At 55.1% G+C, this 57,671-nt stretch carries 41 protein-coding genes (2 of these 41 only partly in view); 10 read left to right on the top strand and 31 right to left on the bottom strand.

Annotation, left to right across the window (positions count from 1 at the left end; all coding sequences use genetic code 11):
• A protein-coding gene (locus DVH26_RS32775) for a hypothetical protein (protein ID WP_481857565.1) crosses the window boundary here: on the top strand, nucleotides 1-999 show its 3' portion. It extends 420 nt beyond the left edge of the window; only the last 999 of its 1,419 coding nucleotides appear in the window; the start codon falls outside the window, past its left edge; the stop codon is at nucleotides 997-999.
• A gap of 78 nt (nucleotides 1,000-1,077) precedes the next feature.
• On the opposite strand, the gene DVH26_RS32780 is transcribed toward DVH26_RS32775, so the two are convergent.
• Entirely contained in the window at nucleotides 1,078-2,640 is a 1,563-nt protein-coding gene (locus DVH26_RS32780) for a copper amine oxidase N-terminal domain-containing protein (protein WP_239629774.1), read from the bottom strand.
• A 554-nt stretch (nucleotides 2,641-3,194) separates the two neighbouring features.
• Here DVH26_RS32780 and DVH26_RS32785 point away from each other — a divergent pair.
• A complete protein-coding gene (locus DVH26_RS32785; protein ID WP_239629776.1) occupies nucleotides 3,195-4,934 on the top strand; it encodes a proline--tRNA ligase in 1,740 nt (579 codons plus the stop codon).
• 150 nt (nucleotides 4,935-5,084) lie between these two features.
• Nucleotides 5,085-5,633, top strand: coding sequence for a hypothetical protein (locus DVH26_RS32790; RefSeq protein WP_379461177.1), 549 nt, complete (start codon nucleotides 5,085-5,087; stop codon nucleotides 5,631-5,633).
• A gap of 60 nt (nucleotides 5,634-5,693) precedes the next feature.
• Here DVH26_RS32790 and DVH26_RS32795 read toward each other — a convergent pair whose 3' ends face one another.
• Nucleotides 5,694-6,026: a hypothetical protein gene (locus tag DVH26_RS32795; RefSeq protein ID WP_239629779.1), complete on the bottom strand. Its 333-nt coding sequence runs from the start codon at nucleotides 6,024-6,026 to the stop codon at nucleotides 5,694-5,696.
• A gap of 207 nt (nucleotides 6,027-6,233) precedes the next feature.
• On the opposite strand from DVH26_RS32795, the gene DVH26_RS32800 reads away from it, so the two are divergent.
• Nucleotides 6,234-7,292 (top strand): acyltransferase family protein, encoded by a 1,059-nt coding sequence (locus DVH26_RS32800; protein ID WP_239629781.1) that lies wholly within the window; start codon nucleotides 6,234-6,236, stop codon nucleotides 7,290-7,292.
• Nucleotides 7,293-7,315: 23 nt separating this feature from the next.
• Here the strand turns inward: DVH26_RS32800 and DVH26_RS32805 are convergent, their stop codons facing one another.
• From DVH26_RS32805 to DVH26_RS32825, 5 genes are all read right to left on the bottom strand, one after another.
• Nucleotides 7,316-8,047, bottom strand: coding sequence for an AAA family ATPase (locus DVH26_RS32805; RefSeq protein ID WP_239629783.1), 732 nt, complete (start codon nucleotides 8,045-8,047; stop codon nucleotides 7,316-7,318).
• A gap of 150 nt (nucleotides 8,048-8,197) precedes the next feature.
• Complete coding sequence (locus DVH26_RS32810; RefSeq protein ID WP_239629785.1) at nucleotides 8,198-8,383, bottom strand: hypothetical protein; 186 nt, start codon at nucleotides 8,381-8,383, stop codon at nucleotides 8,198-8,200.
• 165 nt (nucleotides 8,384-8,548) lie between these two features.
• The gene (locus DVH26_RS32815) at nucleotides 8,549-9,469 is read right to left on the bottom strand and encodes a phosphotransferase family protein (protein ID WP_239629788.1); all 921 of its coding nucleotides are present in this window, start codon (nucleotides 9,467-9,469) and stop codon (nucleotides 8,549-8,551) included.
• 246 nt (nucleotides 9,470-9,715) lie between these two features.
• The gene (locus tag DVH26_RS32820) at nucleotides 9,716-9,985 is read right to left on the bottom strand and encodes a hypothetical protein (protein ID WP_239629790.1); all 270 of its coding nucleotides are present in this window, start codon (nucleotides 9,983-9,985) and stop codon (nucleotides 9,716-9,718) included.
• Nucleotides 9,986-10,220: 235 nt separating this feature from the next.
• Entirely contained in the window at nucleotides 10,221-11,537 is a 1,317-nt protein-coding gene (locus tag DVH26_RS32825) for a deoxyguanosinetriphosphate triphosphohydrolase family protein (RefSeq protein ID WP_239629793.1), read from the bottom strand.
• Between the two features lie 238 nt (nucleotides 11,538-11,775).
• Here DVH26_RS32825 and DVH26_RS32830 point away from each other — a divergent pair, with 238 nt between their 5' ends.
• Nucleotides 11,776-12,339, top strand: a complete 564-nt coding sequence (locus DVH26_RS32830) for an RNA polymerase sigma factor (protein ID WP_345774021.1) — start codon at nucleotides 11,776-11,778, stop codon at nucleotides 12,337-12,339.
• Nucleotides 12,336-13,304: a DUF4871 domain-containing protein gene (locus tag DVH26_RS32835; protein WP_239629798.1), complete on the top strand. Its 969-nt coding sequence runs from the start codon at nucleotides 12,336-12,338 to the stop codon at nucleotides 13,302-13,304. Before DVH26_RS32830 ends, DVH26_RS32835 begins: the two co-directional genes overlap by 4 nt.
• A 98-nt stretch (nucleotides 13,305-13,402) precedes the next feature.
• Here DVH26_RS32835 and helD read toward each other — a convergent pair whose 3' ends face one another.
• The 5 genes from helD to DVH26_RS32860 all read right to left on the bottom strand — a co-directional run bounded on the left by helD (nucleotide 13,403) and on the right by DVH26_RS32860 (nucleotide 22,031).
• Nucleotides 13,403-15,763 carry an RNA polymerase recycling motor HelD gene (gene helD / locus DVH26_RS32840; RefSeq protein WP_239635566.1) on the bottom strand — a complete coding sequence of 787 codons (2,361 nt, stop codon included), beginning with the start codon at nucleotides 15,761-15,763 and terminating at the stop codon, nucleotides 13,403-13,405.
• A gap of 386 nt (nucleotides 15,764-16,149) precedes the next feature.
• Nucleotides 16,150-16,953 (bottom strand): HAD-IIA family hydrolase, encoded by an 804-nt coding sequence (locus DVH26_RS32845; RefSeq protein ID WP_239629809.1) that lies wholly within the window; start codon nucleotides 16,951-16,953, stop codon nucleotides 16,150-16,152.
• A 532-nt stretch (nucleotides 16,954-17,485) separates the two neighbouring features.
• Nucleotides 17,486-18,163: a type A chloramphenicol O-acetyltransferase gene (catA, locus tag DVH26_RS32850; RefSeq protein WP_239629811.1), complete on the bottom strand. Its 678-nt coding sequence runs from the start codon at nucleotides 18,161-18,163 to the stop codon at nucleotides 17,486-17,488.
• A 172-nt stretch (nucleotides 18,164-18,335) separates the two neighbouring features.
• Nucleotides 18,336-19,499, bottom strand: coding sequence for an MFS transporter (locus DVH26_RS32855; RefSeq protein ID WP_239635567.1), 1,164 nt, complete (start codon nucleotides 19,497-19,499; stop codon nucleotides 18,336-18,338).
• Nucleotides 19,500-19,805: 306 nt separating this feature from the next.
• On the bottom strand, nucleotides 19,806-22,031 hold the full coding sequence (locus tag DVH26_RS32860; RefSeq protein WP_239629814.1) for a glycosyl hydrolase family 95 catalytic domain-containing protein: 2,226 nt from the start codon (nucleotides 22,029-22,031) through the stop codon (nucleotides 19,806-19,808).
• Between the two features lie 691 nt (nucleotides 22,032-22,722).
• Between DVH26_RS32860 and DVH26_RS32865 the strand changes: the two genes are divergently transcribed.
• From DVH26_RS32865 to DVH26_RS32875, 3 genes are all read left to right on the top strand, one after another.
• A complete protein-coding gene (locus DVH26_RS32865) occupies nucleotides 22,723-23,529 on the top strand; it encodes an ABC transporter permease (protein WP_239629816.1) in 807 nt (268 codons plus the stop codon).
• Nucleotides 23,526-24,317, top strand: a complete 792-nt coding sequence (locus DVH26_RS32870) for an ABC transporter permease (RefSeq protein WP_239629817.1) — start codon at nucleotides 23,526-23,528, stop codon at nucleotides 24,315-24,317. The genes DVH26_RS32865 and DVH26_RS32870 overlap by 4 nt, the downstream gene beginning before the upstream one ends.
• Before the next feature lie 205 nt (nucleotides 24,318-24,522).
• Entirely contained in the window at nucleotides 24,523-25,500 is a 978-nt protein-coding gene (locus tag DVH26_RS32875; protein WP_239629819.1) for an ABC transporter ATP-binding protein, read from the top strand.
• A gap of 135 nt (nucleotides 25,501-25,635) precedes the next feature.
• Here DVH26_RS32875 and DVH26_RS32880 read toward each other — a convergent pair whose 3' ends face one another.
• The 19 genes from DVH26_RS32880 to hepB (DVH26_RS32970) all read right to left on the bottom strand — a co-directional run bounded on the left by DVH26_RS32880 (nucleotide 25,636) and on the right by hepB (DVH26_RS32970) (nucleotide 56,193).
• Entirely contained in the window at nucleotides 25,636-26,184 is a 549-nt protein-coding gene (locus DVH26_RS32880) for an OsmC family protein (RefSeq protein ID WP_239629821.1), read from the bottom strand.
• Between the two features lie 70 nt (nucleotides 26,185-26,254).
• The gene (locus tag DVH26_RS32885) at nucleotides 26,255-26,788 is read right to left on the bottom strand and encodes a hypothetical protein (protein ID WP_239629824.1); all 534 of its coding nucleotides are present in this window, start codon (nucleotides 26,786-26,788) and stop codon (nucleotides 26,255-26,257) included.
• 136 nt (nucleotides 26,789-26,924) lie between these two features.
• On the bottom strand, nucleotides 26,925-27,890 hold the full coding sequence (locus DVH26_RS32890) for an ABC transporter ATP-binding protein (protein ID WP_239629827.1): 966 nt from the start codon (nucleotides 27,888-27,890) through the stop codon (nucleotides 26,925-26,927).
• Nucleotides 27,838-28,872, bottom strand: coding sequence for an ABC transporter ATP-binding protein (locus DVH26_RS32895; protein WP_239629829.1), 1,035 nt, complete (start codon nucleotides 28,870-28,872; stop codon nucleotides 27,838-27,840). The genes DVH26_RS32890 and DVH26_RS32895 overlap by 53 nt, the downstream gene beginning before the upstream one ends.
• 10 nt (nucleotides 28,873-28,882) lie before the next feature.
• On the bottom strand, nucleotides 28,883-29,824 hold the full coding sequence (gene opp4C, locus DVH26_RS32900; protein WP_239629833.1) for an oligopeptide ABC transporter permease: 942 nt from the start codon (nucleotides 29,822-29,824) through the stop codon (nucleotides 28,883-28,885).
• A 13-nt stretch (nucleotides 29,825-29,837) separates the two neighbouring features.
• A complete protein-coding gene (locus DVH26_RS32905; RefSeq protein WP_239629836.1) occupies nucleotides 29,838-30,794 on the bottom strand; it encodes an ABC transporter permease in 957 nt (318 codons plus the stop codon).
• An 85-nt stretch (nucleotides 30,795-30,879) separates the two neighbouring features.
• Entirely contained in the window at nucleotides 30,880-32,601 is a 1,722-nt protein-coding gene (locus DVH26_RS32910; RefSeq protein ID WP_239629837.1) for an ABC transporter substrate-binding protein, read from the bottom strand.
• 347 nt (nucleotides 32,602-32,948) lie between these two features.
• Entirely contained in the window at nucleotides 32,949-37,148 is a 4,200-nt protein-coding gene (locus tag DVH26_RS32915) for a discoidin domain-containing protein (protein ID WP_239629840.1), read from the bottom strand.
• A gap of 132 nt (nucleotides 37,149-37,280) precedes the next feature.
• On the bottom strand, nucleotides 37,281-38,612 hold the full coding sequence (locus tag DVH26_RS32920) for an ABC transporter substrate-binding protein (protein WP_239629843.1): 1,332 nt from the start codon (nucleotides 38,610-38,612) through the stop codon (nucleotides 37,281-37,283).
• A 59-nt stretch (nucleotides 38,613-38,671) separates the two neighbouring features.
• Nucleotides 38,672-39,994 carry an ABC transporter substrate-binding protein gene (locus DVH26_RS32925; protein ID WP_239629846.1) on the bottom strand — a complete coding sequence of 441 codons (1,323 nt, stop codon included), beginning with the start codon at nucleotides 39,992-39,994 and terminating at the stop codon, nucleotides 38,672-38,674.
• Nucleotides 39,995-40,121: 127 nt separating this feature from the next.
• Complete coding sequence (locus DVH26_RS32930; protein WP_239629849.1) at nucleotides 40,122-41,525, bottom strand: sulfatase family protein; 1,404 nt, start codon at nucleotides 41,523-41,525, stop codon at nucleotides 40,122-40,124.
• Nucleotides 41,526-41,616: 91 nt separating this feature from the next.
• Complete coding sequence (locus DVH26_RS32935; RefSeq protein WP_239629850.1) at nucleotides 41,617-43,122, bottom strand: PHP domain-containing protein; 1,506 nt, start codon at nucleotides 43,120-43,122, stop codon at nucleotides 41,617-41,619.
• Between the two features lie 87 nt (nucleotides 43,123-43,209).
• Nucleotides 43,210-45,150, bottom strand: coding sequence for a heparinase II/III family protein (locus DVH26_RS32940; protein WP_239629851.1), 1,941 nt, complete (start codon nucleotides 45,148-45,150; stop codon nucleotides 43,210-43,212).
• Between the two features lie 3 nt (nucleotides 45,151-45,153).
• Complete coding sequence (gene hepB / locus DVH26_RS32945; RefSeq protein ID WP_239629852.1) at nucleotides 45,154-47,460, bottom strand: heparin/heparin-sulfate lyase HepB; 2,307 nt, start codon at nucleotides 47,458-47,460, stop codon at nucleotides 45,154-45,156.
• A gap of 89 nt (nucleotides 47,461-47,549) precedes the next feature.
• On the bottom strand, nucleotides 47,550-48,863 hold the full coding sequence (locus DVH26_RS32950) for an ABC transporter substrate-binding protein (RefSeq protein WP_239629853.1): 1,314 nt from the start codon (nucleotides 48,861-48,863) through the stop codon (nucleotides 47,550-47,552).
• Between the two features lie 88 nt (nucleotides 48,864-48,951).
• Nucleotides 48,952-50,997 carry a heparinase II/III domain-containing protein gene (locus DVH26_RS32955; RefSeq protein WP_239629854.1) on the bottom strand — a complete coding sequence of 682 codons (2,046 nt, stop codon included), beginning with the start codon at nucleotides 50,995-50,997 and terminating at the stop codon, nucleotides 48,952-48,954.
• 156 nt (nucleotides 50,998-51,153) lie between these two features.
• Nucleotides 51,154-52,290, bottom strand: a complete 1,137-nt coding sequence (locus DVH26_RS32960) for a glycoside hydrolase family 88 protein (RefSeq protein WP_239629855.1) — start codon at nucleotides 52,288-52,290, stop codon at nucleotides 51,154-51,156.
• A gap of 145 nt (nucleotides 52,291-52,435) precedes the next feature.
• The gene (locus tag DVH26_RS32965; protein ID WP_239629856.1) at nucleotides 52,436-53,893 is read right to left on the bottom strand and encodes a sulfatase family protein; all 1,458 of its coding nucleotides are present in this window, start codon (nucleotides 53,891-53,893) and stop codon (nucleotides 52,436-52,438) included.
• Nucleotides 53,890-56,193 carry a heparin/heparin-sulfate lyase HepB gene (gene hepB, locus DVH26_RS32970; protein WP_239629857.1) on the bottom strand — a complete coding sequence of 768 codons (2,304 nt, stop codon included), beginning with the start codon at nucleotides 56,191-56,193 and terminating at the stop codon, nucleotides 53,890-53,892. Before hepB (DVH26_RS32970) ends, DVH26_RS32965 begins: the two co-directional genes overlap by 4 nt.
• A gap of 499 nt (nucleotides 56,194-56,692) precedes the next feature.
• Between hepB (DVH26_RS32970) and DVH26_RS32975 the strand changes: the two genes are divergently transcribed.
• A protein-coding gene (locus DVH26_RS32975; RefSeq protein ID WP_239629858.1) for an ROK family transcriptional regulator crosses the window boundary here: on the top strand, nucleotides 56,693-57,671 show its 5' portion. It continues 245 nt past the right edge of the window; the window shows 979 of its 1,224 coding nt (coding positions 1-979); its start codon is at nucleotides 56,693-56,695; the stop codon falls past the right edge of the window.

The following is a 57,671-nucleotide window of genomic DNA, read 5'->3' on the forward strand; positions in this document are numbered from 1 at the left end:
CTGCTGCCGGTAGCGCTGCGCGTCGGCTTGCCGGCGATAGGCGTCGCCATCGCGATGAACTTGTTCGGACACGGGATTGCGCTGTCCGGTGACTTTGTCATCCAAGGCGCGCCTAAGCTGACCGCCGATGCGGCCGGCATCCCGGTAGGCGATGTCATTCAGGCCAGCGTGCCGCTCGTCATCGTGATGGGGGTCGTGACCACCGTCACCAGTTTCTTGCTGCTGCGGCGCGATATGAAGAGCGGCAAGCTTCAAGCAAGGAGCGCCGCGGTAACGGCTAGCCCGCTTGCAGCAGGCTCCCGCGCAGACTTTCTGTCCTCCGGCAACCGGGTCTTGTTCGCCGTGCTGATTCCTGTGCTGTTCGTGGCCGATGTCGTCGCCATGTTCACCTTGAAGCTGCAGGGCGGAGATGCCACCGCCTTGGTCGGAGGCACGGCGCTGCTCATTATGCTCCTCATTACGCTGACGGCCCATAAGCAGAAGGGGCTTGAAAAAGCGTCCGAATATTTAATCGAAGGCTTGCAGTTCGGCTTCAAAATATTCGGACCCGTTATCCCGATCGCCGCATTCTTTTATCTGGGCGACTCGGCTTTCGTGGACATTTTCGGCAAGGTGCTTCCGGCGGGATCGCACGGTCTGGTCAACGACCTCGGGCTTGCGCTCGCTCATACGGTGCCGATTAATCAAACGGTAGGAGCCGTCACGTTAACGACCGTCGGAGCTATCACGGGATTGGACGGATCCGGCTTCTCCGGCATTTCCTTGGCAGGCTCCATCGCCAATCTGTTCTCCGCGGCTATCGGCTCGGGGGTCGCCACGCTAACCGCACTCGGGCAAATTGCCGCCATCTGGGTCGGCGGAGGGACGCTTATTCCTTGGGCGCTCATTCCTGCGGCAGCCATATGCGGCGTCGATCCGTTCGAGGTGGCGCGCCGCAATTTGAAGCCGGTGCTCATAGGCTTGGCCGTAACGACTGTCGTCGCCATCTTCCTCATTTAATCCACAGCTGCCCGCTATGGCGAAACGCAAAAAGTCCGGCTGTCACCAGACAGCCGGACTTTTTTGTACGGACAAGCTCTATTTTAACTGTTGAATCGTATGAGTATGCCGGTCATTCTCCTCTTTAATATCTTCATTAAACCTGTCGCGAAGCTCGCTTATATCTTCCTTCAAGGAATCGATACGCTGCTGTGCGGTCCCTTTGGCATACAGCTTCTCCAACGCCGCCTGAGCGTCCTGCCACTGCTTGTCCAGCTCCGCTCTCGCCGCCTCCGCCGCATTCGAACTGTCGCCCGACAGCTGCTTCAGCTTGTCTCTAATTTCCTTTTCCTTGACTTCCGCTTTCTCGATCGCCTTCTCATAATCGGTGAGGCTGCTGTAAGTACCCGGCTGCTCCTTGCGGATTTGGCTGATTTGGTCCTCCAGCAGCTTTTTATCCTGATTGAACCGCTCTCTTATCTCGCTCAAAGCCTTCTGATGGCGGTCGTTCTCCTTCCGAATCGGATCCGTCTGGTTGGATGGATTCGTGCTCGGCAGCGTGCTGGATCCATCCCCCATATCCACCTTGCGGATGAGAACGCCGTTAGCATATTCGCTTACCGAGAGCAGCGTGCCTTTCTTGTCATAATGCGATATGATGCCGTTCATCATGTTGTTCTTGAAATCGCCGGCTACTTTTTCACCGCTTACCGTCTTAAAGGTCCCCGTTCCCTCGCGCTGGCCGTTCACGAAATCCCCTTCGTAGACGTCCCCGTTGCTGTACTGCAGCTTGCCGGTACCGCTAGGCACGTTGTTGTCGAACGGTCCCGTATATTTGTCACCGTTGTCGTAGTACAAGGTCCCTTTCTCGCGATCGCCGTTCGCAAAGGTTCCGTCGAAGAGCAGGTCGCCGTCGGCGGCATATTGCTTGCCGGCACCGCTGGCAACCCCCTCTTTAATGAGACCGTCAAAATCTACCCGGCCGGTTCCGTGATACGTTTTGGATCGCCCGTCGGACGGAAGCCCGTCTTTCATCGTTCCGTCGAACAGCAGCCTTCCCCCGGCATCCGTCAGCTTTCCCTTTCCTTCAGGAGAGCCGCCGACAAGCAGTCCCGTATATTTGCTGCCGTCGGGGTAGACATATTCGCCCCGGACCGGCTTGGCCGGGTCGGTCTCATCGTCCGGCTTAGCCGGCTCCTTCGTACCGCCTCCGGTGTTCGAGCTTCCTTTAGGACTTTTCAAATGAATGGTTCGATTGCTCTGATTCCAGGTCACTTCTTTCCCTGACGCTTCGCTCACGAATCGCAAAGGTACGAGCGTATTGCCTTCGACCAGACGCGGAGCGAGCTCCAGAACACTCTGCTGATCGTTGACAAGTGCCTCCGTATCATCAATCGCCAGCCGGATTGCGAGCCCTTCCTTCGTTCCCGTCACGGTTTGCGTCTCGCCTTCCCAGCCTACCTCAAGCCCCAGCTTTTCAAAAATAGCGCGGAACGGAACAAGCGTCGTTCCATTGTCCAGTATCGGATCCACCTCGAATTTGATCAGCTTGTTATCGAGGTATACGCGTACAGGCCGCTCCGCTGCGGCCGCCTGTCCCGGCGAGACCAGCGCGGCGCATAGCACGCAAGCCGCCACAACGGCGCCCCATGGTTTCATCATCTCTTCCCCTCCCCTGCTGTGTTCCTCCCCCATTTTACCACAATAAGGAAGATTCAGCCTCATTTCTTGCTTTTACGACAAAATGAAGCGAAACATGTCGAAAGACCCGGCTTTAGCAGGAGTTCCGCTCATCCCGCTTGACCTGGCCTCCGGCATCATGTAAATTAGTACTAATCAAAAAAAGTAAAAAAGTTTTAAGCCAAAAAGCTATGACAAGGACATAAGGGCATCCGTCCGATTGCTGCAGAGAGGGAGAACCAGGCTGTGAGTCTCCCCAATCGACCCGTCCTTCCCGCCTTGAAGCTGCAATGGGGAAATCCGAGTATCCGTTGCCGGTGGAAGCCGTTATTTTTCATGGAGAAACCGCTCCTGCTTCGATCGATGTCTTTTGACTGGGACTCGATTGGACCGAGCGGCTGCAAACAGGGTGGTACCACGACGCATTCGTCCCTGACGGATGCGTCTTTTTTGCATTTGCGCAGGCAAGCCGGATTCCCCCTGCGGGAGCTCCGCGATTTTGCCGCCATACCTCAACTAAGGAGGCATTTATTACGATGAGACAACGGAATGTTTTGATTCCTACTATGCGGGAAGTGCCTGCGGAAGCGGAAGCTGCGAGCCACAAGCTTTTGATCCGGGCAGGCTACATCCGGCAGCTCGCTGCCGGCATTTACAGCTACCTGCCGCTAGGCTGGAGAGTGCTGCGCAAACTGGAAGGGATTATCCGCGACGAAATGGATCGTACCGGCGCCCAGGAAATCCTCATGCCCGCCATGCAGCCCGCCGAGCTGTGGCACGAATCGGGCCGCTATTCGCTGTACGGCCCCGAGCTGATGCGGCTTCATGACCATAATGGCAGAGAATTCGCTCTGGGGCCGACCCACGAGGAAGTGGTCACTACGTTAGTCCGGGACCATGTGACTTCGTATCGCAGCCTGCCGATGACGCTGTACCAAATCCAGACGAAATTTCGCGATGAACGCCGTCTCCGCTTCGGGCTGCTTCGCGGGCGGGAATTTCTGATGAAGGACGCCTATTCCTTCGGCTTGGACTGGGAGAGTCTCGACCAGTCGTATCAGGCGATGTTCGGCGCCTATCAGCGGATCTTCACGCGCTGCGGCCTGCACTTTCGCGCCGTCGAAGCGGATGCGGGCTCGATCGGCGGCGAAGGCGGCACGCATGAATTCATGGCTCTCGCCGATATCGGCGAGGACACCGTCATCAGCTGCTCGGAATGCGACTACGCAGCCAATCTGGAGATGGCCGAGGCGGCTCCGGAGGAGCATAGCGCCGCCCGCGCGAACGAAGCCGGCGGGTCAGCTGCTCCTTCTGCCGCAGGCTGCGAGCCTTTTGCGACGCCTGGCATCAAGACGATCGAGCAGCTCGTGCAGGCTCTGAACATTGGAGCGGATCAGCTGCTCAAGACGCTCATATATTTAGCGGACGGCGAGCCAGTAGCCGTCGTCGTTCGCGGCGACCATGAGGTGAACGAAATCAAGGTCAAGCATTACCTGCACGCCGAGCACATCGAGCTTGCCGACGAAGCTGCGATCGTGAAGGCAACGGGCTGTCCGGCCGGATTCATCGGCCCGGTCGGCCTGTCCATCCGGCTTCTCGCAGACCGAGAAGCCGCATCGGTCGCCTCCGGCATAGCGGGGGCGAACAAAACCGACATGCACCTTCGCCATGTCGTGCCCGGCAGAGATTTCCCGCTCGATCACATCGGAAGCTTCCGCAATGTGAGAGAAGGGGATCTCTGCCCGCGCTGCTCGGGCGCATTGACCGCCCGGCGGGGCATCGAGATCGGTCACGTGTTCAAGCTCGGGACCAAATACAGCGACAGCCTAGGCGCCGAGCTGACGGACGCCACGGGCAAAGCAGCCAGAATCATCATGGGCTGCTACGGCATCGGCGTGTCCCGGCTGTTATCGGCTGTCGTCGAGCAGCGCCACGATGAGCACGGGATCGTGTGGCCGCTATCGATCGCGCCGTTTCATGTGCATTTGATCCCGGTTTCCGTTCAGGACGGGACGCAAATGGAGCTGACCCATAAGCTCTATGCACGTCTTCAGGAGCTCGGCATCGAAGTATTAATGGACGACCGTGAGGAGAGACCTGGCGTCAAATTCAAGGACGCCGACCTGATCGGCATCCCGCTGCGCATTGTTATCGGCAAAGGCGCCGCAGACGGCCGGGTGGAATACAAGGAACGGGATGGCGGCAGTCAAGCGGAATTAAGCGCCGATGAAGCTGTGGAGCGTATCGCTAGCCAGATTAGGCAGCTGACGCCTTAGCACTATGCTTTTTTTCACGGAAAGACACAAGTAAGCTGAGAAATAACCAAAATATATTCTCCTATCGGGCTATTAGCCCATAACCTGCTGGGCATTTGTTACATATATTGAATCACAGATAGGCATTTGCTCAGCAGCGAGAAAAAGGAGATGTTCATAGTGAACCCGTTTGAACAACAACCGTTTATTATTGATTACGTAGACGAAAGAAGCTTTGGTCCCGGCGGTCCGGGAGGATTCCCAGGCGGACCTGGGGGCTTTCCGGGTGGTCCCGGAGGATTTCCGGGCACTCCAGGCGGCTTCCCAGGCACTCCAGGTGGCTTCCCGGGCACACCCGGCGGTTTTCCGGGCGGACCTGGAGGCTTCCCCGGCGGCATACCAGGCGGTTTTCCCGGCGGACCCGGAGGAACTCCAGGGGCTCCAGGAAGTGAATTCGGAGCGCCGCAATCGCCACCCCCATCCTTTGTTCCTCCGGAGCCTTCCGTCTCGATGTTCGCCGTAGACCCGGGAAGCATCCGCGGCTGCTTGTTCCGTTACGTCTATATTTGGCAAAATAACGGCGACCAGTACTGGATGTTTCTGACCCATGTAGGACGCCGCTCGATAGCCGGCTTCCGCTGGTTTGGCTTCGGCCCTACAGGCTTCTGGCTCTATTTCGGCCTGGATTTGAACCGGATCCGCTCCTTCACCTGCTTTTAATAAAAAGCCCGTGCGAGAAGAAATTTCTTCTTCGCACGGGCTTTTTCTCATTCGCCGCCTTCAGTCCAGCTGCAGAAGCAGCTGAGCGATAAGCTGCGTATTTTCCAGCTTGTTTTTGGCATAATCATAATCCACTCGATACTGATCCACCGTCATTTTCGTCTTGGCCATCATTCTCCGCAATTCATGCGTATGCTGCCATATTTCCGCGTCTCTCGCCTGTTCGTTTTTCCCCGTAATGAGTCCATGGCTGAACAGCTCGCATTCCTTGGCGTGCAGAGCCAGCTTCGTATCCTCGAGACGGCTTAACGCCTGATAGTACCCCGTCTCAGCCTCCTTCAGCTGCTCCGGCAATTGCTGCAGCAGCAGCAGCACTTCTTCCTTCGTCAACATCCATCGCCTCCGCCTAAGCTCTCGGTTTCCGATCCACTTCCAGCTTATGCTAAGCTCTCCGCAATTAAGCTAGTTTCCCTCCAATTCCCTGCCCGTTTTCAGTCGATTTTCAGTTTGGCGTCACACTTGCGACATTTACTTATGAGATGATAGTCTCCGGAAACCTAAAACTATAGATAAAAAACACATTGGATACGGAGAACAATCATGGAAAAACGACTTGCCATTCCTTTTATTCAGGCTGCCCGAGGCGTTGCCGTCGTATTGGTCATGCTGTTCCATACGGCGCAGATGGCCGACAAATATTTTCATATCGACTTTCTCGGAATCAGCGACATGGGGCGCTCCGGCGGCTATGCTTATTTCTTCGTGCTGACCGGTTTTCTCATGTACACCATCTATCACAACCAATTCGGCCATGCCGAAGTATGGAGGACGTTTATCGTCAAAAGGTTTTTGCGCATATTCCCGCTATATTGGCTTGTTACCGCAGCCGTTTTGCCGGTCTATTTCCTCGTTCCCTCCTTCGGGCTGGGGTTCGAGACGAAGCCTTCGGTCATCTTACAGTCGCTGCTGCTGCTCCCGCAGTCTCATGCACCGATATTGCCGGTTGCCTGGTCGCTAACCTATATCGTCTTCTTTTACTTGGCGTTTTCCTTGTCGTTTGTTTTGAGTCGCAGGACGGTTATCGTCATTTGGACGCTTTGGCTCGCCATCGTCTGCTTGATTAACCTCGGGTGGATTCATTTGAAGGAAGACGTCTGGATACACTTCCTGTTTGACGCGCTGCATCTGGAGTTTGTTCTCGGGGTCGCCATCGCCTGGTTAGTACGGCGCTTTACCATTCGCTACAGCGGGTATTGGCTGGCTGCAGGCATTCTGGTGTTCCCGCTCGTATGGATATTGCGTTGGATGAATCCGAACGTGGGTTATATCAATACGATGTATACCGTCGGCTCGGCATTAGTGCTGATAGGGATCGGCGCTCTGCGTACCGAGACTCCCGCGTGGATTAAGCCGCTGCAGTTTCTCGGCGACGCCTCCTATTCGATCCTGCTGACAAGCTTGGCCTGCTTGTCCATAACGCTGAAGCTGGCCTCCGCGGCTCACGCTGACCAATGGCTCGGACCTTTTGCCGTCACTATCGTTTGCTTTGCCGTTTCGCTTACGCTATGCAGCCTTTTCTATATCATCGTCGAAAAGCCGTTGGTGCAGCGTCTTCGCACACTGCTGGTTCCGAAAAAACAGCCTGCCACCTCGCGGTGAGCAGGTTATTTTTGTATGAAGGCTTAATCCTCCAGCAATCGCCGCAAATACAGCTCCCTGTTGTTCAAAAAGCCTCTGGTAATCTCATAATGAGGCGTTTCCTCATAACTGACGGGATGAATCGGCGTGCTGTCGAATGTATATATTTGCGCATCGGGATACCCGAGCAAAATCGGGGAATGCGTTGCAATAATGAACTGTGAGTGGGACGAAAGCTCATGCATTCGTCTTAAAAAGGCAAGCTGCCGCGCAGGAGATAACGCCGCTTCCGGCTCGTCCAGCAAATAAATGCCTTTTTTGCCGAACCGGTTGGCGAACAATGCGAAGAAGGCCTCCCCGTGGGACTGCTCGTGCAGCGAACGGTTGCCGTATGCCTGATAAGCCTTATAGCCTTCCAGCGGGTCCTTGGACAGCTCGTCGAGATGCGAGGCAAAATGGTAAAACGATTCCGCACGCAAAAAGAACCCGTTCGTCACCTTGGGCATCCAGGATAAACGAAGATGCGGCCCGAGCGCCGACCCGGAAGCATCGACATGGTGCTGGTTGTTCCGTCCGCCGCCTGCCGTGTTGAAGCCCGCCTGATAGGCGATTGCCTCTAGCAGGGTCGATTTGCCCGATCCGTTCTCGCCGACGAAAAACGTTACCGGCGCCTTGAGCTCAAGCTGCCTGAACGTTCGGATACTCGGTATGCCAAACGGATACTCCTCCGTCTCGGGAATCTCCCCATGCAAAAGCGTCACTGTTCGAAGATACATCCTGGTCGTCCGACTCCTTCCATAACCCGCGGCCACGCGGTCCGTTCCCTCCAGTATAGCATATCGGGGAGCATCCATAAGCTTGAGACCATAGCGTCAATAAGACAAAAAAAGACGCTCCGCGCCTAAACGCAGAACGTCTCTCTAGAGCTACTCTTCCGGCGTACGATCCAAATACAGCCGGGTCACTAGGGTCGAATCGCCTTCGTGCACTTCGTCCTCGGTCGCTTTTTCCTCCAGTGGGTCATGGGTGTTCATTCCCGGCGCTATCGTAGGCTCATGCCCGGTTTCGCGCTGGTTCTCGTGCTTGCTTTCGTACTCTCGGTCCTTTTCCATGATTGCCCGCCTCCTTCCTCTTTCCTTAGAATGGATGGCAGGGCAGCATCTTATTCACCGGATGTCTCCGCTCCGGTCCACATCATTGAATCACAGTACAGTTCAACCTTAGCTTTGCAATTTCTTCCGACTTTGACGGTTTGTCACACGCAATTGGCTGCAAGGTCATAGTGCCAGCAATCGATCCCTCAACTGCTTGTATGCGTCCTCCCAGCCCATCATGGCATAAAACCGCATCCCATCGATTCCTTTAAAATAACGCGCGCCGGTCAATCGCTCCTGAAAGTCCGGTACCTCAAAGCCGATTCGTTCATAATGGAGCCGGAACCGCTCCGCAAGGTCGATGCCGGGAAAGGCCGATTCGATCGTTGCAATATCAATGAGAAAATCCCCGTAAATACAGTTGCCGTCAATGATACCGGTAATCGATTGCCCGTCCGAGAGAATGTTCCATGCATGGCAGTCGTGATGGACAAAATGGCGGTGCGGTGCGTTATACCGGCAGTGCTCGAGCAAGCGGGCGTAGCATTCGTCGAATACGTCCTTTTCCAGGCAGGTTGTGTGGAAATAACGGTACCACCCCTCCCAGAACGTGCCGGTCTGTTCTTCACTGAAGAAGCTTCGGACGAACGCCTCCCACGAAGCAAATTGCCCGTTGTTGTCCTTTCCCAGAAAGCCGTAGCCGGACGCTCCTCTCAGATCGACTTGATTCATCGTGGCAATGACGCGGATGAGGTCCGGCAGCAGAGCGGATTTCTGCTCCGGCTTCAGGTTGGCCACAATCTTTCCTGCAGCCCGCTGCGTAATACAGTAGGTAAAGCCATCCTTGCGGCCTTTTCCGAAAACTTGAAGGTATGGGACCCCTTGAGGATGCAGCAGGCTCGACAAATACACCTCATGCTCGTAAGCTTCCTCTGAAGAGTTGAAGCGAATAATATAATCGCGCTCTCCGATGCGAAAAGAAAACGCGCTGCTGAAGTTGCCGCCTTCCACAGGCTCCAGCGCTGTGATAGTGCCGTCGAGATGATGGCTTATGACCGTTTGAATATACTCCAATGGAATTGGAGCATTGCTTTTTAGTGTCATGCTTATAAACTCCCTCCTTGTCTCTTTGTTCGCTACCGCTTTGATCCAGTTATTTGGAAGCGATTTCAAGATGGTTTGGATACACATAGAGAGCTAACCGGATATAATTCCATAGTAAGGTAAGACCCTCTTAGGCAACAGGGTGCTTTTCTTGTACTAGTGATTTTTTCCCGAGGTTGCATGGCGCTGTGAGCCGGAGCTTAGCGCAAAAAAGATCAGCCGGTAAACACCGGCTGACCAGACGAATCACCAGCAAATCCAACCACTGGTTCGTTTGTAGTTTACAATGAGATCGAACTTCTCCGTGCGGATCAAATGGGTCATTTTATTTCTGTACAGTCTGTAATGATCTCTGCGGCAATCCGCTGTTTCTTTATCGTAATGTACGGCTTTTAGGCCTTTTCGAACTTCTTTCAGCTTGTCGGCTCTAGGATCCTTATAACGTTTGGTTTTGATGAACGTCTTTCTTCGTACAATTTCTTGTTCCCAAGCCAGAATTTCTTCTTGATCGAACATCTTCTTCCCCGCTGCGTGGGGCTAGATTATGGCTAAGCCATGGCACCTGCGCAACTAACGAAAGAAGATATTGGGATTCAGCATATTAACCACTCCTTATAAGAAGTGTCACGTTCCATACTCATTATCATACAAAAAATTCCATTGTTCAAGTGCTGCAATAATTAATCCTTAGCTTCCTCATCCCCAACAAAAAAAAGAAGCGTTCCATAACAGGAAACGCTTCTCTTCTTGTCTAATCCATCTCGTAGATCGAGCCGGATTTGCTCGCGAACATTTCGGCATACACCTTCTCCGCGTAGGCGTCCGTCATGCCGGAAATATAGTCTGCGACAAACCGCGGCCAAGGCCATTTGCCTTTGTGCAGCTCATAATTCTCCATCCAGTCGGGGGGCAGAATGAGCCGGCCCGTCTCGGATTCGATGAAGCTGGTCCACAGCCGCTGTATCATGATTTCACTGCGCTTTTGCAGCCGCTGCACCCGAAAATCCTTGATGAGCGTTACCCAAGCAAGCTTCTTCAATATTTCCATCGTCCGGAGCAGATCGATATCTTCCTTTCCGTCGCGCACGAAGGTAACGCGCTTCCACCCTTTTTTCGCGTCGTCGATGATGCCTACCTGATGAGCGAAAAGGCTGACCCAGCGAGCCTTGATTTCTCTGCGGGTACGCGATGCCTCTTTGCCGCACTCCTCGTAGATTTTCTCCCATTGGGCTAGGAAATCGATCAGCACTCGCGTAACCATCGCCTTCATATCGACCTGATCCCAGTCCATATTCTCATTGCCGTTATCGTCGATAATTTCCTGCATAACGTTGGCTACAAGCCTTGCGTCCTCGAAGAACGTCCGGTTCATCTGGATTTTGCCTGCACGGATGCCGTCCTCGATATCATGGGTCGAGTAGGCGATATCGTCGCACAAATCCATCAGCTGCGCCTCCAGCGTAGAACAGCCCTCGGGCATCCCCCATTTGTGGCGGATCGCCGCAATTTCCTGCCATTCCATGCCATAGACGCCCTTAATCCGGCCCGGCTCGTCCAAATTGTACGGGTACTTGTTGATCCCAAGCAGCACCGCCGCCGTCAAGTCAAGACCGCTTCCGCTGCCCGCGCGCTTCTCCAAAAACATCAAGATGCGAAAATTTTGCGCGTTGCCTTCATATTTCATCCCGTGTACTACGGCGAGCAGACGGTTCAGCACATCCTCGCCTTTGTGTCCGAAAGGAGGGTGCCCCAAATCATGCGCCAATGACGCGCATTCGACTACCGCCGGATCCATCATAAGGCCGGGATGCTCCCGCTTGCTTAGAAAAGAATACGTTTTCCCCATCCTGCGCGCCACTTCTCTCGCAATTTGGGACACTTCAAGAGAATGGGTCAGCCGGGTGCGGTAATAGTCTCCCGAACCGGCGCCAAACACTTGCGATTTACCCTGCAACCGGCGAAACGCCGGGGACTGGATCAGTCTTGCATAATCCTTCTCGTATTCGTCCCGCTCCTCGCTGGACTTCGATTGTGTCGTATCATTGATCCGCAGCTTCCGCAAATCCATAGATGCCTCATCTCCACTTCCCCATACCTAAGCCGTGTCAGGTTATCTATATCGAAAAACGACGTCCCGCAAGAACGCCGTTTGCTCTTCATCTTCTTCATTCTACCATCTACAACCTTAAAATAAAATCATCACTTGAAACGCGCATGGACGATGCATAGGGCATAGGGCAGCTCGGACCGTTCTCCACGAATCGTGCGGGAACTTTTTGGCAAGTCGGCGGTCTTATTAGGTAGAGGTGATCGATTTGGAACGGCACTACTTGCAATACCTGGCTCCCGGCTACGACCGGAATGAAGTATTGCGCGATCTTATGACGACCTATGGGGACGACGTATGGAACTTCGCCTATTTTTTGACGCGCAGGGCCGATGCCGCCGACGATATATCGCAGGAAGTGTTTTTAATCGCCTATAGCAAGCTGTATTCGTTCCGAGGCGAGTGCAGTGTAAAAAGCTGGCTGTTGACCATTGCCCGCAACAAATCGCTGCATTATTTGCAAAGCGCCTTCATCCGCAAAGTGACGCTCTGGGACACCGTGCTATACCGCAAAGAAACGTCGCCGTCGGCTGAACACATCATGTTCGAGCGTCTGGAGACAAAGCAGCTGTGGGAGCATGTCTTGACTCTGCCGCGCAAATTCCGCGAGGTCCTTATTCTGGACTATCATTACGGACTCCCGATGAAGGAGATTGCCGAGCTGCTGCACGTATCCGAAGGAACGGTAAAATCCAGGCTGCACCGGGCCCGGCACAAGCTTACCGCTTTGCTGAAACACGAAACGGAGGGTGAAGGAAGATGACGGACCGGCAAAAACCCCATTGGGCGAAGGAGATGGAGAGCTCTCCGTTTATAAAAAGCCGCTTCACGAAGGAAATGCAGCAGCAGGTGCTTCGCAAAGCGAATGTCGAGAAAAAGACGGGGGCCGCCCGCCATCGCCGATCCCGCGCACCTAAGACGGCAGCGGCAGTCTTGATTGTCGCGGCGTTGGGAGCCGCCGGCTTATGGCTATCGGGCGACGGGACCTCGCTGCTGCCGTCATGGCCGCCGGACGCCGTCTCGTCCAGCAAGCCGCTAGGGGAGCGGACCCAATATTACGAGAACGGCAAGCTGTTGTTCTCCGTATTCCCTGATCCTGAGCTGAAGGCCGGCCGGCCATACGGCTATCTCTTCTCGTTTCAGGCTCCGTTCGAGGAGCTCCGCGGCAAATCGCTCGCCATCTATGCCGAGCATGTGCATTCCGGCTACAAGGTTACGGCAGCAGCTCCAGCAGCGATTACAGAGCCGAGCAGCGGCTATCAAGGGCTGGAGCGGTTTGGCGTAGCCAACCTGGGACTTCCGCTCAGCGGACTATGGAGGTATACCGTCGAGCTGGACGGCAAGCGGTACGGCGATGTCACCTTGTTCGTCCCGGAATCGTCATGGGAGCTGAGCCCCCTGTTCAAGTCCGGAAGCGTGGAGCTTAGAGGCACCGCGCAGAATATCGGCTTCATTGATCCCGGATTCCGGGCCGGAGCTCCGCAAAAAGCGATGTGGCACGTGTGGGGTCGCGATGACGAGCTGAAGGGCTCTTTCTCTGTAAAAGCGGTCAAGCAGGGAGAGGAGCGCATCATTGATGTGCTCTCTCCTCTTACGTTGGGAGGAAGCATTAACGGAGCGGACCGGACCGCCCCTTCGATGGTGACGCTGCCGGAGCAAGGGCGCTGGCGGCTGCTGCCTTACATCGGAGACCGGATGCTGGACAGCATTGTCGTGGATGTCAAATAGCCGGTACTATCGAAAAAACACCCTAGCCCCCGAGCGCATATAAGCTCTAAGGGGGCTAAGGTGTTTCTGTCAGCGGAGGCGCCCAGAAGCGGCCGCCGTTACCGGCCGCCGGCACCTTCCAATATATACGTGTCCGGATGCTGCGCCGTCACGAACGGGCTGAGCTCGCCGAGAGCATAAATATGCAGCAGGTGCATCGCTCTCGTACATGCCGTATAAAACAGCTTCCGCTCGCTCTCGCGGCTGTACTGCTCTTCGGAGCCGTTATAGAGGATAACGGCATCGAATTCGACGCCCTTCGCGAGGTACGCGGGAAGGACGACGATGCCCTTCACGAACTCCGGCGTCGTCTTCGTGATCAGCTGCAGCGGGAGCCGCCCGTTCAGCGCCTCATAGACTTCGGCGCTCTCGCCCGCCGTCTTGCAGATGATCGCGATCGACTCGAAGCTCTCCGCGCGAAGCGCTGCGACATCGCTCACGATCTTGTCGTGCAGCGCGTCGCGGCTTGCAAAGGTCGCAACGAGCGGCTTGTCGCCTCCGCGGTTGAACGGCACGATCTCTTTGCCTCCCGGCACCATGCCGCGGGAGAACTCGACGATTTCCTGCGTCGATCGATAGCTGCGCGTCAAGCGGATCAGCTCGGTCTGCTCCGGCCCGTACAGCGCCGTGATCGGGTCGAGCTCGCCAAGCGCAGAGGCATGGGCGTAGATAGCCTGGTTCATGTCGCCGAGCGCCGTCATCCGGCTCCTCGGGAACAGACGTTTCAGAAATTCAAGCTGGAACGGGGAGTAGTCCTGCGCTTCGTCCACGATGACGTGGCGGACGGACGTATTCATTTGGAAGCCCAGCATCAGCTCGTTCAAATAGAGCAGCGGCGTCGCATCCTCATAAGCGATCTCTCCTCGCTCCATCGTATCGGCGGTCAGACGGCAAATATCGGCCCACAGGGCAGGCATTCCCGCTTCACCCGCTGCCTGAAGGAACAGCTCCTCCTTCTCGAACAGCTGCCGATAGATGGCCGACATATGAACGAAGCGCAGCCGCTTGATCCGCGACCGCACCGGTTTCAGCCGATCATTGACGACCATGCGCGCCAAAATGTCTCTTTCTACTTCATAGTCATCGAACGTGTTCTCAGGACTGTCCTGCCGCTTGCGGCGCATCTGGGTATAAGCGCGCTGATAATCTTCGCGGTCCAGCAGGTTGATGCTTTCATCGACCCAATCCGCCTGCCGTTCTTTTTTCTCGAACTCCCGGATTTCTCCTAGCAGCCAGTCGCGCAGCAGCACGAGCCGGTTCGGCAAACGAATGGACGAATCGAAATCATAGAACTGCTTTCGGATCCGCTCCGCAGAGACGATGGTCTTGCCTTGGAACCGGATCGGCTTAAAGATCATCCCTTCCCGCTCCAGCACTTCCTTGTAACGGTTAATGACGTTGAGGAAATCGACCGAGGATTTATACCGGATGCCTTCGATTCTTGCGGCATAATCCGGCTCTCCCGCAGCGGCGAGAACATATTCCAGCTGGCCGAACGGATCCTCAAGCTGATAATCCTTGCCGAGGCGATGCTCCAAATACTGCTGGAACGTCGTCTGCTGCATATTTTCCTCGCCAAGCTCCGGAAGCACGGTCGAGACGTAGCTGTTGAACATCGGGTTCGGCGAGAACAGCACCATCTGATCCGCCGAAAGCGTCTCGCGGTGCTTATACAGCAAATAGGCGACCCGCTGCAGCGCGGCCGATGTTTTACCGCTTCCTGCAGCTCCCTGCACGATCAGCATACGGCTTGTGTCGTTACGGATAATCCGGTTTTGCTCCTTCTGAATCGTCGCCACGATGCTCTTCATTTGCGCGTCGGAGCTGCGGCTCAGCACCTGCTTCAGCAGCTCGTCGCCGATAGTGACGCCGGTGTCGAACATCAGCGCAATCTTCCCGTCGCGAATGACGTATTGCCGTTTGAGCTCCATCGTTCCGGTTACTTCGCCACCCGGCGTCTCGTACGATGCAGGTCCGGGCGGATAATCATAATACAGGCTCGACACGGGGGCGCGCCAATCGTATACGAGAAACGTATTCTCATCTTCATCGGAAAACGATGCAATTCCCAAATAGATGGCCTCGGTCCGGCCTCCCCCGTCCTCCGTAAAATCGATCCGTCCGAAATAAGGCGATTTCACCAGACGTCTCAGCTTGCCAAGGGCAATGGATGCCTGCCGATGACGGCGTTCCCTGTCGTTAAGTATTTCAACCTGCTGCTTCAGGCTGAAATACGTTTCGTTGAGGTCCTCCATGCTGCTCAAGTTGACGGTTACTTCATCCCAAAAATGTTTGCGGATATCGACGACATCCGACCTGGCATCGCCGACCTCCTCTTCCAAACGTTCGATGCGCTTGCCGATTTTGCTTATAACTGAATCAACCCGCTGCTGCTCTTCACGCCAATCGACTTCCGTCATACTCAAAAAAATCGCCTCTCTTCCGAATGGGATCTAAGGATGGATGCCTGCCAGAAATAAAAGTTTGACTTTTCCCTCTTGCAATGCTATAATCATAATAAGGATTGAAATATATTAACGTGCATACTGTGCAAATAGTGACGAACGTTCCCTATTGTATCACCGTCTGCTTTTGAATGCAACTATAGATTAGCACCTATAACGTCGAACGACGTTTTTTTTATTACAATTGAATGGATAAGATTCCGAAGGCGATATAAACAACCTCTGCATGCGGTCGCTCCTCTGTGACGGACCTCGGGTAGAGGTTGTTCTTATTCCATCATAAAAAGGCCGTCCGCTAAGGACTGCCTTTTTCTCATTTAAGCGTGTTGCGCGATCTCGTCTTAAGCCCGGAGCCGCCCCCGGCATAAAGCTGTAAAATCATGTAAGGTAGCCCATACATAATCCGGTTTCGACGGAAATTTCTCCATATCCTCTATCGATGTAACTCCCGTAAGTACCAGTGCGGTGCGTATCCCGTTGTTGATCCCGAACATAATGTCCGTTTCCAGCCGGTCTCCCACCATTAGACAGCGTTCAGCCGCAAGCCCGCTCCACTCCAGCACCTTCGAGCCGTAATATAAGGACGGCTTGCCTATCACCGTTAACGGCGCGACGCCGCTTGCCGCTTCGATCGCCTTCACCATCGACCACGTATCGGGAATAATATCTCCCATAATCGGGCAGCTCGGATCCGGATTAGCCGCAATAAGCGCGGCACCGCCAAGGACGGCCTTCATCGCTTGGTGCAGCTTGTCGTAGGTGAAATGCATATCCATTCCCACCAGGACATGGGTCGCTGCGAGAGCATCTGTCGTGTACGGGATTCCCTGCTCCTCCAGCTCACGAATAAGCGCCGGCTCACCGACTACGAGCACATTGCAATTTTGCTGCTCCCGCAAGTAGACGGCCGAGACGAACGCTGCCGTTACAATCTCCTCCACATCGGCTTCCAAACCAAGCTGCTGCAGCCTGATCCGGCAATCCTCCCTCGTCCGGGTCGTCGTATTGGTCAGAAACCATATGCTTTTGCCCGCCTGACGAAGCACCTCCAAGGTGTCCCGGACACCGGGAAGCAGCTGACTGCCAAGGAACAAGGTTCCGTCCAAATCAAAAAAATAGCCGTCAAAATTCAGTACATCCGGCAAACGTAGCGCAGCTCCTTTCTGTAATAAACCATCATGAAGACAACCCAAAAAACCCTTACATCCAACAAACGAAAGCAACCGCGTGCTTCATTCGCTGCATACAAGGGTTTTCTCCTCGACTCGTACCCTAATATGTGTTTTTCTATCTTTGCTATTCTTTACAGCTCCATTGTACCTGCACAATGTTAACGGAATATCAAACTTATGTGAATAAATTATTAACCGCGAGGTCCTGAGGAGAGAAAACTGTGGATAACTCGAAATGTGGATATGTTTATAAAACCACTCTGCTTTATGCACAGCACTGCTTTGAAGCCTGTTGATATTGTGCATAACCTTGTGGACAAATGGTTTCAGCCGTATTTTTCAGATCGTTCCTTTAAGAGGTAAGAGGCTGCTTTCATTCATCGTTGAAAAAGAAAAGAAAGGCATCTTGGCGAGCTTTATCGCGAAAATGCCTTCCTTATTTATTCCTTCTTCCGAGCGCAGGTCGGAACCCGTGTCCGCGCCGGCCAATTCTCCCTTATACCGCTTAAGGCTCCACCCGTGTTCGGTCGGCCGGCAACCATTGCTCGCAGCTGTCAGCCAGCTGCTGCAGCTCATGGAACAGGAGTCCGGTGTGATAGCCGTCGCATACGGCGTGGTGTACCTGCACGGAGAGAGGCAGCCGGATCGCGCCGTCCTGTTCATCGTACTTTCCCATTGTAAATATAGGGAGCAAATAGGCGCTTCCGTTATCGATATTCAGGTTAAATCCCGTGAAATGAACCCAAGGGATGCACGATATGTTGAAGGTATTTGGCGGTTCGTTTGCTTTAGCCATAAGCTTCATGACGCTTCCGTACTTGTCTTGGTCCTCCAGCCAGCCGTTATAGAACTCGTCGAAATCTTCACGGTACCCGGTCCATATACTGGAGAAGGTTTTATTCTCATTGTGAAACAGCGTATAACTGGGAGACATGGAGTCCCAATACCCCGGCCTTCCTTCGGCATCAAGGCAGGTACGAAATTCGACATGACGGTTCACCACGGTTACAATCATGTAGATCAGCACCGGGTACAGCTTGATTCCTCGGCTTTTTGACTTGGCAAGCAAATGGGTAATGTCAATGTTTGCCGTCATGCTGTAGGTACATCTGACCTGGTTTAAATAATGCTCAAAATAAGGCTTTCTGCTCCAATGTTCCATATCGATCAAATGAAAATTCATTTTTATGCCCTCCTAATAGTACTTATTTTCGTATTAGGAGGTACGATCCACTGCTTTAACCATAACCATTCACAATCCTCGTCATTATTGTTGCTGCTGCTCTCATTATAACATAACAACAAGCTTAGCTGAGGGTGCATTATGACGTGCTTCTCCTTATTGAGAATCTGAACTACGGATGCATCCGGTCGGCAGCGTCTCTCTTGATTCCTCTTCCCACCCATCTTACCGATACGAAACAGCTTATGAGCAGCACGAACGAGCCGAACAAATAAGGCAGGTTCATATGGACATCGAACAAAATGCCGGCTGCAAGCGGCCCGAAGATTGTACCGAGGCTCATATAGGCGTTGTTCATTCCCGCAACGAAGCCCTGCTCCTCCCCGGCCTGTTTGGACAGCAGCGTGTTGATCGTGGGACGGATAATGTTGTTGAAGGTGAAAAACAGCATCGTCATGAACAGCACATAGTAGAAATTTCCCGAGAACAGCAGCAATACAAGCGAGACGGCCGATAGCAGAAGCATCCAATGAATAACCGTCGGCTCCCCGAACCTTCGGGTCAGCCAGTTAGTCAATACAAGCTGATTGAACGTAGCGATCAGAGAGCAAACCGTGAACAAGATTGCAATATCACGGGTCGTAAATCCGTAGCTTTGCACTACGAACAGCGGATAAATCGCTTCAAAGTGAGTCATGCCGAACGTCATGGCGAAGACAATAAACAGCAATATAAAATATTTCGACCGGAACGAAAGCACCAGCTGGCGGAATACGTTCTCTCTTTTCTGCAGCGACTGCCTCCGATTCAAGCGGCTCTCTTTGGACAAGGATTCGGGCAAAAGCGGGATGCTGCACAGCATCGCCAGCAGCCCCATGCACACGGATGCATAAAATGGAGCCCGGATGCCCCATTCCGCCAGGAACCCTCCGACACCGGGGCCGATAATAAAGCCTGATGTCATCGAAGCCCCTAGCCATGACATCGCCTTGTTGCGCTGCTCCTCCGTCGTAATATCGGCGACATAAGCCATAATGGAAGGAACCAAGGCGGCGGAGCCGATTCCGCCGATCAAACGCGATACGTACATAATGATAATATGGTCCGCCATAGCCGCCAGCCAATTGGATATAGCGAACAGGAATAGCCCGATAATAATCATCGGCTTGCGGCCGTATTTATCGGACCACTCGCCTGCGACGGGGGAAAATAAAAACTGGCTCAGGCCGAAGGCCGATACCAGGTATCCTGCCGCCTGGCCGCTTGCATTGAATAGCTGCAAAAACTCCGGCAATACCGGCACGACAAGCCCGACGCCCAGCATAGCAAGAAACATATTTACTAATAATAATGGAAACGATGAACGGGATGACACGAATTCATTACTCCTTTGTGACGGACTCGCCCAGATTCAGATTTGCTGCAATAGCATTATGCCCACACTCTTCTGCGGCAAACAGGTTTGAGTCTATGCTAACATGCACTGATATATAATGGAAAATATAATCTCGATTGCTTTTTCATACGTTTTACATATAGGGAATAATTGGAATTATTATGAAGTTCGGAAACAACGGAAAAAAGGACACTGCCATGTATCAGGCAGTGTCCTTCGTTTTGTGCGACAGGAGGGAGGTTCGAATTACTCCTGGAACGGTACCCCGTACAAGCGCCACGGCTTGTTGGCGCCGAAATAATTGCGCAGGCTGCGCTTCGCCGCAACCGGCTCGATGCGGAACGGCTCGGGCCGTTCGCCCTCGTATAGCAGCGCTTCCTCCCCCTGCTTCAGCTCCAGCTCGACGAGTCCGTCTCCGAGCAGGCGAAGCGGCACTTCGCGCTCCCCGATCACGCGAATGTTCAGGCTGCGCCAATCCGTCTGGATCCGGCATGGCTCGCCCGCCAGGCTCTGCACGCGGATGAACGCCGTGCGGCCCGCCTTTCTCTCCGCGCTGAGCAGGAATGCTCCTTCCGCCCGCAGGTTGTGGAAGCTGATTTCCTGCCATTCGTCTGGTACGGCAGGAAATACGCGAATCGTATCGCCCCAGCTTTGCAGCAGCAAATCCTGGATCGACTCGGCGCAGGCAAGCGGCGACTCGATGACCGGCCCGGCCTCCCGATACATCGTGTTCGGCTTGATGAGATGCATGAAGCTGCGGATATATTGCAGCGCTTCGTTGCCGAGTCCGATGGCAGCCGCAATGGAGGCTGCGCCCGTGAACGTAAAGCCGCGCATATCGCCTTCCATCCCGGTCCAGTAGCGGAGCGACTTATGGATCAACTCGCGCTCCTCCGGCTGCTCTCCGGTCATGATATGCAGCGGGAATACTGCGAGCAAATGGCTGAAATGACGATGCCCGAATTCAATCGGGGCGTCTTTGCCGAGGAGCAAGCCGTTCTCATCCGTCGGCAGCGGCGTCAGATGCTCCAACACGTACGTCCAGCGCTCAGCAGACGGATCGTCAAGCTGGAGCCTGTCGTTTGCGGCGAGCAGCGTCTCACAGCCCCAGCGAATGAGTGCCAGATCGTAATGGCAGTCCGGCACGGTCATTTTCTTGAATGATCCGTATTCCGGCGAGACCGTCGGAGGCAAATGCAGTTTGCCGTCCTCCCCTTGCTCCAAAATGTGGATAAAATATTGCACACCCCGCTTCAACAGCGGGAACAGGCCGTTGCGCAGCATCGACTCGTCCATGGAATAGCGGTATTGGCGCCAGTAATTGTGACAAATCCATAGCAGGTTGCCGGTCTCGTCCACAACCTTGGCCTTCAGATCGTAGCTGCAGCTCCGGCCCAGGCCTGCCGAATCCTCGCGGTACTCCTCCGGTACGTTGGCAATAAGGTTGTCGAAGTTTTCTTCCAGCCCGCGAATAAGCGATTCACCCAACTCCAGTCGGTTCGACGTGTATACCGGAGAATAGCTCATCTGCACGTTCATGTTGAACCATACGCCGGGCCACGGGGTCGGAGCCATCCAAGGACCCTGATTATCGATGATCATGTACTCCTTGCGCGTCGCCGAAGCCAGCTTGTACATTTGAATCCAGTAAAAGCCTTCCAGCATCGTATCCGGTATCGATACAAAGCTTTGCGGATAATACGCATGCCACCAGCTGCGGTGCGCTTGAACCTCCTGCTCCAGATCGGCTTGCGCGGTTTCTCGCACGAGGCTGACGGCTTCCTGGCGGGCGTCGTCGCCGACTCCTTTTTGCACCGTCAAATAACAGATCCGGTGATTCGGAGCCTTCTCGATCTCCTGCCATGCCGTCGTGCAGCCGTCACCCAACGGGTATTGCTGGACACCGATCTGTACTCCCTGTTCGGTATACCGGTTCAATTGAATGTCCGGGATATATTGGTTCAAATTGATGCCGTCCGCATTTTTGAGAACAGGGGACACCTCGGGCTCTGCATACCATTGCAGCTTGGCTCCCCGCTCTCCCTCGGTCGGCTCGATTTCGATGACCAGCACCATTTTTTCGCTATGGATGAACGCTCTCAGCCCAATCTCGCCTTTGGTCGTAACAACCCGGGCTTTGATCTCGGCATTCCACAGATCCACCTTAATTTCCGTCGGCTGATACACCCAGCCTTCACATTCGAGATCGATCTCCCCGATCGGTATCCGCGGACTGTAGCCGCTGGTGCGGGCTGCCGTAATATCCGTTCGCCCGAGGACGAAGCGAAGCACATTCCGCTTGTCGCGGTGCTCTTCCCCGAACATCATCGCCCCCATCAAGCCGTTGCCGATAAAGGCCCCTTCATTCCACGTCATCGGACGTGTCGTCCACGACATATCATGCCTGGACAAAAAGTCGCTCCAATCGAGGTTCACTTCCAACAAGCCCGATTTCTGTTGCTCCACCTTCATGCCGCTTTCCTCCTCATTTCCTCTGAATCTGCTTGCGTCTGAATGCAATTATAGGGAAAAGCTTCTATGTAAACTATGTTGAAAATTCACTACTTCATAGAAAATATTCACTTATTTCGATTTCGAGCCGTGAGAAAAACCTCTACCGTAATCCTTTCCCACAGGAGCGACTACTTTAGAGGTAGTTTTCATCGTCGATAAGACTATTTCCTATGATCCGTTTGCAACACTTAATCATATAAAATTCTTATGTGGTGAGATAAACTCGTATCGTAGTGCTTCGAGGCGTGATCACCTTAACGTTTTGCATTAGCAAAACCGGCTTGCAAGCAGGATCGGTTTTATTGCAAAGGATCGATTTTCGCCTCACTACACTTTATCTCTTTAACGCAATAAACCATTCGAGCAATAAAAAAACAGCGCTCAACCGGCCCTGTAGACAAATTTTAACTAAAGTTTGAATTTTTCCAAATTCCAACCAGAGGTTCCTATGCAGTTGTTTCCTATAATAATAGATTACCATACAGAAAAGAAAAAGTCTACTTTTTTTCCAATATTTCCACTATATTTTTTAATACTGCTTCGCAAACTCGTTATTCCTTTCGAAGCCAGTTTTTCTTCGAAAAAACTCAGTAACGCTTTCGGAGCAAGTTTTGCTTCGCAAAACTCAGTAACGCTTTCGGAGCAAGTTTTGCTTCGCAAAACTCTTAGGAGGTGCCTCCCCATATTCTCATTAACGTTAGCCCGCAAATCTTACGCCAAAAATTTGCAGTACCGAAAAGCACACATCCTGCGCATGCTCGCCAGCGTCGCCATCGGCTACGTCTACATGTCGGTCTGGACCGGGGTCAGCGGGGGTGAATCGCTCGGTGCCTATGGCATGCACGGCATGATCAGCTATATCGCCTTCAACCAGGCCTGCATCTGGATTTTGCTGACAACGAACGGCCTCGGCATAGACGCCATGGTCAGGACGGGGCAAATTGCGAGCGAGCTGATGAAGCCGATGCATTTTTTCTGGTATATGCTGAGCAAAGAATGGGGGCAGTCGTTCTATCAATTTGTGTACAGCACACTTCCGATTCTCCTCATTTACGTACTGCTTCTCGGCATCCGTACGCCGGAGCATCCGATCAACTGGCTGTGGACGCTGCTGGCGCTGTTTTTCTCGGCCTACCTCTCCTTATGTATCGGCTATATGATCGGCATAACCGCTCTTTGGACGACGGAGTCGCGCTGGTTCTCCCACGTGCACCATGGTTTCAACATGCTGTTGTCCGGCTTCTTCATCCCTGTCGAATGGCTGCCGGGATGGCTGAAAAACGTAAGCCTGCTCACTCCGTACCCCTGCCTGCAATATATTCCGGCAAGAATTTACCTGGAGATGGATTCGGTATCCTCCCTTAAGCTATCCCTCGTTTGGTCCGTCCTTCTGACAGCAGTCTGCTTCGCCTTGACGCATGCAGTACGCCGTAAAGTGGAGGTGCAGGGAGGATGAGCTGGATACGCATTTACATTCAATTGGCCGGAGCCAGTCTTAGAAGCCAAATGCAGCACAAATTCAATTTCTTATTATCGTCCTTCCTCGTGCTGCTCGTGTTTGGATTGGAGTTTGTTACGGTATCCACCGTCATCTACAAATTCGGGGGGATCAAGGGCTGGAGCGTATACGAGACGGGATATATGTTTGCGGTCATGATGTTTACTAGAGCGTTTTACCGCATGCTGGCCGGGGAAGTGAACGGCTTTGAGAAATATTTGGTCCAGGGAATGCTCGATCAGCTGCTCCTGCGCCCTATGCCGGTGCTTCTGGTTCTTTGTACGCGCAATTTCCGCCCGATGGCAGGCGAGCTCGTGCTGGGGGCGACATTGGCAGGAATATGCCTGAACCATTTGATGGCTTCCGGACAAGTGACGCTATGGGCGGTTCCGTTCACATTGGCCGCCATTATGAGCGGCACTCTCATCACGCTGTCCATCGGACTGACGGTGGCAACCGTCGGCTTTTGGACTCACCGCATCGACGACCTGCAGCGGATAACCGATAATGCGGCTACTACGGCCAGCCAGTACCCATTATCGATCTATCCCCAATGGATGCGGATCGTTCTGCTGACCGTCATCCCCATGGGCTTCACGAGCTACATTCCATCGCTCTATATTATCCGCGGAGAGCTCGGCATGTGGATCATACCGGCGACGATGACGTTAGCCGTCGTGCTGCTGCTCGGTGCGCTTCGCTTCTGGAAGCACGGCATAGCTCATTATCAGAGCACGGGCACATGATACAGCCACCTGGATCTTGCGGATACATGAAAGCGACGAGACCTGCTGGAGAGTTCGATCGACCGCCGATTGCGCGTCTGGAGCTCAAGCGTTTAAAACAAGGTCAACAGCACCGCCGGAAAGGCATCAATACAAGCCAATTCGCAAGTACGGATAAAACACTGCCAACGCTACATCAAAACTCGTGATCCATCGGAGGGATTGTATGATTCACGCACATCAATTGGTCAAAACGTTCCGGCTCCCCGTCGTCAAGGAAGGACGGTTCAGCAGCCTTCGTACACTCGTATCCCGCTCTTACCGTTCGGTGGATGCGGTCAAAGGGGTCAGCTTTGAGATTGAAAAGGGCGAGTTCGTCGGCTACATCGGCCCGAACGGCGCCGGAAAATCGACGACGATCAAAATGCTCTGCGGCATTTTGCACCCTACCTCGGGCGAGGTTACGATCAACGGCAGCAGCCCGCAAAAGCATAGACAGCATGTCGTCAAGCATCTGGGCGTCGTGTTCGGTCAGCGAACGCAGCTGTGGTGGGATCTTCCGGTCAAGGATTCGCTTGACATTCTCGCTGCCTTGTACAAACTCGAAAAGCGGCAGGCCGCCCGCCAGCTCGCCCTTCTGACCGAGGTGCTGCAGATGAGCGATTTTATCGAAACCCCGGTGCGTAAGCTATCGCTTGGCCAGCGGATGAGGGCGGATCTCGCCGCTTCCCTGCTGCACGATCCGGATGTGCTGTTCCTCGATGAGCCGACCATTGGCCTCGACGTGCTCGCCAAAAAGCAAATTCGCGCTTATCTCAAGCAGCTCAACCGGGAATGGAACAAGACGATTTTGCTGACAACGCACGACATGGACGATATCGAGCAGCTGTGCAGCCGGGTTATAGTCATTAACCATGGCGAGACGATATACGACGGTAATCTCGAGCATTTGCGCGAGCGGATCGGGCTGCCGACGGTCATGAAAATTACGTATCGAGAGCCGGTAAACCAGCTTCATGAGGGCGAAAGCCGGTTTTTGCATTTTGAGGTAAAGGAAATTGCCGATAAGGTCGTCACCGTTGCATGCAATAGACAGGAAACGACGGCTATGGACGTGCTGAGGGAAATGAATCGCTGGGGCACGATTGAAGACGTTCATATGGAGGAGCCCGATTTTGAAGAAATTATTCATCGAGTCTACTAGAGGATGCGGATACGGATACGGATGCGGATGAGGATGCGGCTGCTCAGGAAGTACATCTTACTCGTCCTGATATGAAAAAAGCATGACGGAAGCGGAGGATCGTCCCTCCGTCCGACATGCTTCGCTTGCTGTTGATTACGCCTCTTGCTTAACGGCCGGAGCGGAGAGGATGACCTCGCCTACCACGATTTGCGGGTTAGCCAGCAAATTCAAGACAGGGCATACGCGCTCCACCGCTTCATGCAGCTCCGCTATCGTCTGCTCCGACTCCGGAGATACGATATGCAGCTTGTATTGGATATTATGAGGATAAATAGGGATATCCTCATAGCCCGGCTTGCCTGCCAGCGGATGCTGCTGCCCGCTCACCTCAACCTCCAGCGACTCCAGCTTCACTCCGCGCTCGGCCGCTTGGATGAGGGTAATATGCGTCAGGCAGCTGCCCAATACGCCCAATTGCAGCTCAGGAGAGCTCGGTCCAAGATCGTACCCGGCGAAGTCCGGAGGGCTGTCGCTGATGATTTGGAAATCACGAATGCGGATTTCCCGCACGCCGCTGCGCCCTTTGGCGCGCACCTTTGCACCGAAGCGGTGAGGCTGCAGGTTCGGATCGTTTTGGGCTTTCTCCCGCCGGGCGATGGAAGCTTCGCGCTTCTCCAGCAAATATTCGTTTAAAGTACTCATGGGTACACTCTCCTCTATGATATGAATGATTGGAATGAAAACTAGTTGGGTGAAAATGACCAGCCGGACGTTACTTCGTGTCACCTCCTTCAAATCGGTTCACATGATAATGCACACGCTCGATACGAATCGTCACTTTGTTCAAGTCGGGATGGTTTGCGCTGCGTTGCTCTACTATAGCTTCTTCAGCCTGTGCCCCCGTTTCGGTTATGAGCCAAAAAGCGGGAATCGTTTCTTTCAGCAGAGCGATATCGCTCTGCTCCAATCGGACTCCTTCCAGCCCTTCTTCTACAAGGCGGTAGTCCGCTTTTTCATGCAGACCGAACCGGTAGCCTAAGTAGGATATAAGGCCGCGGATGGTCAAAAACTTGAACGCGTAGCCTTCGCGAATGGCTCGTTCCAGGTCGTCCGGGTACTCGTCGGCATATTCGCTCAAAATATCCCACGACAGCTGCTCGGGACCAAATCGCTGCAAAGCGTCGATTCGTTTCTCTCGAATCGCTCCCAGCAGCGCTTCCTTGGACAGACCGCCCGCTCTTGCGATTTCCAGCCGCAGGGCTACAGGCTGCGGCAATGTGACCTTCTGTGCTCTTGTAACGGACATGAGCATTCCTCCTGTCAAAGCGCGGATCCTATTGCTGCAAGCAGCACTTTCCGATTTCCGTTGCCTGCTCCGCTTCATTTCTCGTTCCGTAAGCTCTATTCTGCTGCCGACCGGCATTAAGGATCCGGCGTTTGCACTATACCAAGTGGCAGGCGACAAAATGGCCTCCGCCGGCATCGCGAAACTCGGGTGCCTGCTCCCGGCACACGCTTGCGGCGATGGGGCAGCGCGTATGAAACTTGCAGCCGGAGGGCGGATTGGCAGGGCTCGGGATGTCTCCCTTGAGCACAATCCGCTCCCGCTTGGCGCGCGGGTCCGGAACCGGCACTGCCGACAGCAGTGCCTTCGTGTACGGGTGCTGCGGGCGGGCGAACAGCTCGTCCCGCGAACCCATCTCTACCAGCGAGCCGAGATAGAGCACGCCGATGGTCGAGCACAGATGCTCCACGACGCTCAAATCGTGCGAGATGAACAAGTACGTCAGCTGCTTCTGCTCCTGCAGATCGCACAGCAGGTTAATGATTTGCGCCTGGATGGAGACATCCAGCGCAGACACCGGCTCGTCCGCGACAATAAATTCCGGGTTCAATATCATCGCCCGAGCAATCCCGATCCGCTGGCGCTGACCGCCGGAAAATTCATGCGGATACCGGTCGATATGATACGGCGCCAGCCCGCATAGAGACAACACCTCCAGCACCCGCTCCCTCGCTTCGGCTCGGGAGGCTATGCCGTGATCGAGCAAAGCTTCCCCTATCGCATCCCCGATCCGAATACGAGGATTCAGCGAGCCGTACGGGTCCTGAAACACCATCTGCATCCGTGGGCGTAGGCGGCGCAGCTCGCTTGGGGACAAGCCGTACAGGTCGATGCCGTCGAAGCGGACATCGCCGTCCGTTTTATCGGACAGACGGAGCAGCGCCCGCCCTATCGTGCTTTTGCCGCTGCCGGATTCCCCGACAAGGCCGAACGTCTCTCCCCGGCGGATCGTCAAATCGATACCGTCCACCGCTTTGACGTCGCCTGTTTTTCCGCCGAAGACGCCTTTGTTAACCGGAAAATACTTTTTCAGCCGCTGAACCTGAACTAACGGTTCGCTCATGTTGCCCCGCCTCCTCGTACAGCCAGCATGCGATTTGATGCCGGTCCTCCGTCTCCCGCAGCGGCGGCTGCTTCGTCCGGCAAATATCCATGCAGCGGTCGCACCGGTCGCTGAAATAACAGCCGTCGCCCAGTCCGACAGGGCTCGGAACCTGACCGGGAATCGAGTAGAGCCGCTCCCTCCGCTCGCGGATCACGGGCCTCGCCTTGAGCAGGCCCTGCGTGTACGGATGCTTCGGCTGCTCGAACAGCGATAGAACCGGAGCCTGCTCGATGACCTTGCCGCAGTACATAACCACGACATAGTCGGCCATCTCGGCGACAACGCCCAGATCGTGAGTGATCAGCAGGATGGACATCCGCTGCTCCTCCTTGATTTCCCGCAGCAAATCGAGAATTTGCGCCTGAATCGTCACGTCGAGCGCCGTAGTCGGCTCGTCGGCGATGAGCAGCTTCGGATTGCAGCTGAGCGCTATCGCAATCATGACCCGCTGCAGCATCCCTCCGCTCAGCTCGTGCGGATAAGCGTCGGCAATGTCCCGCGCTCGCGGAATGCCAACCCGCTCGATCAATTCGACGGCCCGGATCCGGGCCACTTTTTTGCTTAAGTGCAAATGATGAATCAAAGGCTCCATGATCTGCTCGCCGATGGTCAGCACCGGATTTAAGGAAGACATCGGCTCCTGGAAAATCATGGCCAGCTCTTTGCCCCGCAAGCGGTGAATTTCTTTGTTCCCCGCCGTCAGCAGGTCCCGGTTATCGAATACAATCCGTCCTCCCATTACCTTGCCCGGCGGCTCCTCGATAAGTCCCATCATAGACAGCGCCGTCACGCTTTTACCGCAGCCGGACTCGCCTACCAGCGCTACCGTCTCCCCTTCGTGAATGCAGAAGCTCACTCCGTTGACCGATTGGACGACGCCTTCCTCGGTGAAAAAATACGTATGCAAATCTTGAAATTCCGCCAACGCCGTACGGGTCAATCGGCTTCACCTACCTTTTCATTCTCGGGTCCAATGCGTCGCGCAGGCCGTCCCCCAACAAATTAATGGCTATGACGGTCAAAAAGATCGCGGTGCCAGGCGGGATCCACAGCCATGGTCTCGACTGAAAATCGATCAACGAATTGGCCGCAGCCATCATGTTGCCCCACGACGGAGTCGGTGGCACGACGCCAAGGCCCAAATAGCTTAATACCGTTTCGCTCAAAATAGCTCTGGCCACGCTCAGCGTCGCAACGACGATGATGACCGGCACGGCGTTCAACACCAGATGGACGAGCTTGCGCCGGTCCCGCAGCCCGAGGCATTCGGCCGCCAGCATGTAAGGGCGCTCGCGGAAGGATAAAATCTGGCTTCGCACCATTCGCGCGAGCGACGGCCAAGACATGAAGCTGATCATCAGCATGACCATGTAGATCCGGTATTCGGACGGCACCTTCAAATCGGATAAAATGGCGCCGATAATAATCAAAATCGGGATTTCCGGTACGGCAAGCAAAATGTCGGCCGCCCGCATCACCACCGTATCGACAACCCCGCGGTAAAAGCCTGCCAAAGCGCCAAGCAGCGAGCCAAGCGTGACGGACAATACCATAGACACAAGTCCGACCAGCAAGGAAATTCTCCCCGCCTGCATGAGCCGGGTAAGCACGTCTCTCCCGAGATTGTCGGTGCCGAACCAATGCGACAGGCTTGGCGGCTTGTTGATCAGCGATACGTTAACTCTGCCCTCGGTATGGCTGGAGAACAAGGGACCGATGAAGCAGAACAAGAACACGAGGAGCAAAAAGAACAATCCCGACATAGCCAGCTTGTTTCTTCCGAGCCGCCGGTACGCCGCTCTCCAAGGCGAAGAGGACACCGCTTTATCGCGCCGCTGCCGATTCAGCCCTTTCACCCCGCGCTGAAGCAGCTCCGTTGATTCCAATGCCATGAGAACACTTCCTTTACTTTAAACGGATACGCGGGTCCGCTACGGCATACAGCCAATCGGCCAGCAAATTTCCGACGACGGTCAGCAGCGCCAGAAACATCGTGAAGCCCATCAGAACCGTGTAATCGCGGTTGGATATAGCCTCCATGTGGATGTAGCCTACCCCCGGCCACGTAAATATCCGTTCCGTAATGATAGCCCCCGAGAACAAGCCGGGCAGCTCCAGTCCGAGCAGCGTAATCGCCGGAAGCAGTGCGTTACGAAGCGCATGCTTGTAAATGACGGCTCGTTCCTTCAAGCCTTTGGCTCTTGCCGTCCGTACGAAGTCCTGCTTGATGACGTCCATCATATTGGCGCGAAAATGTCTCGTCAGCGAACCGACGCTGAGCATCGTCAGCACCGTCGCAGGCAAAATCATATGCCGAGCGACTTCCCAAATACGCGCCCAGCCGGTCGTCTGGCTGCCCGTATCGAGAATGCCCCCGATGGGCAGCCAGCCCAGGTCGACGGCGAACCATTTGATCATCAAAAGTCCGATGAAGAACGACGGGAACGACATCGCCCCGAACACGGCGAGCGTAATAAGCGAATCGTACCAGGAGTACTGCCGTACCGCCGAGAACACGCCGATGAAGACAGCGATGATCCACGTCAGCACGAGAGATACGCTCGCAATAAGAAACGAGTTGACGACGTATTCTTTCAGCAGCGCCATGACCGGCTGCTGGTACTGCAGCGAATAGCCGAAATCGCCGTGCAGCGCATTGCCGAGCCAGATGAAATACCGCTGCAGCATCGGCTTGTCGAGGCCGTAGATCGCCTTCAGCTCAGCCGCCCGCTCCGGCGTCAGCGTCATATCCGAATCGATGTAATCGCCGGGCGCAAGCGCAAAAACGAAGAAAATAAGGAGGGAAGCGCCGATCAGCGTTGGAATGAGATGCAGTATTCGTTTTACCATGTATTGACGCATGATGGCTTCCGCCTCCTTTTTTTACTTATGAACGGCTTTCTATATAACTCTAGTCCGGGAGACCGCCTCCCTAGCCCTCTGGCGTTTATTGGATTTTGAGCTTAGGAATCGAGCGGTTCAAAATCGATACCGGGTCCGGATTGATCCCTTCGATTCGGGCATTGTGCGCCGATAAAATCTTCAGATACGACAGCAGCAGTACAGGCGGGTCGTCCTTCAGCTGTTTGTACAGATCGTGATAGATCGGGATCCGTTTGTTCGTATCGAGCGTCTCCGTTCCTTGATCGATTAATTTATCAATCGCCGGATTGGAATATCCGCTTACGTTGTACTTGCTGTGAAAGCTTTTGACGCCGTCATACGGATCGGAGAAGTTGGTCGATGTGAACGATGCGATGTCGAAGTCGCCTTTTTTCCGTTTGGCCAGAAGTGCGTTGAAATCGAGAATTTCCGCTTCCACGGCGATGCCGATATCCTTGAAATTTTCCTTGGCCAGAGGAATCAGCACATCGTCGATGTTGTAGCCTTTGCGCCCCAAGTATTGCAGCTTGAGCTTTTGCCCGTCCTTCTCGCGGATGCCGTCGGCGCCTACCTTCCAGCCGGCTTCGTCCAACAGCTGCTTCGCCTTTTGCGGATCGAACGGATACGGGGTGACGTCCTTCGTATAAGCCCACGATGCGGGGGAGACGGGAACGTTCGCGACCTCGCCGAAGCCTTGGTACAAAATATCGGTGAACTTTTGCCGGTCGAGCCCGTAATACAACGCCTGCCGCACCCGCTTATCCTTCAAGAGCTTGCCTCCGCTGTTAAAATCGAGATACACGTAGGACGTAGCCGTAAACGTATTGATATTGGCAAAGCCGAGCGCCTTCAGCTGATCGTAATTGTCGCGGTTCGCCGTAAAACGGTCGAAGTCGGTTTCGCCCACCTTCAAATATTGCAGGTTCGTCTCGTTATTCGTAATTTTGAAAATGAAGTTTTCCACCGCCGGCTTGCCCGCATAATAATTCGGATTGGCAACGAACCGGACTTCCTGGCCTTTGACGAACTTATCGAATTTGTACGGTCCGGCTCCCAGCGGCTTGTCGTGCAGCGTCTTGATATAATCGAGATTACCCTGCTTATAATCTTTGCCGTAGTAAGCTTTGGACAGCACCTCGCCGCCGATCAGAGGAAGCGTCAGCGTGGACACCTTCTCCGTAACGATCTGAATCGTCTGCGGGTCGACCACCTTGATGCCTGCGACGCTGTCCGCCGTCTTTTCCTTATAGGCTTTGCCGCCTTTGATGTTCGCCTGCGCGATATCGACCCTCCCGTCATACGCAGGATCGTGAAGCAGGGTTAGCGTGAACGCAACGTCTTCCGCCGTCAACGGGGAGCCGTCGCTGAATTTCAAATTCGGCTTCAGCTTGAACGTATAGGTCAGCTGATCGGGCGAAGTCTCCCATTTCTCCGCCAGCTCGGGAATCGGCTTGCCGGTTTCGTCCTTTGTAACCAGCGATGCGAACAATACGCTCGTTACGTTGCCGTCCCAACCGTTTTGATAAAAGTAAGGGTTAAAAATGCCCTCCGGGGTCTGGGTCCCCGAGATAAACGTGTTTGTTCTCTTCTTGGCCGTTTCCGGATTTTTCGATAGATCGGACGCTTTGACGAGTCCATCCTGTACGCTGGTCAAGCCCGTGCTGCCGGCCGTTTCCGCTTTCGGTGCCGAATCGGGCTCCGTCGCTGCTTTATTGCCGCCGCACGCGGATAAAACCAGCGCCAAAGCCAGTACCGGTACGGTGATGCGCATCCATTGCTTGTTCATTGCAATCAGCCCCACTCTCTATGTAAGTCATGTTCATATTCAATACCACACTATACATACCTACTAAGTCGGATTAATGAGTGCAACAAACCCGTTGCTGCTGTCCTCCGGCATATTTCCCGTGCCTCCGTGTCTCCATTCGTTATGGTTGACAAACCGTCTCCGGGAAAAAAGGGACTCCCTCTCGCCTGAGTCTGAGCCCGAAACCACGGATGCAAATGCGCCCTTTAAGCAGACAGCAAAAAAGGAGACTAACCACTTGCTCGTCAGTCTCCGTTTGTACGGTAGAAAGTATAGTATTCTTATGTGATTTATATGGTATCATCGCCAGGCAGGTGTGTCAACCGTTATTTTACCGGTTCGTTTCCTTTGTCCTTCTTATCATCCTTGCTATCCTTATCGTGCTTATCGTCTTTATCTTTGTCTTTATCTTTGTCTTTATCTTCCTTATCCTTCTTGGGCTTGCCTTGGGAATCGCCCGCAGTAACAACAGCCGTAAAAGACGTGCTGGCGCTGAGTCCGGCAGCGTCGGCGGCGCGAACCGTAATCGCAGCCTGGCCTGCGGCCACCGGACTAAGCGTCAGCTGGCCGCCGTTCATCGACACGGTCACAACCGATGGATTGCTCGAAGCTGCCTCAAAGGTCAGCATCGGCACCGCATCGTCGACGTCGGCAAAGCTGACGTAGACGTCATAGGTTACGCTGCCCCCGCTCAATGGAAGCGAACGGTCGGGGAGCGGCGAGACAACGGATGGTGCGTGGTTCACCGTAAACACGGCCATCTCGTTGTAGCTGTTCCAACCGTTGACCGAATTGCCGTATCCGGTCACCCGGACATAGCGGGCTGGCTTCTCCGCAAACCCGAAATACTCCATATTCGAGGTCGTTCCGCTGCCGGTGCCGATAAGCACCTTCTCCCATGTCTGCCCGTCCTGGGATACCGCGATGTCGAACTTGGAAGTGCGAGTCGCCCCGTTATAAAACGCGATGCCGACGCCGTTGACCTGCTTGGAGCTTCCCAGATCGAGCTGGATCCATGGGGTATTATCTGCCGACCACCGCGTGCTCATGTCGCCGTCAATCGCATTGGCGGCAGGGTTGCCCTCCTGAGCCGAACTGGCAGTCACTCCCTGTACAGGGAGCTGGATATAGGGGACCGGCTTCGTTAATACGGGCTGAGAAGCGAACTGCACTACGTACTGCTGCGTGCGCTCGGCATATACCCCATCGGTGACCGTTACGGTGGCCGGGTTTAAGGAGTATACGTTTTGCACGACGCTTACGAGATCGCCCGGTTTGGCTGCAGAAGCTCCGACTACAGGAAAGCTCTGCGTTCCGAACGGCACGTTTACCGTGTAGCTGTATACGTTTTTGTTAAAGCCTGCAAGCGGCTGACCGTCTAACGTCAGCTGAGACAGCTGCGGAACCGTCTGAATGTCGCCGTCCGGAATGCTCCAGCCGCTTAACGGAACATAAGGAGCGGCTCCAGGCACAGTCTCGCCCGCTGCCAGAGGCGTCAGCTGAACCGCCATGCTCAGATCCTGCACGCCGGTCAGCTCTATGGCCAGCTTGCGGATGCCCGCGTTCGCGTCCTGCCCCGCCGGATTCGGCGATACCGGAAGCGGCTTCGCATCCATCACCTTGAACGCTGCGCCTGCGGGTGCCTGACCGGAGAAGCTCATGGTCACGCCAAGCCGCTTGCCGTCCTGCGTGAGCACGGCCGATTTGCCGTCGGCAGCTATGCTGATATCCGCCTTCGTATGCATGAACCACCATATCGTCGATGGCAACTTCGCGTGAATTTCATCCTGCACCGTCAGGGCTTTCCGGTCGCTGCCGAACAGGAGACCGCGTTTCGCCGACGCGGCATTCTTCGCGTAGGCCGGCGTCATATCGACGACGGCTAACCCGCCTCGCGGCTTCGAGTCATACCGCTCGATGCGGTTAAACGAGTACTGGTCCTGCTCAAAGGTGCCGTCAGGGTTAAGGACCAGCGTATTGTGCCCTTCCGGCATTAACCGGTAATATTTGAACCGCTGGTTGTCGTAGTCGAAGTAGTTCGGCAAGTTGTAATCGTCGCTGCCTAGATCGATGGCCCACTGCACGCCTTCGGCTTCGAAGACGAAATTGCCTACATCGGAATGGGCATGGCTCGAGTTGCCCTTACCGCCCATAATTCCGGCGAAATATGCCGAGGTGTCGTTCCACTTGCTACGGAAGGCGGCAAGCTCCGTATTGCGGAAATACATATCGAGCGGGATCGATACGTTCAGGTTGACCAAATTCGGGTCATACCAGATCATGTCGTATACGCCCCCGGCCTGCTTGGCCTCCTGCATCAGCAGCATCCGTAATCCGGCCACATCGGGATTGTTCAGCTGCTTCGCCATCCAGAACAGCTCAGGTGCCCGCACCTTGAAGCTGGAGGAATCGCCGAAGTTGAACGCCCCTTTCGGGCTGAGCACGTAATTGATGAAATAGGCTGTTTTATAAAAGCCCGGCGTCTCCGAATGCCCGTACGTTTTGCCGAGCGCGGTTTGCAGGGAAGACATGTAAGTAACCAAATATTCGACCGTATAGCGCCAGTAGCCCGGCCCTTCGCTCCAGCCTCCGTCGGGATTGAACTCAAGCAAAATGAAATCCTCCAGGGAACGCAGCGACTTCGCGGCGATGTCCCCCGCTATCGCCTCTTCTTCGTCCCCGATAGCCAATGCTCCGAGAAGAATGCCTCCGTTGCAGACGGCGTTCCAATTGCTGATCTTCTCATTGTCCGACAAGCTGACCCACCACGCGTTGGCATTGTGCGCTGCTACCGCTTTGGACAGCCCCTTGTCGCGGATTGCCGTACGAACCAGGTCCCGCTGCTGCGGGGTCAAATAATCATACAGCCAATCGTATCCGATGGCCATGCCCGCCGTCAGCTCCGACGTATTGAGGAACTCGTTCTGGTCGTTCCAGTCGGGGATGGAAGCGGCCTTCATCATTTCGTCGACGGCGCGCTGGGCGTATTTCGTTTCCCCGCTTAATAAGTACATGAGCGCCGTTCGCTCGATGAACGGACGCGCGTCCTTCGCCGACTCCATCCGTCTGCCGTCCGGAAGGTCGTACTGTCCGACCGGCGTCGCCACCACGGTATCGGCGCTCTTGCGGAGATCGCCGTACCATTTGGCCAAGGTAGCGTCGGTCTGGATTTGATTTTGCAGCGCAGCTACGCGATCGGACGTAATGAACAGCCTCGGATGCTGCTGGTTCGGATTGTGCTGCTTCAGGTCGGCGATAATGCTCGCCGCACTCGGACGGTCGTAGACGATGCGGCGGATCGCCTCCTTCGTCAGCTTCGCCAGCTCGCTGCCGTCAGGAAGCGGATTCGCCGTGCTGATGAGCACCAGGTCGTCGTTAGCCAATACGTGCTGCCCCATCGTCTTGGTGAACAGATCCGGCGAGACGAAGAGCGTCGAGCCCGATAGGCGCAGCGGAGCATCCAGCGTGACCGCGCTCCCAGCGCCCGTCACCTCGGCGCTGCCGACGGTCAACGTGATCGCGCTGCCGAGCAAGCCCGCCTTTGGCCCCAGCGTGACCGTACCTGCCGCCTCATTGCGGCTGTGCGGAACGCCCAGCTGGTCCGCTGCAAACAGCAGCGGAATGAGCACGCGACCGTTGTCCGCCACCGGCTTGACGGTCGGATCGGCGGCATCGAGCGGCTTGCGCTGCAGGTAGGCGTACGCATTCGGGAAGCCGGCAAGAAAAGCCAGCGACTGCTTCAGCCTTGCCTGGGCATACGCGTCGTTGGCGTTGCCCGTCCCCGGACCGGGCGTCGTCGATTCGAAGTACGACTCGTCCAGCGGAACGAGGCTGTCGTACACTCTGGCATCATCGAGCCAAAATTCGTTGGCCGTGCCGGTTTGCGCCTTCGTATAGCTGCGGAACGAAGCGATATCGTTGATTGTGGCGGCATTGCTGTAGGTGCCGTCCGTAATCTTTTTCACCCCGTCGACGTAGACGTCCATCGTCTTGGATGCCGTCTTCACGATGACGGTCAGCCGGTACCATGTATCGGCCGCATAGGCGCCGCCGGCGATTTTTACGCCGCCTGCATACATATAGCCGTCCGCTTTGAATTCAACCAGCGCCGACTGCACATTCGTGCCCGACTTGATCTGAATGAGCGGAGTGTAAAATTTGGCGCCGTTATATTTCACTTTCAGCTCGATAGCCACGTTGCCCGTAAGAGGCGTGCCGAACGATTTGGTCATGACCAAATCGGATGCGGTTCCGCTGCGCAAGCGCAAGCTTTTGCCTTCCCGGCCCGACACCTCCTCGCCGACGATCATACCCCCGGACGTTAAGCCCGAAACCGACCAGCCCGCAGGCGCGCCGGAGACGTGAGCATCGAACTTGTCATTAACGTAAATGGCCGGAGCATCCGCTGCCTCCGCATAGACTATATTACCACCCGTCCATAAAATCATTGGCAAGCCGCTTAGCACTACGGCTGCTGCCAGCACAACGAGCAAACTCTTCCTCCATACCTCTTTAATACTTAACATGAATCGCACCCCGTTCCCCATCATATTAGGTTAAATTCCATCGTAGGGTGTTCTTCCTCCAATCCGAATACATTCGGTCCTGCAAAAAAAGGAGAGGTCTTCGTTCCGCCCCCTCCTTGCTGTCCGAATGCTTTATTTCTTTTTCGCCTTCTCGGCCTCGATATCTTTGGCCAGACCCTCGTTCGCTTCCCTGACTGCGGTTACGCTGTCCTTGGTGCCCCGGCCGATATCGCCGACGGCGGTGTTCAGACGCTTCCAGGCCAAGTCGTTATACTCCGTTAAAGGAGCAGGTGCCGCATACTTTTGCGGGAAAATGGCGTTGATGTTTTTGCCCTTGTATTTCGGCAAATCCTGCGCGAACGTTTTCTTGATTTCCGGATTTTTCAGCGCAGATTCGACGCCCATCTTGGAACGGATCGTCTGGAATTCGTCCGACGTGAGCGCCTGAATGACATCCATCGCTTCTTCTTTGTGCTTGCTTGTTTTGCTGATATAAATATATCCCGGATACGCCTGAGGCCCTACTTGGCCCAGCTCCTTGAAGTAGGGCAGCGTTGCGTAATCCCAGTTCAAATCGTCCGGGAAGTTGAGCGCCGCATTGGAGAAATGGGACCACATGGCCAACGTCCGGTCTTTGGCGAACATATTGGACTGAGCCGTGGATGCGAAAAATCCTCCGGCAAGCGGCTTGCCGTCCGGCGGCGGGATCAGCTGATAAAACCGTTTCAGGTTGTCCAGAAACGTCATCATCTTCGGATCGTCGAACATCGGTTTCGACGTTTTCGGATCGACGAACGGAGCAGAAAACTGGTTCGTCTTCAAAAAATGCTCCGGAGAAGCCAGGAAGCCGTAATATTGGGTTCCGTTGTCGCTGCGCGTCACCTGCTTGGCGAGATCGTAAATCTCATCCCACGTCATGCCGTCCTTCGGATACGGTACGCCGAACTTATCAAAGATGTCCTTGTTGTACATAATGACCGGCGACGTATTCGATAGCGGAAGACCGTAAATGCCCCCGCCTGCAATCTCTTTCTGCTGCTCTATCGTGAACGGCTCGAAGCGGTTCAAATCGACGTTCTTCTTCTTGATCAGCTCCGTCATGTCATACTGGAACTCGTTGCGGAGCAAGTTGAGATGCGTATGGCCGATGGAGAAAATAAGAACGTCGAACTGCTGCCCCCCGGTGATCAGCGTATCCATCGATTTGTTGGACGGCACGGGGACGAATTTCGGCGTAATATTAGGAAACTTCTGCTTGATATAGCTGCCGTAGTTGTTCATGAAGTCTTCTTCTTTCCAATCGGCGTTGCCGGTTTGGTAGAAGACGAGCTCCACAGGCTCTTTGCTGCTTGCAGCGGAGTTTCCCGCCGTTTCCTGCTTGGCTCCGCCGCATCCGGCCAGCAAGCCGCCGGCCAGTGCGGTTACCGCCGCCACTTTTCCTGACGCTACAACCCACGATTTCATGTCATTACCCCACATTTCAATATATTTTTATATACCGTTCCGCTCATAACAAAGCAGCGTTATTTTTGCTTTTCGGCCAGTATTGCCTTGTTGATCGTTTCCTCCAGATCGCGCAGCGCGGTATTGACGTCTTTTTTGCCGGTCAGCACGTTGTTGAATTCCTTGTTGAGAGGCGTCGTAACCGGTACGGTAACCAGCTTCGAATCTCTTGCAGGCACCGCCTTAACCGGCTTGTTGACGTACAAAGCCTCGGTATGCTTGCCCTTCAGCCTGGAGAACTCCTGACCGAACGCTTTCTGAATCGCCGGGTTGTTCAGCACCGTCGCTTTGCCCGACTTGCTTGCCTGCATCTGCACTTCATCGGACAATACGAGCTCGAGCACCTTGAACGCTTCTTCCTTATGCTTGCTGGCGCTGAGGATATAATAAAACCGCGGATTGATCTGCGCGTTCGTTCCCGGCGCCTCCTTCATCACAGGCAAAGAGACCATATCCCAGTTCGTAAAATCGTCGGGGAAGCTCTCAGCCGCTGCCGTAACATCGGCGTGCATGGCGGATATGCGGTCCTTCGTAAAGCTCGCCACTTCCTTCACCCGGCTTCGCTCGTCCATCGGAGCGTTCATGGGCAGCCTGTAAAACTTTGTAAGCGTCGTAAAAATCGATTTCCAGGCATCGGTATTCACGGCCGACCGGTCTTCCGCCGGATGCAGGTATGGGGCGCCGAGCTGATTGTTGTCCAGCAAGTAGATAAAATTCATCGTCATGCCGCGATACTGGATTCCATCCTCGAACCGGGTAAGCTTTTGCGCCAAGGCATAAGCGTCGTCCCAAGTCATCCCGTCCTTCGGATACGGAATGCCGAACTTATCGAAAATATCCTTGTTGTAGTAAAGCACTGGCGTAAAGCTGTTGACGGGCAGTCCGTACAAGCCTGCGCCGTAGCCGGCCGATGCGTTCTTGATGATGTCGAGATAGGCGGGATCGATGCGGCTCAGATCGAATTGGTTTTTTCGGATCAGCTCCGTCAAGTCGTACTGCAAATTGAATTTGACCAATTTCTCGTTCAGAGCCGATATGCCTTGGTAATAAATGTCCGGACTCTCCCCGGCCAGCACCAGATCCTGAATTTCCTTGCCCTGCTCCGCCCCTTGGAACTCGAAGGAGATGTAGGGATATTTCTCCTTCACCTTCGCCTCCACCTCGGTGCGGAACTTTTCCTCGTAATCTTTGTCCCCGGTATAAAATTTGAGCGTTACCGGCTCGTGCTTCGCAGTATTGCCGGCCGGCGCATCCGGCGCCTTGGATCCGCTGCAAGCGGATACCATCGTGATGGCCATGATAGCGGACAGCGCAGCAAATCCGGTCCGTTTGCCAGTTCCCATGCCTCAATCTCCCCATTCACGTCAGTCTCTTGATAAACCTCACATTGACTTCCTCTAAGTATGCAAGTTCACAAAATCCGCTGTTGGAACAGAAGGTAGGTGTTGAAAACTTGTCAGCGTATTATACTTATCTCGCCGCTTCTACATAAGGCGTGTCTTTGACTTCCAGCTGCAGCCGGTGCAATTCGTCCGTAAGCTGCCGCACCGTATCGGCATAGGCCGGATCGGAATACACGTTGCGCATCTCGGCCGAGTCCCGGCGCAGATCGAACAGCTCCCACTCCGGCGGCTTCGGATCATCGATCGCACCCGTCGCTCCCAATGCTTCGGCATAATAATAAATGAGCTTGTAGTCGTGCGTCCGCAAGCCGTAATGGGCGTACACTCCGTGCTCGGTCAGGTGCATCCAGTAGCGGTAGTACATGGAGGTGCGCCAGCCTTCCGGCAGCTCACCCTTCATCAGCGGTCGCAAGCTCAATCCCTGCATCCATTCCGGTACGGATAAACCCGCATAATCCAGGAAGGTCGGCGCGAAGTCGACGTTCAATGCCATCGCGTCCTGCACGGAGCCCGGCGCAATTTCGCGCGGATAGCGGACGATGAACGGCATACGCAGCGATTCCTCGTACATGAACCTTTTGTCGAACCAGCCGTGATCCCCGAGGAAAAAGCCTTGATCGGATGTATAAATGACGATCGTATCGTCTGCGATGCCTTCAGCATCCAGTGTGTCGAGCAGACGTCCGACATTATCGTCAATGGAAGCGACGCAGCGCAAGTAGTCTTTAATATAGCGCTGGTACTTCCAGCTTTTTAACTCACGGCCGGTTAAGCCCTCCGGCGGGTCGGCTTTCAAATCGCGGTGCTTCAGGTCGCGATCGATTCTCATGATCGCCGCCTCTGCCGCAGCCGCGCGGTTGCTGTAATCGTCGTCGAAGGTAGGAGGCTCCGGGATCACTTCGTCTTCATACAGGTGTGCGTGCTTCGCGTCCGGAATCCACGGGCGATGCGGTGCCTTGTGATGGCACATAAGGAAGAAAGGGCGGTCCTTATCACGCTTGCTTATCCAATCGATCGAATGATCGGTGATGATGTCCGTAACATAGCCTTCGTACTGCTTCTCCGTTCCCATCTCGATGAACGTCGGGTTGTTGTAATCTCCTTGGCCTGGCAGCACGCTCCAGTAATCGAAGCCGGTAGGATCGCTGCTGCCGCCGTGGCCGAGATGCCATTTGCCGATAATCGCCGTCTGATAACCGTCCTGCTGCAGCAGCTTTGATACGGTCGGCTGGCTTCCGTCGAATTTGTCCGCCAGCGTTTGCACGCCGTTAAGATGATTGTACAGACCGGTCAGTATGGTAGCCCGGCTCGGCGCGCAAATGGCGTTCGTGCAAAAACAATTGTCGTAGCGCATTCCTTCGTTCGCAATCCGGTCGAGATTCGGCGTCTTATTGATGCGGCTGCCGTAGCAGCTCATCGCATGAGCGGCATGGTCGTCGCTCATGATGAACACGATGTTCGGTCGGGTCATCGTTGGCATTCTCCTTTGCTAATTGGCTGATAGAATCACAATCGCGTGCAGCGTATGCTGTACTCCCCGAGATCCGGTCGGGTCGGTCGGGTCAAGCAAGCGCATAAATAGGCGAAATCCAGGCGCACTGGCCGTTAACCTGCTTCACTTCCACATGATACACGTCGCAATCGGATTCGACATTCGTATCCGTCCAAGCTTCCTTTACCGTGTAAGCCTGCTGCGGAATCGCGCGATGCAGTACAATCGCCTCGGAGTTGTACGGATGCAGGTGCTTGGTGCAATTGCCCTGGAGCAGCTCTCCTACGGTTGCCGTAACCTCGGTACCGTTCAACTGTACGCGAAGCTCCGTATCCGTCCCGCCTTCGATTTCCAAGATGAGTGCAGCGGTGTGCGAATGCATCGTCGTAGGGTTTTTGAACGTCATGCAGCTCCACTCCACGCCGGATTCCGTCTGCCCGATGAGCTTGTTGCCGAGCTCGTTCATCGCGGGGTCATCCTTCATTTCCGGTGTTGGAGCGAGCACGCTGCGGCCGCGGAAGCACGTCTCTACGGAGAGCAGCTTGCCGCAATTCAGTGCAGCTTCCCCATGCCAAGCGAAGCCGTTCTTGCTGTTGCCCCAGCCCATCTCGATTCTTACTTTATAAATGCCGCTTGCTGCGCCGTCGGTGCCGCCTGAAGCCAGCAGCGATTCGCCGTTAATGACTTTATGCGGCTGCAAATTTTTGTACACGACGATTTTGTCGATCTGATCGCAGCCTGTAACGTCCAATTCGAGATGGCGTTCGCGGGCTTGCACCTCGCTGCCCATAGGCTGGCCGTTCATTGTGAAACGGCATTGGATTTTGTCGCCGGTCACCGCGTACGTTCTGCGGGCGAGAATCGCTTCCCAGATCGATTCCCTCGTCTTCGCATCGGCCAGAACCGCAAGCCGTCCGTCGCCGTAAGAGCCCGGATAGCCCGCATGATGGTCCGTCGAGCCGACGAAGCCGAACCGGTGCTTGCGCCGCAGCGCCTCGGATACGCTGCTGCGGGAATCGCGCGGTCCCATGTCGTGGTAGTACGGGTACATGCCTTGATCGGACATCCCGCTGCCGTGTTTGGAATATACCTCGACAATCGGGCTGATCGCCGTATTGAAGCTGTCCCAGTTGCCGCCGCGATAGCCCGGCGTATAGCCGACATGATGCGGCACGGCGATGACACGGCGAGGAGCGAGCTTCGCTACGATGGCTGCGGGCGACTCCCCTTCTACGAGAGGAAGATCGTCGTCCGGCGATACGAAATGGTGGTCGCCGTACTTGCTGGAATGCGCTTCGTAGCCTTGGAAGGTGACGAATTCCCCGGGAACGTTGAAGCTCCGCACCGTATCGCGAACCTGGTCCCAATGACCGCGCAGCTTGGCGAAGCCCTCCTTATGGAAATCGACCAAGTACTCTAGGCCCTCCGTGCGCTCCGGAATGTCGTACCAGGATGCGTGGCCGATGATCGCCACGAAGTCGAGCTGTCCTTTGGCCGCCAGCAAGGCGTTCTCCAAGCCTCCGAAGCCGTAGCTGATTCCGCAATGATTGTGTAAATCTCCCCAATATAATGGCATAAGTATGATCCTCTCCTATTTGTATGGTGGAAGTATGGTAATTTCTGAATGGCAGATCGTATGGCGTAATGCCTGCGAAAATCGGTCCTATCCCCGAGCCTGCCGGAAACGGAGCGTATGTCCTCCCTGCCGTCTGAGCTCTGTCGGAGCAAGGACAATCCGGTACAGCCGCTCGCCCCAGGCGTTGCGCAGCTTTTTGTCCTCCAGCGCAACCGTTTCGACAGCAACGGTGAATTGCGAGCCGTCGAATTCCATCTGCAGCGCTTCTTTCGCTTCCGCTGCCGCTCCTTGCCCCGTCCCGCGTACAAACGTCACAACGCCGTTCTCTTGCAGCTTAGGCTCGCAGCAGGTCATCAGGTTTAAGGTGAAGCGGCATTCGTCGGCTTTGGCGTTGAACGTATACTGCTCCTCCAGCTCCACAACAGCCTCTGCTCCGGTCCCGGAAGGATGAAGCAGCCTGCCGGTGCGAATCCATGAGGCTATCCCCGCCTCCGGCAAGTAAGCGGAAGCCAGGTCGAGCGTAAGCTGCGAGCATTCATCCGATGCCTCGTACTTGGCGTCCGTCGCGCGGTACTCGCTTCCGTCCTGCTGCATGAAGCCGTTGATGGTCGGAAGGCTGTGGTAGCCGGACTGCATCGTCCAAATTTCGTAGCGCTGGGCGCTGAACGTTTTGGCCGTATACTCCTCCACCCCGACATCGATCAGCACCGGCAGCCCGTCGGCATAGACGACGAAATGCCCTATGTCATTATGGTTATGGCTCTCCAGATTGTGGCCGCCCTTCATGGCCACATATAGCCCGCGGTCGGATGCTTCGGTCTCGCGCGCCGCCATCACCTGAATCCCTTCCATCCACATGTCCTTACGGAAGGTGAGCGAGCGGGAATCGTCGTCGATATTCCGGTAGTTGAACAATGCAGGCAGGACGCGGAGGAACGATAAGAACTTCATGTTCTTCCATCCCCCGGTACCGAGCATTTGATGGAACGCCGTGCCGAGAGCCATCATATTCTCATCGCCGATCCTTTTGCCGTAGCGGTATACCAAATCCTCTTCTACCGTAATCCGGTGCGGACCGTCGGCAAAATTCAGAAAATACCGGTCATGAATATGTACCTTGTAAATGTACCTCGCGATGTTCTGAATAAGCGGCTCGTCGTAAACGTTGAACTTCCCTTCCGTAGCGGCGAACAGCAGCTCCAGGCAATCGAACAGCGAGCCGCCCGCTTTGTTCCAGTAGCCGGGGCCTTCGTCGCAGCCGCCGTCAGCCGGATGCATCGACAGGAACCGGTCGATGCTGCGCATCGCCTTCTGCACGGCCTGAAGCCGGCGGCCGGCATCCTCCTCTGCGAGGAGAAAGGCGCTTAGGCAGTTGGAGGTGCACCACGGCGTCCAGTTATTCAGACGCTTATCCCGTTCCTGCAAGCCCATCCACCAGCAATCGTCGCGCTGGAGGTAGGGGTCGAGAATGCGCCGGCGCAGCTCATCAAGGATCCGCCGGTCAATCAGCGGGTTGATTCTATCGAGCGCCGGACGGAGCAAGTAGTGCAGCCACGCAAACAGGTTGCCGGTTTCGGCGGCGAACAAGTCGATACCCGGCTGCTCCGCCACGTTCGGCAAATCCGCGTGCTCGCGCTGGAACATCCGGTTATGAGCGGAAATGACCCAGCCCGACTCCTCGCTGATAAGCCAAATGCCGTCGACGATATCCTTCAGAAATCGTCCCTTGTTCTCCACGCACTCGGCCAGGGCAAGGCTGGTAACCGCCCTTCTGCGCAGATGATACGGCCCGTCGTAGCGGGACCGGTTGCCGTTTTGCGCAAACTCTCCGTACATCGCTGCCGTAAGCATCGGCCACTGGTAATCCAAATACTTCTCGCCTTCGGCCACCACCGATTGCCGCAGCTCGGAGGGCAGCGCCTCCCATTCGTTCCTCTGCTCAATGATCGGAAACGGCTTGTAGTCTGCCTTCCCCAGCAGTCCGTCTGCAAGTCCTTGAGCGGAAAACCATTCGTATAAGCTCTTCATCGTTTATAATGACTCCTTCCGGTTCGCCTTGTCGGCAGGGGGGATCAGACGGATCGCTTCGCTTACTCCCGTCAAGTGAAGCACCCCTCCAGCCTCGGTCACCTCATGCCGCTCCGTAACGCCGCCCTGTTCGACCGTCCATGTCCCTGCCGCCAGGTCGGCGATAACGATACTAACGCCGCCCGCTTCTGCGGCGCTGCCCTGTGCATCGACAGCGCCTTGCTTTTCGATCAAGCCGCTTCCGCCTAACAATCCCTCCGCATCCGGATCGAGCGTCAGCTCCTCGCAAAGCCGATGTCCGCTTTTGCTGAACAGTACGAGCCAGTTATTGATTTTTGCTCCAGCCAGCGCCCCCGTGTCCACCTTCACGGACGGCAGCGCTGCCGGGCCGTCGATATCTTTTACCTGCATGACATGGAGGAAATAATCCTGCTCCGCCGGATTCATTGGACTCACCTCGATCCGCCAGGCTCCCTGCTCCTTAGTGCTCGGGAAGTCGTTGATGTAGTTGGCGCCAAACACCCAAAATTCCTTGCCCGCTCCGCCGACGGGGACGATCTGCTGATTATCGGGCTCCGGCAGCAGCGTATCGCAGATCAGCTGGCCGTTGTAGCCGTCCTCGGTGCGTGAGATGACCGTGCGGCTTCCCGAAATTTGCGGTTCCTCTACGCTGTGCAGCAGCCAATATTTCTTGAAATCGGCATTCGCCGACACGACTCGGTCGAATACAATCAATGCCGCCGGATGCTCCGAATTCTTGAAGTTCAGGAACAGGAACGAGCGCTGGAACTGCTTCATTTTGCTAGAATAAGCCTCCGTAATATCCCCTTTAAGATAGGAGAAGTCAGGCTCCATGGTATCCGGTCCGAACGCATGCGCCAGCACTTCGCCCCGCTTGAAATCTTTGCCGAGCAAATCGTCCAGCGTCAGGGGCGGACGGCCTTCGTTCGGCCAGCGCTGTCCGCCGTCGTTCACGTTCGGCCAGACAAGACCGCCGTCTTTGACGTAAGGATACTGCTCCAGCTCGTTGGGGTCGTATACCAGCACCGAATTGTGCGCAATCGTCCTTTTGAAATAATATTTGTTATGCGGCGAGTGGTATTTGCCTGAAGACCCTTTGTATATACCGGAGTCAATCGCCAGGTAGCCTTTGTAATACAGCTGGAACGCGCCTGCATCGAGATGCTGATGATTGTTGTATTGATACTCGCCGATCCGCATTTCGGCAACGACGGTAGGGGAACCGCGGTCGATCCCTTCGTCCCAGCCGGTGCGGGCGATCATAATCCCTGTCGGCTTGCCGAAATAACGGGTCAGCGGCAGCTCCCGGATCGACTTGGGCTCTACGTCCGGGTTGTAGAACAAGAAGGCATGAAAGATGTACATGTCCGGTATCGTCTGAAATTCCCGGAACTGCTGATCCATGAAATACGGATTGCCGTAATAGCTGCCCGCCATCAAATAAACAAGCGGAAACAGCCGAATATACTGATGCTCCGCATATACCGGGTTGTCGCTGTCTCCGTCGCGAAGCAGCTTGCCGTCCGGACGGCGGGTATAAATCCACTGGTAGCCGACCTCGCCTTGCGACGGGTCGTAAGGATTGCCCGCTCCCATCCGGTCCATGATCCAAGTCGCATACAGCTCGGCCTGGTACCGGTACGTGCCGTAATTATCGCCTTGATGATGCCAGCCGGACGGATAGAAAAAATTGCGCGCCGGCACCATTTCGGCATAAAATCTCCCTGCAGCCACATCATAGATCTCCGGGTCCTCGTCATAAATGGCGATACCGGTTCCGATCAAATCGCGCATGAGCATCCATTCGCTCGTATGGCCAACGATCGAGCCTTCCTTTTTCGGAGGAAAGCCGCACTCCAGCATATGGGCCAGCCGTTTGAAGTGGCCGATCATAAACTGCCGTTCCTCGTCGCTGATCAGCTCTCGGCACCAGTCGTAGGCGACGGAGGCCGACAGCATCAGCCTTCCTATAGCCCGGGAAATATCCTGGAAGTTAGGATTGAACGACTTCGTAATGCTGCTGAGCGCGAGCGCTTTGGCACGCAGCCCGGCTTCTCGGTCTCCGTCCAGCACGTACATGAGCGCATTGGCTTCGATAAGATACACATCATCCGGATTGTCGCAGGATAGAGCATCCTTGATATCCACTTGGCTGAAATAAACCAGCCGCTCCCATACCTGCTTCATCTCGGGTCTCGACCGTTTCTCCCGCAAGCCGGGCAAGTCCTTGCTTCTAAGCATTAATCGCGGATGCTCCTGCGGCGGAGTATACGGCGGTTGTGGGTACATTGTCGGCGCCTCCCTTAGCCATATTGGGGTTAACTTTCGTATCGTTTTGACCGGTAATTCGTTCGGTATTTCGCTCGCTATTTCACCTGCTATTTCGATCGCTTGATGTCCAGCATCGCTTTTTCCGCTTTATCCTGTATTTCCCGCAGCACGGTGTTGACGTCCTTATTGTTTTGCGCCATATCCTTGGCACCCTCACGGATCAGCTGCTTGAACGGCAGGTCGTAATCGGTAGGCTTCACAATTTCCGCCTGCTTGGATTTGAACACCGACTGTACGTTTTTGCCTTGGAAGCCTTTCAGCTCGGAAGCGTACGTTTTTTTGACCGCATCGTTGTTGAGCACCGTCATGCGCCCCGTTTTGTTCATCGTAATCTGCGCCTCTTCGGAAATAAGCGTAGACATGACCTGGAACGCCTCCTGCTGGTGCTTGCTTTTCGGGGAAAGCATCATCAAATGCAAATCGACGGGCTTGCCGATTCCCGGACGGTCTTCGAAGCTCGGATACGTCACCATATCCCAGTTGAGCGGCTTGCCCTCTTGAGCCATATCCTCGAACGTGCCTACGACCCCGTCGCCCCACACCGGATACATGGCCAAAATGCGGTCCTTGAAAAACCCGTTCGACGTATACATGAATTTGTTCTTCTCGCCGATAAAGCCGGGAATCTCGTACATCGCTTTCAGCTTGGAAAACGCGGTCTTGTACCCTTGCGTATTGATAAGCGGCTTTTCTTCCTTCTCGTCGACGTACGGCAAGGAATATTGCCTCGTCAAATTTTCGGGATAATCCGGATCGATACCGATGTATTGGATACCTTCCTCCTTGCGCGTCAGCTTCTTGGCCAGCTCAATCGTTTGATCCCATGTCATGCCGTCCGTCGGATACGGAACCCCGAATTTATCGAAAATGTCCTTGTTGTAAATCATCATGCCGTAGTTCATCGAGAACGGAAGGGCGTACACTTCGCCTTTATCCCCGAACTGCTTGATCGCGCCCATGCCTATCGGATCGAAGCGATTGAAATCGACGTTGTTTTTCTTCGCCAGCTCAGTCAGGTCCATACCCAGTCCGAGCTTGTTGAACATGCCGATGTAGACATTGCTCGTCAAAATCAAATCGGGCAGGTTGCCGGAGGCGATAATCTGCTCAGGCGTATCCTTATCCCCGTTGCGGGAGATGAGCTGCATCGATATGTTCGGGTATTTCTTCTGCACCGGCTCGACAAAAAACTTTTGGAACTCCGAATCCTGAATGCCGGAGCTGTAGCTGTACACGACAAGCTTCACCGGCTCCTTGCTCTCCGCCGGCTTGGGCGGCGCTTCACTCGCCTTCTCTTGACTGCAGCCGGACAACGCCACGGCCAAACCAACCAAACATGGTACCATTGCACGTTTCTTCATCACGGAAAAGACCCCCTCAGTATGATTCCAAAGTGAGAAAAATGGCTATAAGCAATTCATATCGGTTCACGGTTTAGGACGTTGACGTCTAAGGCAGCTTCCATTCGGATAAAGGCACATATTCCTGCCCTGTCTTAGGGACGGCCTCGCCCTTGGCAAGCGGGATCAGCTCTACCGCCAGGCGCACGTCCTTCACGCCTTCGAGCCGGATCGCCAGCTTGCGGATGCCATTATTGGCAATTTGTCCTTGCGGATTCGGAGACTCCGGCAGCGGCTTCGCCTCCATAACCTGGAAAACCGCCTGCGGTATCGGCGCATCCTTGGGATAGGACATCGTAACCCACAGCCGCTGTCCGTTCTGAGTCAGCAGCGCCGATTTGCCGTCCTCCGCTAGTTGCACGTCGGCTTTCGTATGCATAAACCACCAGAAAGCGGACGGAGCCTTCAGCTGCATTTCGTCTTCGACAATAAGACGCTTACGGTCGGCGAACAGAACGCCCCGCTTCGCCGACTCGGCCTGTCTGGCATAGGCAGGCAGCATATCGGCTATGGCATAAGCTCCCTGAGGCTTGGAGACGTATGAAGTGATGCGGCTCATCGAGGCCTGATCCTGCTGAAACTGCGGATCCGGATTGATCACCAGCGTATTGTGTCCTTCCGGCTTCAACCGATAATAGGTGTAACGTTCCTTGTCGTAATTGAAGTAGCCTTTCAAGTTGTAATCGTCCTTGCCGGGATCGATAGCCCACTGCTCGCCGTTGGCATGAAATACGAACTGGCCGATATCGGAATGCGAGTGGCTCGCTATCGCCGTTCCCGCCTTGAATCCGGCAAAAGCGGCTGCAGGGTCGTTCCATTTGCTGCGCATGGTCACGAGCTCCGCTTCGCGGTAGTACACGTCCGTTGGCAGCGTCATGTTCGCGTCGACAAGCTTCGGATCGTACCAAAGCAAATCATATACGCCGCCGTTTTGCTTCGCATCGTCCATCATCGCGATCCGCTGTCCTGCGAGCTTCGGATCGTTCGTCGCTTTGGCCAGCCAGAACAGTTCGGGAATTTTCATTTTGCCGCTGTCGCTGTCGGCAAAGTTGAACGTCCCTTGCGGCCCCGTCGTATACACCGGGAAAAAGGCCGTTTTATGCAAGCCCGGCGCCTGCGCATGCCCGTACGTCGTCCCGAGCGAGGTTTGCATCGCCGCCATGTAGCTGACTGCGTACTCCATCATGTAGCGCCAGTAGCCGGGGCCTTCGCTCCAGCCCCCGTCCGGCTCCCAGTGGCTGACAATGATGCTGCGGGCCGATTGCAGCGACCTCGCGATGATGTCTCCGGCAATCGCCTTGACCGGCTCCTCGTCGCCGATAGCGAGCGCCCCGACAATGATGCCGCCGTTGCAGACGGCGCTCCAATTGTTGACCGGATCGGTCCGGACGGTCCACCACGCTTTGTTGTTGTGGGCGTCGACCGCCTTTTGCAGCCCTTTCTCCACCATCGCCTTGCGTACGGCCTCGCGCTGCTCCGGAGTCAAATAGTCATACAGCCAGTCGTAGCCGATGCCCATTCCCGCCGTAATTTCGGCGGTGTTGAGAAACTCCTTCTTGTCGTTCCAGTCGGGAAAAGCGGTGAGCGCCGTCATTTCCTGCACGGCCCGCTTCGCGTACTTCTCTTCCCCGCTCAGCCGGTACATCATTGCGTTCTGCTCGATGATCGGCCTTGCATCCCGCGCCGACAGCATTCTTCGGCCGTCGGGCGTGGCGTATTCGCCGACCGGCTTCGTCAGCGTCTTGTCGGCCGCTTTGCGCAGATCGGCGTACCATTTGCGCAGCCGGGGCTCGCTCTTGACCTCCTCCTTGAGCCTCGCAAACGTATCGGCCGTCGCAAACAACCGCGGATGCTGCTGCTTCGGGTTGTTTCGCTGCAAATCGCCGATGATTTGCTCCGCATTCGGAGGCGCGCCCGTGTACGGCGCGAACGCCTGCGACGGTGGCGGCTCGACGGCGGCCGGCTTCGGAGCCGCTTCCGCCGGATCCGCCGTTTGGCCTGCTGTGCCGGTGCAGGCGGTCAGCATGGCGAAGCTCAGCAGAAGCGGCAGCGCGAGCCTTGTTTTCCATGGGTTGAATCGGTTCAGCACCTGCATGTTCCATCTCTCCCAGCTTGACGCTACTTGGTTACCACATAGGAAAGTTTAAGTTCGGTAAAGCGATAGAGCGTACCGAAGAGCTTTTCTATTGGCGATAAAACCTACCATTGAACGCGGTCGCTCATCTTTGAAAGGCCTCGGGTAGAGGTTTTCTCACCAGAACAGCTCCGTCTGTCCGCGCAGCTTCGCCAACGCTTCGACGAAATAATAGTCGCCGTAGATCAAGCCGACGTCGATGTTTTTGTTAGCTGGCCAGTGGCCCGTGCCGTGAGACAGTATCGCTTCGTCGCTCGCGTCCCAGATCGCGTATTGCTCCGCCATCGATCGCAAGATGCGTCTCGCCGACGTTCCGTACAATCGGCCTTCCTCTGCAGGCAGCAGCTCTTCCAGCAGCAGCAGGCCGCTCGCCGCAATAGCCGCAGCCGAAGAGTCTCTAGGCGCTCCCTCCTGCGTCGTCAGGCGGAAGTCCCAGTAAGGCACCAGGTCTTCCGGCAAATTAGCCAGGAAGAAGTGCGCCACCTTCTTGCTGCCCTGCAAGTACTTGTCGTCCTTCGTATACTTGTAGCACAGCGCCATGCCGTACAGCGCCCATGCTGCGCCTCTCGCCCACGCCGATTCCGGCGCGAAGCCTTGGCCGCCCAATGCGCCGACGCGCTCCCCGGTCTCGGGGTCGAATTGGACGATGTGATAGACGGAGCCGTCATCGCGGACAAACTCCCGAAGTACGGTGTTCGCATGCTCCATCGCAATATGCTTGAACCGCGGGTCCCTTATTTCCTCGGAAGCCCAGAACAGCAGGCTCAGATTCATCATGCAGTCGATAATGGCCCAGCCGGCATTGCCGTTCTCGCTCTTCCAGTTGCTGTCGTTCCAAGCACGGATGTAATTGCCCCGGATATTGAACCGGCTTGCAAGCCACGCCGCCACCTTCAAGGCGCGCAGCTTCGACTCGTCACTTCCCGTCAGCTTGTAGTTGGCTACCGACGTCAGACTCCACATGAAGCCTACATCGTGGTGCAGCTTCTCATATTCGTCGATGCACACGTCCATCTTGCTCTCGCATTCTTCGGCTAACCGCTTCAGCTCTTCATTGTTCGTATCGCGGTATACAAGCCACAAGAGCCCCGGCCAGAAGCCGGATGTCCACCCGTTCGGCTCCGTGCAATCGTATTTGCCTTCCTTAGACACGTGCGGAAACCCCGCTCCGATCGTCCGGCTCGTTTGATCGATTTTGGCAATTACTTTGCCCCAAGCTTCCTCAACCCATCGTTCGTTCGGTTGTACGCTCATTTCCATGTTCTCTCCTTATGATCGGTATAAGTCCGTTTGATCGTCGATTCGTGCCGCTTAAGCTGCAGTCCGGCGAACGAATCTGCAGCTTAGGCGATCGCCCATACAGCGGCAGGCGTCGTGCTATGCTGTAATTGCTTGATTCCTATGCTTTAAATACCTCGTAATCGGCCAAAAATTGCTCGTATAACCCGTCAGGCAATTCCAACAAATCGTTCGTATCGCGCATGTACTGCCTTAAGGCCTCCAGCATCGCTTCGATGCGGCGGCCATGCTCCTCCGACCGAAATGCCAAATTGGTCATTTCCTGCGGATCGTTCGTCACATCGTACAGCTCGATGAACATTTCATCCTTGAAAATGTCAACGATCAGCTTGTAGTCTCCCTCGATCACGCACCGCTGGAAGTTGCTCCGCGCCCCGTTGCCGTCGAACTGGATGAAGATCCGTTCGCGCTCGAGCGTCTCCCGCTCTCCGCGTAGAAGCGGCATCAAGGAGAGGCCCGATACCCCCTCCGGCGTATCGATGCCGAGATAATCGCAGAGCGTAGGAAGCACGTCGACGCTGCTGACGGGCTCATCGGACCGGGTTATCGCCGGAGTAAACCCGGACGGAAACTTCATGTACAGCGGCGTCTTCACCGACTCCTCGTACATGCACATCTTTTGCCAGAGCCGGTGCGAGCCGAGCATTTCCCCGTGGTCGCTGGCAAAGACAATTAGCGTGTTGTCGTACAAGCCCTCCTGCTTCAGCTCGGCAACGAGCCTCCCCACGCAGTGATCGAGCAGCGCGACAAGTCCGGTGTACACCTTCCATATGCGCTCCCATTCCTCGCGCGTGTAGGACGAGCCGAGCATTCCCGTCAAGTTATACAGCTGAAGCGGCGATTGATTGTCGGCCCATACGCCGACGTTATCCGGCAGCTTCACGTCCCGGATCATCGAATACCACGGCTCCGGAATGTCGAGCGGAGGATGCGGCGCGAGAAACATCGCGTTCAACGCGAAAGGCTTGCTGCGATCCCGGCTGCGTATCGCTTCTAGCGAGTCGTTGAGAATGAAGCCGTCGTAGAAGTAGTCGAGCTCCTCCTCATACCGGCCTACGGTTGGGATCGAGTATTTGCGCTTTCGCGTAATTTTGCCGAAGGCGAGCTCGGGTACGAGCCCTTGAAAGGCAGGTCCACCCGGTTTCTTTTTGCCGTTCGCCTTCAAGAACGCTTCATACCGCTGCTCCAGCTGCAGCCAATGGGTTTTGCTATCTGTGCTATGCTCCAGCTTCGGCTCGGTGAACAAATGCTGCTTGCCGGTATGCCAGCTGTCCCACTGCTCCTCCAGCAGCGCATACCAATGCTCATGCTCGGGACGAACCATGCCGTGCTGCTTCTCCTGCTCCGTCCACGGGTTGATCAGCGAGCCCGTTACATTCGGATATTTGCCGGTAAAAAAAGCTCCGCGAGCCGGGACGCATAACGGCGAGGCGCAGTACGCCCGGTCGAAGACGACACTCTCCGCCTTCAGCTGATTGATGTTCGGCGTATGCTCCCCGAACGCATCCCAGCGAAGCTGGTCGGCCATGATGATGACGACATTCGGCTTCTCGCTCATTGTGCATTCCCTCCTTCGCCGAACCGGGCTTGATCAGCGTCTCCGCGTCCGCGGCAGCTCAGCCGGATTCGTCCGGTGGCCGCCGTCCACGTCCAGTGCAGCACGCCGCCCTCACCGGTCACCGTTTCCGTGGCCAGATGCCGCCGCTCCCATTCGGCTCCTTGCGAAGCCGGCGATTCCAGCTCCGCCGTCCATACTCCCGGCGCCAGATCGGCGACCCAATAATGCCATTCGCGTCCCAATTCGTCCGCATTGCCGGACAGCTCCGGAAGCACGATGTCTTCCTGCAGCTTTTCTCCGCTTTTGCTGAACAAGACGACCCAATCGTTGATCTTCGCTCCGACCACCGACTCCGTCTCCACCTTAACCGTCGGCAGCGCCGCCGGTCCGTCGATATCCTTCACCTGCATGACGTTCAGGAACAAATCTTCGCTCGCCGGTTCGCGCGGACTAACCTCGATGCGCCACTCTCCCTGCTCCTTCGTGCCGGGGAAGTCGTTCACATAGTTGGTGCCGAACACCCAATACTCCTTGCCCGGGCCGCCGACCTTCTCAATCTGCTGGTTGCCTTGTGCGGGAAGCAGCGTATCGTTAACGAGTTGGCCGTTGTATCCGTCCTCGCTGCGGGAGATCGTCGTCCGGCTGCCTTCGATGTGCGGCTCCTCGATGCTGTGGAGCAGCCAATATTTGCGGAAATCGGCGTTCGCGGACACAACGCGGTCGAAAACAATAAGGGCAGCAGGATGGCTGTCGTCCTTGAAGTTCAGGAACAGGAACGAACGCTGGAACTGCTTCATTTTGTTGGAATAAGCTGCCGTAATATCGCCTTTGATATATGAGAAATCCGGTCGGATCGGGTCCGGTCCGATAGCATGAGCGAGCACGTCGGCGCGCTTGAAATCTTTATTCAACAAATCGTCCAGCGTCAAAGGCGGACGCCCCTCGTTCGGCCAGCGCTGGCCTCCGTCGTTCACGTTAGGCCAAACCAGGCCCCCGTCCTTGACGTAAGGATATTGCTGAAGCTCGTCGGGATCATAAACCAGCATCGTATTGTGCGCGATCGTCCGCTTGAAATAGTACTTGTTGTGCGGGGAATGGTATTTTCCCGAAGAGCCTTTGTACGAGCCGGAATCGATGGCCAGGTTGCCTTTGTAATACAGCTGGAACGCGCCTGCATCCAAATGCTGGTGGTTGTTATACTGGTACATGCCGACCTTCATTTCGGCCACGACCGTTTTGGAATCGATGCCGTCCTCCCAGCCCGTACGCGCTACCATCACTCCGGTCGGAGCCCCGAAATACCGGGTCAGCGGCAGCTCCTCGAGCGGCTTCGCCTGAACGTCCGGGTCCGCAAACAGGAAGGCGAACAGCACGTCTTTATCCTGGAACCGCCCCTCGTCCTTTTGCGATTGGGTTATAAAATACGGATCCTTGTAGTACCCGCCGAGTATCGAATAAATGAAATGAAGCCGCGTATACTTCGTCTGCTTCAGCATGACCGGCGTCGTATCGCCGTCCCGCAGCAGCTTGCCGTCCGGCCTCCGGGTGTAGATCCACTGGTAGCCGACCTCGCTCTGCGCCGGATCGTATACGTTGCCGAAGCCCATCCGGTCGAAGATGAACGTCGGGTACAGCTCGCACTGAAACCGCACGCCGCCGTAACCGTCTCCCTGGTGATGCCAGCCGGAAGGATAAAAGAAATTGCGCGCCGGCACCATCTGGTGCAGCACTCTGCCTGCCGATACCTCATACATCTCCGGGTCCTCGTCGTAGATCGCAATGCCCGTGCCCAGCATGTCGCGCTGGATCATCCACTCGCAGCTGTGCCCGACAAAGGCGCCTTCCTTGACCGGCGGATATCCGCATTCGAGCAGCTCAGCCAGCCGCTTGAAATGGCGGATGAAGAACGCCCGCTCTTCCTCCGTCACCAGCTCGTAGCACCAGTCGTATACAATTGCACCCGCCAGCATCAGACGGCCGATATCCCGCGAAATGTCCTGAAAGTTCGGGTTGAAATTTTTCGTGATGCTGGTCAGCGCCAATGTCTTGGCCTTCCATCCCGCCTTGCGGTCTTCCTTGAGCAAATACATCAGCGCATTCGCCTCAATGACGTACACATCTCCCGGACAGTGCTCGGAATGGGCTTCCTCCAAGCTGTATTCGCTGTACTTTACAAGCCGCTCCCATGCCTGCTTCAGCTCAGGCCGTTCCATGTATTCCCGCAGCTTCGGCAAATGCTGTTTGCGCAAAAACAACCGTGGATGCTCCGGCGGCGGTGTCATTATCGGTTTAGGGTTCATCCGTATTTCCTCCTGTCAGGGGTATAAGATATTGAAGCTAATCGTTAACTATTGATCCTAGCTTAGGTTGAAATGCAGATATTCCATCTATTAAAACGTTTCAATTTCAACTGATGCCCATTCACAGCTTCGACGTCTACGAGCACGCGTTTCTGTAAACGCTGTCAACCTTCCTTGATAAAAACACATTTATCCGTGCTCGACTCTAAGTCTTCTGCGTTCATTCCAAAGCGGCTGCGATCGAACCGGCGGCTCTCCACCGCTGCCTATTCTTTCCTGCCATTCTCATCTTGATCATACGTCCGTCCGCCACTTATGTCAATAACTAAACTTATATCTAACAATAAAAGTTATTCTCCTTTCATTTCCATCTATTTTTTTGATTTATTTTGTCAAATAGTTTACGTTAGTTCCGACTCCCCCATTGCTAACTTCCGGTAATTTTGGTATGGTAAATGCAAAACTATTTTGAGATCGAAATGAATGGCGAGGGAACCTTATGGAAAATATTCGTAAAGTTTGGGACCAAAAAGGCAGCAAAACCGCTATTCTCCAAATGCTGAGAGTACACGGCCCGATGTCCCGCATTGAGCTTACCCAATCGACCGATTTAAGCCGCGCTACGATTTCCGTCACGATTAATGAACTGATTGAGCTTGGGCTTGTCCATGAAACGGTGCTGCGGCAATCGACAGGTGGCCGCCCTGCCACGAATCTGGAGCTCGTGCCCTATTCCCATACGATTCTTGGCGCCGATCTGAATCATCAGACCTGGACATTAGGCGCATTCGACCTGCTGGGCCATACGATAGATAAAGTTCGCATTCCGTTCAGTCCTCTGACCCCGGAGGCCGCCATACAAGCGCTGGTCACGGAAATCCCCAACTTTATAAAGAAAATCAACAAAAGTCCCATCCCGATCCTGGGTATCGGCGTTCCGGGCTTGGTGGACACGCACAACGGGCTGCTGCGCAGCTCGGCTGTCATGGGCTGGCAGCAGGTCGAGCTCGGTTCCCTGCTGGAGCAAGCGCTCGGCTGGCCTACCGTCGTACTGAACCGGAGCCGTGCGCGCGGGCTGTCCGAATGCCGTTATGGCGCTGGCAAAGACTATCGCCATATGGTCTATATAGGCATCGATTCCGGGATCGGTGCCGGCATTTACGTGAATCGCGAGCTGATTCACGGCGCCTTGGGGGGCGCAGGCGAAATCGGCCATACGACGGTCGATGCCGAAGGCCCCCTCTGTCCGTGCGGCAACCACGGCTGCCTGCAAATGCTGTCCGCGACGCCGGCGATGGAGCTGGAGGCGCGCAGGCTGCTGCGCATGGGAGCGCACTCGTCGCTCCATCTGCAGCCCGGCTTTGATCTGCAAATGCTCAAAGCCGAAGAAATATGCCAAGCCGCCGAGCAAGGAGACGAGCTGTCCAGCCAGGTGATCACCCGAGCGGCGACCTATCTCGGCATTACGATGGCTAACC

The sequence above is a fragment of the Paenibacillus sp. H1-7 genome, from assembly GCF_022354825.1.
Lineage (GTDB): Bacteria > Bacillota > Bacilli > Paenibacillales > NBRC-103111 > Paenibacillus_S.

Coding starts and splice junctions, on each gene's coding strand:
- DVH26_RS32960 (WP_239629855.1), bottom strand. CDS start 52,290: ATGAGCGTACAACCGAACGAACGATGGGTTGAGGAAGCTTGGGGCAAA.
- DVH26_RS32835 (WP_239629798.1), top strand. CDS start 12,336: ATGACGGACCGGCAAAAACCCCATTGGGCGAAGGAGATGGAGAGCTCT.
- helD (WP_239635566.1), bottom strand. CDS start 15,763: ATGACGGAAGTCGATTGGCGTGAAGAGCAGCAGCGGGTTGATTCAGTT.
- DVH26_RS32930 (WP_239629849.1), bottom strand. CDS start 41,525: ATGACCCGACCGAACATCGTGTTCATCATGAGCGACGACCATGCCGCT.
- DVH26_RS32870 (WP_239629817.1), top strand. CDS start 23,526: ATGAGCTGGATACGCATTTACATTCAATTGGCCGGAGCCAGTCTTAGA.
- DVH26_RS32875 (WP_239629819.1), top strand. CDS start 24,523: ATGATTCACGCACATCAATTGGTCAAAACGTTCCGGCTCCCCGTCGTC.
- DVH26_RS32935 (WP_239629850.1), bottom strand. CDS start 43,122: ATGCCATTATATTGGGGAGATTTACACAATCATTGCGGAATCAGCTAC.
- DVH26_RS32790 (WP_379461177.1), top strand. CDS start 5,085: ATGTTCATAGTGAACCCGTTTGAACAACAACCGTTTATTATTGATTAC.
- opp4C (WP_239629833.1), bottom strand. CDS start 29,824: ATGGCATTGGAATCAACGGAGCTGCTTCAGCGCGGGGTGAAAGGGCTG.
- DVH26_RS32820 (WP_239629790.1), bottom strand. CDS start 9,985: ATGTTCGATCAAGAAGAAATTCTGGCTTGGGAACAAGAAATTGTACGA.
- hepB (WP_239629852.1), bottom strand. CDS start 47,460: ATGTACCCACAACCGCCGTATACTCCGCCGCAGGAGCATCCGCGATTA.
- DVH26_RS32815 (WP_239629788.1), bottom strand. CDS start 9,469: ATGACACTAAAAAGCAATGCTCCAATTCCATTGGAGTATATTCAAACG.
- DVH26_RS32885 (WP_239629824.1), bottom strand. CDS start 26,788: ATGTCCGTTACAAGAGCACAGAAGGTCACATTGCCGCAGCCTGTAGCC.
- DVH26_RS32805 (WP_239629783.1), bottom strand. CDS start 8,047: ATGTATCTTCGAACAGTGACGCTTTTGCATGGGGAGATTCCCGAGACG.
- DVH26_RS32780 (WP_239629774.1), bottom strand. CDS start 2,640: ATGATGAAACCATGGGGCGCCGTTGTGGCGGCTTGCGTGCTATGCGCC.
- DVH26_RS32825 (WP_239629793.1), bottom strand. CDS start 11,537: ATGGATTTGCGGAAGCTGCGGATCAATGATACGACACAATCGAAGTCC.
- DVH26_RS32785 (WP_239629776.1), top strand. CDS start 3,195: ATGAGACAACGGAATGTTTTGATTCCTACTATGCGGGAAGTGCCTGCG.
- DVH26_RS32890 (WP_239629827.1), bottom strand. CDS start 27,890: ATGAGCGAACCGTTAGTTCAGGTTCAGCGGCTGAAAAAGTATTTTCCG.
- DVH26_RS32910 (WP_239629837.1), bottom strand. CDS start 32,601: ATGAACAAGCAATGGATGCGCATCACCGTACCGGTACTGGCTTTGGCG.
- DVH26_RS32860 (WP_239629814.1), bottom strand. CDS start 22,031: ATGAAGGTGGAGCAACAGAAATCGGGCTTGTTGGAAGTGAACCTCGAT.
- DVH26_RS32905 (WP_239629836.1), bottom strand. CDS start 30,794: ATGCGTCAATACATGGTAAAACGAATACTGCATCTCATTCCAACGCTG.
- hepB (WP_239629857.1), bottom strand. CDS start 56,193: ATGAACCCTAAACCGATAATGACACCGCCGCCGGAGCATCCACGGTTG.
- DVH26_RS32800 (WP_239629781.1), top strand. CDS start 6,234: ATGGAAAAACGACTTGCCATTCCTTTTATTCAGGCTGCCCGAGGCGTT.
- DVH26_RS32965 (WP_239629856.1), bottom strand. CDS start 53,893: ATGAGCGAGAAGCCGAATGTCGTCATCATCATGGCCGACCAGCTTCGC.
- DVH26_RS32955 (WP_239629854.1), bottom strand. CDS start 50,997: ATGCAGGTGCTGAACCGATTCAACCCATGGAAAACAAGGCTCGCGCTG.
- DVH26_RS32855 (WP_239635567.1), bottom strand. CDS start 19,499: ATGTTTCTTGCTATGCTGGGCGTCGGGCTTGTCGTGCCGGTATTGCCG.
- DVH26_RS32950 (WP_239629853.1), bottom strand. CDS start 48,863: ATGAAGAAACGTGCAATGGTACCATGTTTGGTTGGTTTGGCCGTGGCG.
- DVH26_RS32920 (WP_239629843.1), bottom strand. CDS start 38,612: ATGAAATCGTGGGTTGTAGCGTCAGGAAAAGTGGCGGCGGTAACCGCA.
- DVH26_RS32810 (WP_239629785.1), bottom strand. CDS start 8,383: ATGGAAAAGGACCGAGAGTACGAAAGCAAGCACGAGAACCAGCGCGAA.
- catA (WP_239629811.1), bottom strand. CDS start 18,163: ATGAATTTTCATTTGATCGATATGGAACATTGGAGCAGAAAGCCTTAT.
- DVH26_RS32795 (WP_239629779.1), bottom strand. CDS start 6,026: ATGTTGACGAAGGAAGAAGTGCTGCTGCTGCTGCAGCAATTGCCGGAG.
- DVH26_RS32880 (WP_239629821.1), bottom strand. CDS start 26,184: ATGAGTACTTTAAACGAATATTTGCTGGAGAAGCGCGAAGCTTCCATC.
- DVH26_RS32940 (WP_239629851.1), bottom strand. CDS start 45,150: ATGAAGAGCTTATACGAATGGTTTTCCGCTCAAGGACTTGCAGACGGA.
- DVH26_RS32915 (WP_239629840.1), bottom strand. CDS start 37,148: ATGTTAAGTATTAAAGAGGTATGGAGGAAGAGTTTGCTCGTTGTGCTG.
- DVH26_RS32925 (WP_239629846.1), bottom strand. CDS start 39,994: ATGGGAACTGGCAAACGGACCGGATTTGCTGCGCTGTCCGCTATCATG.